The sequence below is a fragment of the Streptomyces sp. NPDC102279 genome (genome assembly GCF_044766365.1).
Classification (GTDB): domain Bacteria; phylum Actinomycetota; class Actinomycetes; order Streptomycetales; family Streptomycetaceae; genus Streptomyces.
Genome location: NZ_JBIWLU010000008.1, coordinates 359,175 through 416,281, shown reverse-complemented (window position 1 = coordinate 416,281; position 57,107 = coordinate 359,175). Strand labels below are relative to the sequence as shown.

The following is a 57,107-nucleotide window of genomic DNA, read 5'->3' as shown; positions in this document are numbered from 1 at the left end:
TGGTCTGGCCCCTGATCGGCCTGGCCATCGTCGCCTTCGGCTGGATCGAGGACATCGCGGCGAAGAGGGCGCCGCGGCTGTGGCCGAACGGGAGCGGGGGGAGGGGGCAGGGGCGTCGGGCGAAGGGATGAGGACCGACGGTCAGCCCCGCCCGCACCCCACCCTCGATTGACCCTGTATGCAGTCGAGTTGGCCACCGCAGAGGCTTTGCGGTGGCCAACGTGGTGACGCATCCCACGCCGTTCCGTCACTCATTCGAAGGTTTTACGGGACAGGTTGATCACCGTTTGACGGTATTTGCCCGCCCACTGTTGCCCAGTTGATGCCCTTCGCTCTGGTGTCGCCCCGCAGGCCCCCGATAGCGTGTTGCTGCCCTTCCGCACCCCACGCCGCACAGGAGCCCGCCGTGAACCGCCGTCCCCGCCTGCTTGCAACAGCCGCCGTCGGCGCGACAGCCGCGCTGCTCCTGACCGCCTGCGGCGGCGGCGCCGACGAATCCAAGGGCAACGACAAGATCGCGGGAGCGGACACCGGCGAGAAGACGTCGGCTTCGCCCAGCGCGAGCGCGTCGGAGGCGGCGGGGCGGCCGGAGATCACGTTTCCTTCCGGAGTTGCCAACGTCTTCGAAGAGCAGAAGACGGGCAACGCCACGAAGGACGCGGTTCTCGCGGACAATGCGCTCAGCGTCAATTCCATGGATGACGCGATCTTCAAGGGCAGCGTGGACACGAAGGCCCTGGGCTTCTACAACTCCGGCAAGGCGCTCAACGCGGCCATCAGCTATGTCCAGGGGTACCTGGACAAGGACGACACCTGGATCGGGAAGACCCGATATTTCGACCGTAAGGTGGCTCTTTCGGGAAGCAATACCGCGACGGTCGTGTACTGCTCGGACGAGAGCAATTCGTTTCTGAAGAACCGCAAGACCAAGAAGGTCGCCAAAACGCCTACGACGGCTGACAGCTACGTGCTTTACAACACCAGGCTCGTGAAGAACGCGCGGGGCGTTTGGCAGACGACCGACATCATCTCGGACCGGGGGGCCAAGACATGCCAGCCGTGAAGCGACCGTCCAGGACGACCATTGCCGTAGCATTGCTGGCTTTGGTCGCGTTGACTCCGACGGCTGCCTACGCAGGAGGCCGGGGCGGCAACGGCAACGTCGGCCAGACCGATGCGCACGGTGACTCCGACGGCAACGGAAACCTCTCTTCCACGGCTGGCGTCGTGGTCTTCGACCGGTCCAACAACGGCTCGGGTAGCTCTTCTGGCGCCGTGACGTCTTCTTCTGGGACCTGGACTCCTCCCGCGTGCTACTACGCCCCGAAGTACACACCGGACCAGCTGCAGAAGTACCTGGAGCCGATCTGGAACGCCGAGTCGACTGGTCCTCAGTGGGATGCCGAGCAGCGCGACAAGTATGTGAACGGCGGCGAGGCCAAGGACTTCAACAAGGACAAGGCCGACAAGGGCTACTGGTGGGACTCGTACGTCACGAAGGGCCGCGAGGGCGACCCGGGTGCGCTCAAGTGCACCAAGTCCATTTTCTGGGTGGACAAGGGTGCTGCTCCGCCGGCGGACGCCCCTGAGGCGATCACGCCGGAGATCCTGGCCCAACTCGCGTACGCGGAGATACGCGTGCCATCGACCAAGGTCGATCTGGCTCCTGCGGGAACGACGAAGGTGAATCTGCCGACGTGGGCGTGGCTGGACACGGCGAAGTTCAAGCCTGTCTCGGTGACGGCGTCGGTACCCCTGCTCAACGTGTCGGCGACGACAACCGCCGAGCCGGTCTCGCTGAAGATCGATGCGGGGACGCCGGACGCGACGACGTATCCGGCGTCGGGGGTCTGCGAGATAGCGGGCGACCACATCGGTGAGGCGTATGCGAAGGGCAAGGCGAAGGAGACGCCACCCTGTGGGGTGAAATATCTGCGTTCGTCGGGGGGCGGATCGTTCAAGCTACGGGCGACGATCACGTGGAAGGTCCACTGGACAGGGACGGGTGTTGCCGCTGCGCAGGATCTGCCCGACGGCACGTTCGGTGCTGAACAGAACGTGGTCGTGCAGGAGATCCAGTCCGTCAACCGCTGAGCGCGGGCGGGGAGCCTGACGCGCGCTGACCAGGGCACCGCGGACGGGAGGCTGCCCGCCGACCGGAAGATACCCTTCTGGTTTTGGTGTGCGATCGAGGAGTGGGACGCGTGGCAGAGCGCCTTGCCGTTGACGGGGACGAGCTTGAGCACTTCATGAAGATGCTCAACAAATCCGCCGATTCGTTGAAGGGGCTGCGCAAAGCCTTGAGCGACGGGACGGTCGCGGGCCTTGGTACGGATGACTTGGACTCGGCGTGCGAGGACTTTCAGGAGGACTGGAAATACGGCGCCGAGGAGATCGGTCAGCAGACCGAGGACCTGGCGAAGATCGTGGGTCAGAGCAAGGACAGCTACCGCGAGGTCGACAAGGCGCTGGAGGAAGCGCTGAGGAAGCCCAAGGGCACGCGGGGGAAGGGTACGAAGTGACCTACGCCCCCGGAATCGAGACCGACCCGTCCCCGGACTCCGCCGCTCGGCGCAACGGCGACCTTCCGCAGGGCTTGAAGTCCTCGCCGTACGACCCCACCATCCCAAACCCGAACTACCCCCACCTTGGGTTCAATCCGGTTCCGGGTAGCACTGACACCGTGCGTGCCCTGCACAAGAAGCTCGGCAACTGCGCCAAGGTGCTCGAAGAGACGCATGGCCTGGTGACGAAGCTGATGGAGGGCAGCTACTGGAAGGGTGACGCGGCTGTTGCCTTCCGGGAGCAGCTCGATGGCGGGCCATTGCCGTTGAACCTGAAGAATGCGGCGCACTCCGTCCGCAAAGCAGCCAGGCAACTTGACCGCTGGGAGTCAGAGCTCGATGACTTCCAGCGGCGGGCCAAGCGGCTGGAGGAGGACGCCAAAGAGGCGCAGGCTGCGGTGGATTCGGCGCAGGGTCGCGCGAGCAAGGCGGGTGGCGACGCCGATCTGCACAAGAAGGGCAGCCGGGGGGACTCGGCCCAGAAGGCGCTGACGCATGCGAACAGTGCGGTTGACGATGCCAAGGACGAGCTGGAGCAGATTCGGGGCAAGGCACGGAAGCTCGCGGAGGAGCACGAGGACAAGGCCCGCCTCCGGGCCGGCAAGATCCGTGACGCCACGAAGAAACTCGCGCCCCACGAGCCGGGCTTCTTCGACGAGGCCCTGGACTGGATCACCGACAACCTGCCGGACATCCTCAGCTGGACAGCGGCGGGCCTGGGGCTCATCGCCTTGTTCGTCGTCACAGGTGGAATGGCAGCCGCAGTCCTGTTGCTGGCAGCGTCTGTGTTGAGCGCGGGTGCCGTCAGCCTGCGGCTTTCAGATCCTGCCGTGCGTGCGTCCTTGTGGGACGGTCTCAGGTACGGAGAGTTCGATGCGGATTTCTTCAGCAACGCGATCGGGTTGGCTGCCGACGGCCTAGGCATGCTCCCCGGTATCGGAGCGGTAGGAAAGGGTGCGGCGGGCGCGCTACGCGGTGCCCGGGGCGCGGAGGAAGCGCTCAGTCTTGGGCAGAAGCTGAGCCTATTCGGAGAAAAGACCATGGCCGGCGCGCAAGAGTTCGCTGATCTCAAGAACCCTCTGTTGGACAAGGTGATGGTGAAGGCCCCGCAATTGGCCAGGGCTGTCGAGATCGGCGAGAAGGCCGCACCGTGGGCGGGGTTCGCCACAGCTACCTACGGTCTTGCAGCCAACTTGACCGACACTCTCGATAACGACACTGCAGCGAAGATCGGTACCACGCTTGACGGGACGTTTTTGGGTCCTGTCGACGGGGGCGAGACGATTGATCTCCTGCGACGTGCCTTCCAGTGAACCGGCCCGGGTCATCGTGCCAGGCACCTCCCAATGAAAGCAGCTGACATGAATCCCACCGATCCGTCGACCGCCTGGGGGTACCTCCCTACACGTCGTGCGTGGCGCAGGCATATGGTCATGAATGTAGTGGGGCTCTTTTGTTGGGCCGGTGCATGGGTGGCATTGCTCGGGATTTCTGTGAGGTCCCCGGGATGGTTTGCGTGGATCTTCATGCCGTACTTCCTGTACGGGTTCTATCGAGTCTTCGTGCAGCTCTCCTATTTTCCGTGGGCTTTTCGTATGCGTCGAATTTTCAAAGAGTATCCCTGGTCAATCCTCACGGATATCCCCAGGGGTCTGGGGAAGCATCCGCAAGCCAGCGACGATGGCATGTGGTTTGAGTTCCGGAATCCGGATAACCTTGATGAGAAGGTTCCGCTGGTTTTCATCAAGCATCAACGGTCGCATTGGTGGATGAAGCGGATTGGCGGTCCCCGAACCAAGGCTGCCTTGAAGGCGGAGATCGAGCCGGTTTGGTTCTCCGGTGATCCTCGATTCGTCGGAGTTGTCGCCGCGCCCTCCAAGGACGGGTGCCTTCCTGCGCGTTTGCATGTGTTGTATCAGCACACGGCATTCGGCCGGTCATCTGTTACTCCTGCGTGGACCGTCAAAGTGGAGGACGTAGAGCGAGCACGTTGTGCCGGTGCCCAGCTGTCGGCCTCGATTCCGCAAGCACAGAAGCTCTGAAGGCTATGACCACATCGTCCTTCACGCTCCATCCGAGCGTTTTCGATCCAGGTCCGGGTATCTGGTTCGCTGTTCCGGCCGGCTTCACGCAGGTGCCTCTCGATGCCCTTTTGGAGGCAGCGGGTGAAGTCCACGAGGGCCGTCTCCCTGCGGCGCTGGCCCCTTTGCTGGAGTCCGCTCCAGATGAGGTCGCGCGAAACCGGCTCATTGCTCAGCTCGGCCCAGTCGAACAGATGCTCCGGAACCTCACATCGGAAGGGACAACTCATTGCTCGCTGGGGCTGCACCGAGACGATACGAGTGGGGAGAGTAGCGGTCCGCTCCTCTCCTTCCTGACCGTCACCTGGGTGCATACGGCCTGGGCCCCCCGTAGGGTGACAGTTGCCCGAGTCGTGGCCACGGCTCACGGCCATTCAGAGGTCGGCTACACAGAACTTCCCTGTGGGCCAGCCGCTTTCAGCGAGATCGTGCGCACACCACGGGCAGAATCGGGCCTGCCACGGAGTCCCCTGTTGCAGATCCACGCGCATCTTCCCCACCCGGATGGCAGGAGCCTCGCCATCCTCACTCTCAGCACCGTCTCGGTGGTTCATCGTGAGCACTATCGAGCGGTTCTCCGCGAGATCGCGGGGCTGGTCAGCTTCGACGACCCGCTCGCCCCCGATCCCCCTGAAGGGGCCGACGCTGCGCGAGAGTGAGCGCCCACGCCCCCCGGTCAAGCCCCAGTAAACCGCCCCCTCCGCGCTTCTACGCACCCCCACCCCCATGAAAAGCTGGCCCCCGTTGCTGGTGTGAACGTGGTTGAAGTTCGGGAGTTGGGGGCGGAATGGGTAAGCGGCAGGTTCGGCAGATGTTCCGGTTGATGGCCACGGGGGAGGCCGTGCAGCTCACCAGCCCCATGGCCTCCGTGAAGAAGCTCGCCCGAATCGCCTTCCTGGCGCAGCAGTTCGGGTACGAGTACGCGGACGTGCGGCAGGGCAGCGGGCGCAACAACGCGCTCACCATGCTCATCGTTCCCGACCCCGCCCCGCAGGCCCAGGCTCGCGCCGCGCAGAACTGGGCCCAGTATCCGAAGGCCGGCGACGGCGTTTCCCTCCCGCCTGTCGTGCCCGACGCCCTCGAACTCCTCAAGGCCCGGATCAACTTCGACCTCACCGGCAAGAACGCCGAGAAGCGGATGCGTTACGGGTTCGTCGGTCTCACCGTCGCCTGTGTCGTCCTGGGCGTACGGACCGGCGGTGACTCCGTCGCCTGGACCGTCGCCGGAATCCTCTGGGCCGTCCTCATGGTCGTCCTCGGCATCGGAATCGTCGTCACACGCAAGCGCAACGCCAAGTTCGCGGCCCGGCTGCAAGCGGCCGGATTCGCTCCCGTGACGGAGGAGGGCGGGCGCGTGCGGTACCTGCCGCCGACGGCCGGACACGGCGGATACGCCGGTTACGGAGGGCACGGAGGGCAGTCCGGCGCCGGATACGGAGGGCAGGCCCCCGGCCCGTACGGCCCCTACGGCGCTTACTCCCCCCAGACCCCCCTCAGCCCACCCGCTCCGCACATCCCGCAGGGCCCCTACGCCCAGCCTGCCCCGCACATCCCGCAGGGCCCCTACGCCCAGCCCGCTCCGCACACCCCGCAGGGCCCCTACGCCCAGCCTCCCGCCCAGCCGGGCCACCCCGCCCAGGCCACCCCGTACGCCCCGCAGCCCACCACCCCCACTCAGGCCCCCACCCCGGCCAGGGGCCCGTACAACCCGGCCGGCACCGTGCCGCCCCAGCACACCCACCCCTCCAGCCCCAACCCCTACACCAGCCCCTCTCAGCCCCAGCCGCCCGCCCAGCCGTAGCTCAGGCCCGACCAACGCCGTCCTTCCACCCTCCGCTCCGCCAGCCCCCATCTCCCGTCCGCGCCCGCCTCCGCCGCCCCCGGGCGAGCCGTATACCTTTCCCCCGCCTCGCCTCCCGCTCCCGCTCGTCCTCCCGGTCATCCCGGATCTCCTCGGCCCCACTCCGATGTCTGCCGTAACAACCCCGACATCGCGGGGAACCCTGGCTGTCATGGGGCGTTGACAGGCTCCCGGTCATTCGTGGACGGATGACAACCCCCACCCGGTGGCTGACGCACTCGGCCCCGGACACGATTTGACGAGTGCGAGGCGAGCGCCGGTTTATGTACGACGAACAGCAGGGGTTGGATCGAGGGGCCGGGGTTGTGCCCGGGCCGCTCTCCGGGTTCACCGTGGGGGTGACCGCCGCGCGTCGGGCCGGGGAGCTCGGGACGTTGCTGCGGAGGCGGGGGGCCGCCGTGGTGCACGGGCCCGCCCTGCGGATCGTGCCCCTCGGCGATGACAGTGAACTGCGCACGGTGACCCAAGAGTTGGTCGAGCGGGGACCTGATGTCGTCGTGGCCAGTACCGCCGTGGGCTTTCGGGGGTGGGTCGAGGCCGCCCAAGGGTGGGGGCTCGGTGAGGAGTTGCTCGCGCGGCTGGGGGAGGCCGAGTTGCTGGCCCGGGGGCCCAAGGTCAAGGGCGCGATCCGGGCCCAGGGGCTGACCGAGGCGTGGTCGCCGGTCTCCGAGTCGATGTCCGAGGTGCTGGGACGGCTGCTCGACCAGGGAGTCGAGGGTCGCCGTGTCGCCGTACTGCTGCACGGTGAACCGCTGCCCGGGTTCGTCGAGTCGTTGCGCGCGGCCGGCGGCGAGGTCGTGCCCGTGCCGGTGTACCGGTGGATGCCGCCGCAGGACATCGGGCCGGTCGACCGGCTGCTCGACGCCGTCCTCACCCGTGGCCTGGACGCGGTCACCTTCACCAGCGCGCCCGCGGCCGCTTCGCTGCTCTCCCGAGCCGAGGACCGCGGGCTGCGCGCGGATGTCGTCGCCGCCCTGCGCCACGACGTGCTGCCCGTCTGCGTCGGCCCGGTCACCGCGCTGCCGTTGCAGGCCGAGGGCGTCGAGACCGTGCAGCCCGAGCGGTTCCGGCTCGCGCCGCTCGTGCAGGTGCTCTGTCAGGAACTGCCGGGAAGGGCCCGGGTGTTGCCCGTCGCCGGGCACCGGATGGAGATTCGCGGACACGCGGTGCTCGTCGACGGGGCGCTGCGGCCCGTACCGCCCGCGGGGATGTCGCTGCTGCGGTCCCTCGCCCGCCGGCCCGGCTGGGTGGTGGCGCGGGCCGAACTGCTGCGCGCGCTGCCCGGCGCCGGACGGGACGAGCACGCCGTCGAGACCGCGATGGCCAGGCTGCGTACGGCACTTGGAACGCCCCGGCTGATCCAGACGGTGGTCAAGCGTGGCTACCGGCTCGCACTCGACCCGGTCGCGGACTCCAAGTACGCCGACGTCTGAGGGCGCCGGAGCAGATACAGCGCGCGGGTGAGGCAGGCCAGCGCGACGGTCGAGAGCACGGCTCGTACGACGTTCCAGGCCACCCAGGTGTCCTCGAAATGGCCCCGCACGGCGGCGGGATCGGCGATCCGGGCCGGGGCGCCGGCGGTCGCCAGGGCGTCGTTGAGCGGGACGTTCACGGCCACGGTGACGACGAGGACGAGCGCGTAGGCGGCGAGGGCGGCGAACACCCACCACCGGTTCGGGGCACCGCGCGACCGCCAGGCGGCGACCGCCGTCAGGGCGAGCGCGCCCAGGAAGCTGAGGAAGAACACCGGGTTCTGGATCACATCGTTGATGTTCTGCATGACCGCGATGAAGACGCGGTCGTCGCTGCGGGCCAGGGCCGGCATGATCGCGCAGGCGAAGATGTAGAAGACCCCGGCGATCAGGCCCATCGCGACGGTCGCCGCCCCCAGGACGCCCGCTGCGGTGCCGCGCCGCCCTGTACCGGAGTCCGCGGGGTGCGTGGGGTTCGTGGTGTTCGCGTCGGTCGTCATGTCCGTCAGTCAAGCGGTCCGGTCCGACGGGTGACATGGCCGAGGAGCGCGGCCGCATACGCGGGCGTCCACCCTTTCGCCGGCGCGGAGCCGGGCTGGGACACGGCCGGTGCGCGGGTGTCGTGAACGTGTCCGGTACGGGGCGGTACGGAGTCTTCCGGCACGGCGTGCGGGCGTGCACTGTAGGAGGGACCACGGCGGGTGACCCCAAGGCGGTGACAGGCGCATGGCAGCGGGCACGGCCACAGCCTCGTACGACCTGCGGTTCGACTCCGGGCGGATCTGCCTGGACCTGACGACCACCACCCATCCCGACGAACGGCTCGACTCCGCGGGCCGGTTGCGGGCCTGGGTCGTCGCGTCGGGGCTGGTTCCCGCGGCCACCCCGCTGACCGCGGTGGACACCCTGTGGCTGTTCGCCTTCCGGGAACTGCGCGGCCACATCTCCCAGTTGGTGCGCGGCGAGCTGGACGGCCGGCCCGCCGACAACGCGCTCGCGCGGGTCAACGCCGCGGCCCTTGCCGCGCCGCCCGCTCCCTGGGCCGTCCGCGCCGACGACGGCTCGCTACGCCGCCGCTTGCACACCGAGCCCGGCTGCGCCGAACTGCTCGCCGTGGTGGCCCGGGACGCCCTCGATCTGCTCACCGACCCTGCTGCGCGGGCGAGTCTGCGACAGTGCGAAGGTGACAACTGTCCGATCGTCTACCTGGACACCTCGCGTGGCCGGCGGCGACGATGGTGTTCGAGCGAGGTGTGCGGCAATCGGGAGCGGGTGGCCCGGCATCGCCGCCGGGCGGCTCTGGCCCGCGCCTGATCGCACCCGTCCGTGATCATTCTGTGACCACAGGTGATCGATACACTTCCTTTTCGCTGTCTTCACAACTCAAACAGAAAAAACCCTGTGCACTTTGAACACCCGCGTACCAGCACACGTACCCGGTGATGAGCGACCGACTGGGGGAACCCCCGGACACCGGAGGTAGGCGTGCGCAAGGATTCCGCCGTGGCTGATGAACGCAGGCCAAGGGCCCGACATCGCATGTCTCAGCAGTCCTCGTCGACGGAACCCGACGAGGAGCTGATGCGTGCGCTGTACCGGGAACACGCGGGGCCCTTGCTGGCCTACGTGCTGCGGCTGGTCGCAGGCGACCGGCAGCGCGCCGAGGACGTCGTGCAGGAAACACTCATCCGTGCCTGGAAGAACGCCGGTCAGCTCAATCGAGCGACCGGTTCGGTACGCCCCTGGCTGGTGACGGTCGCCCGACGCATCGTCATCGACGGCCACCGCAGTCGGCAGGCCCGGCCGCAGGAGGTCGACCCGTCGCCGCTGGAGGTCATCCCCGCGGAGGACGAGATCGACAAGGCGTTGTGGCTGATGACACTGTCGGACGCGCTGGACGACCTGACCCCTGCTCACAGGGAGGTACTGGTCGAAACATACTTCAAAGGGCGTACGGTCAATGAGGCGGCCGAAACCCTCGGCATACCCAGCGGCACCGTGCGCTCCCGGGTGTTCTACGCCCTGCGGTCGATGAAGCTGGCGCTGGAGGAGCGGGGGGTGACGGCATGAACACGTACGGGGGTTACGGAACGGGTGGTCCGGGAGCCATGCAAGGTCCGCGGGGACAGCAAGGCCCCGGTGACATCCACGAGACCGTCGGCGCCTACGCGCTGGGCATTCTCGACGACGCCGAGGCAAGCGCTTTCGAGGAGCATCTGGCGACCTGCGAGTGGTGCGCCCAGCAGCTCGACGAGCTGGCCGGTATGGAACCGATGCTCGCCGCGCTCGCCGACCTGCCCGCCTCGCAGGGCAGCCCGGCCATCGCCGAGTCCCTCTCGGCCCGCCCGAGCCCACGGCTCGCGGAGCGGCTGGTGGACGAGGTCGCGGTACGCCGCGCCCACAAGCGCAGGCGAGGAATGTACCTGGTCGCGGCCGCGGCCGCGCTGATCATCGGCGGCCCGCTGACCGTCATGGCCGTCAACGGCGGCAGCGACAGCGGTACGAACATGCCGCAGGCGCACGCGACCAGCCCCGCCAAGGCCGCCTTCGACGTGATGACCGACAAGACGCAGGCCACGGACCCGACCACCAAGGTCAACGCCGTCGTCGCCGTCGAGCCGAAGGACTGGGGCACCCACGCCGTCCTCCAGCTCAAGAACGTCAAGGGCCCGCTCAAGTGCTCCCTGATCGCCGTCGGCAAGAACGGCGAGCGCGAGACGGTCACCTCCTGGGCGGTCCCGAAGTGGGGCTACGGCATCCCCAACGCCAAGGCCGAGGAGGCGAAGCAGCCGCTCTACGTGCACGGAGGCGCGGCCTTCACGCCGAACCAGATCGACCACTTCGAAGTCATGACCTTCGACGGCAAGCGACTCGTCGAAGTGGACGCGTGAGCGAACCCCGGGCGCGCACGTAGCCCGGCGGGCCCCCCTTCGCGTACGGTTGACGGCTGCCCAGCACGTCAGAAGGGGGCCCGGTGGCCGCTCAGGCTCAGCAGGAATCCGCGGTCGGTTCGGTCCGTCCGTCCGCAGCGGAGAAGTCCGCCCAGGACGACTCCGTACGGGACCGGGAGATCGGCGTCGAACAGCAACATCTGGACCGGGTCTACCGGCGCCTCGAGGAGAAGATCCATGAGGCCGAGTTCCTCATGAACGACGCCGCCCAGCGTGGTCAGGTCGGCACGCCGGGGGCGCTCGCGGAGCGGGACGCACAGGTGTTCCGCGCCGGAATCCACCTCAACCGCCTCAACAACGAGTTCGAGGACTTCCTCTTCGGCCGGATCGACCTGCTCCTCGGGAAGGACGGCAAGAAGGGCCCCGACGGCGCGTACACGGCGGTCGAACCCGCGGACGGCGCGGTCCGCGAGGACAACACGGCCGACATCGCGGAGACGCTCCACATCGGCCGTATCGGCGTCCTGGACGCCGACTACTCGCCGCTGGTCATCGACTGGCGGGCGCCCGCGGCGGCCCCGTTCTACCGCTCCACCCCGGTCGACCCGGGTCGGGTCGTGCGGCGGCGCGTCATCCGCTCCAAGGGCCGCAAGGTCCTCGGCGTCGAGGACGACCTGATGCGCCCCGAGCTGACGGCCGCGCTGGACGGCCGCCGGCTCTCCGTCATCGGGGACGGCGCGCTGATGGCCGCGCTCGGCCAGGCCCGCAGCCACTCCATGCGCGACATCGTGGCGTCCATCCAGGCCGAGCAGGACCTGGTGATCCGCGCCCCCGCCGCCTCCGTGACCTACGTCGAGGGCGGCCCCGGCACCGGCAAGACCGCGGTGGCCCTGCACCGGGCCGCCTACCTCCTCTACCAGGACCGCCGCCGGTACGCGGGCGGCATCCTGATCGTCTCCCCGACCCCGCTGCTCGTCGCCTACACCGAGGGCGTGCTGCCCTCGCTCGGCGAGGAGGGCCAGGTCGCCATCCGCGCGATCGGCTCGCTCGTCGACGGCGTGAGCGCCACGCTGTACGACTCTCCGGCGGTCGCCCGCGCCAAGGGCTCGTACCGGATGCTGAAGGTGCTGCGGAAGGCCGCCCGCGGGGCCCTGGAGACGCCGGCCGGAGCGAACGGACCGAACGGGCCGGGCGGCTCCCGCGGCGCGTCCTCCGGGCAGCTCGCCTTCGGCGAACCGGACACCGCCCCGGCCGGACCTCCCACCCGGCTGCGGGTCGTGGCCTTCGGACGCCGGATCGAGCTGGAGTCCGCCGAACTCGACCGCATCAAGCAGAACGCGCTCGGCGGGACCGCGCCGGTCAACCTGCTGCGCCCGCGCGCCCGCAAGCTGCTGCTCGACGCCCTGTGGGCGCGGTCGGGCGCCGGGACCCGGCACAACGACCCGGAGCTGGCGGCCGAGCTGCGCTCATCGTTCGACGAGGACGTCACCTCCGAGGACAGCTTCCTGACGTTCCTGGACGCCTGGTGGCCCGAGCTGACCCCGCGCGGCGTGCTGACCGCGATGGCCGACGAGCGGCGGCTCGGACGCTGGGCGCGGCGGATCCTCAACCCGGGCGAGGTGCGCCGGGTGGCGCGCTCGCTGAAGCGGGACGGCCTCTCCGTGCACGACGTGGCGATGCTCGACGAGCTCCAGGCGATCGTCGGGACGCCCGCGCGGCCCAGGAAGCGGCGCGACCTGGACCCGCTGGACCAGCTCACCGGCCTGGAGGAGCTGATGCCGGTGCGCGAGGAGACGCAGCGCGAGCGTGCCGAGCGGCTGGCCCAGGAGCGCACCGAGTACGCGCACGTCATCGTGGACGAGGCGCAGGACCTCACGCCCATGCAGTGGCGGATGGTCGGCCGCCGCGGCCGGCACGCCACCTGGACGGTCGTCGGCGACCCGGCCCAGTCGTCCTGGTCCGACCCCGACGAGGCCGCCGAGGCGCGCGACGAGGCCCTCGGCACCCGCCCCCGGCGCCGGTTCACGCTCACCGTGAACTACCGCAACCCGGCCGAGATCGCCGAGCTGGCCGCCAAGGTCCTCGCGCTCGCGATGCCGGGCTCGGACTCGCCCTCCGCCGTCCGGTCCACGGGCGTCGAGCCGCGCTTCGCCGTCGTCCGGGAGTCCCTCGCGCAGACCGTGCGCGCGGAGGCCGCCCGGCTGCTCGACCGGGTCGACGGCACGGTGGGTGTCGTCGTCGCCATGAACCGGCGCGAGGAGGCCGCCCGCTGGCTCGCGGGGCTCGGGGACCGGGTGGTGGCTCTCGGCAGCCTGGAGGCCAAGGGACTGGAGTACGACGCGAACGTGGTCGTGTCGCCCGCGGAGATCGCGGACGAGTCGCCCGCCGGGCTGCGGGTCCTGTACGTCGCCCTGACGCGGGCCACCCAACAGCTGACCGTCGTCTCCAGCGACCGCGACGATCCCGACGCGTCCGGCGTCCCCGACCTGCTCAGGGACTGACCCCGTCCGCTCCGGCCGTTCCCGCCCGCACGCCCCGCCGAAAAAGAACTCCCGGGACGGGAATTGCCTTACGGGGATCCTTTGTTACCTTTGACGTGACACCGGCCCGATCCAAGCCCCCGGGCCCAACCTTCGTCGCTACGAGCGACCACTTGCCGCGAGGCGAGCATGGCGGGTCGGTGTCATTGAACGTCGTCCTCCCCGGAGGACCTGAAGAGGCCCACGTCACCCCGTGACGTGGGCCTCTTTCGTTGCCCGAACGATTCTCGTATGGTGGAATCCGTTTTCCGAAGTCGCTGGCCCCTGGCGAACAAAACGTTCGCAATCCGGGGCGACTACCACGTACTCAGGGGTAGGTGCGACGATCGGACGGCACAAACGCAGTGACACGGTAAAAGCAGAGGAAGTCGGCCATGGCAACGGCGCCCAGCGTCTCCTACTCGAACACGGTCCGGCTGGAGGTGCCCGCGAGCGGAACGGCGGTCTCCCAGCTCACCACGGCCGTCGAGTCCAACGGAGGCTCGGTGATCGGCCTCGACGTGACCGCATCCGGTCACGAGAAGCTCCAGATCGACGTCACCATCGCGGCGACCTCCACCGCGCACGCCGACGAGATCGTCGAACAGCTGCGTCACATCGAGGGCGTCACCCTCGGCAAGGTCTCCGACCGTACGTTCCTCATGCACCTCGGCGGCAAGATCGAGATGCAGTCCAAGCACCCGATCCGCAACCGTGACGACCTCTCCATGATCTACACCCCGGGCGTGGCCCGGGTGTGCATGGCGATCGCCGAGAACCCCGAGGACGCCCGCCGCCTCACCATCAAGCGCAACTCCGTTGCGGTCGTGACGGACGGCTCCGCCGTGCTGGGCCTCGGCAACATCGGCCCGAAGGCCGCGCTGCCCGTCATGGAGGGCAAGGCGGCGCTCTTCAAGCGCTTCGCCGGTATCGACGCCTGGCCGCTGTGCCTGGACACCCAGGACACCGACGCGATCGTCGAGATCGTGAAGGCCATCGCCCCCGGCTTCGCGGGCATCAACCTGGAGGACATCTCCGCGCCGCGCTGCTTCGAGATCGAGGCCCGGCTGCGCGAGGCGCTCGACATCCCCGTCTTCCACGACGACCAGCACGGCACGGCCATCGTGGTCCTCGCCGCCCTGACGAACGCCCTGCGTGTCGCGGGCAAGGCCATCGGTGACATCCGTGTCGTCATGTCCGGCGCGGGCGCGGCCGGCACGGCCATCCTCAAGCTGCTGATCGCCGCCGGTGTGAAGAACGCCGTCGTCGCCGACATCCACGGCGTGGTGCACGCGGACCGCTCCGACCTCGTCGCCGCGGCCCCCGACTCGCCGCTGCGCTGGATCGCCGACAACACCAACCCCGAGGGCCTCACCGGCACCCTGAAGGAGGCCGTGCGCGAGGCGGACGTCTTCATCGGCGTGTCGGCCCCGAACGTGATCGACGGCGACGACGTGGCCCGGATGGCCGACAACGCCATCGTGTTCGCGCTCGCGAACCCCGACCCCGAGGTCGACCCGGCGATCGCCCGCCAGACGGCGGCAGTTGTCGCCACCGGCCGCTCGGACTTCCCCAACCAGATCAACAACGTCCTGGTGTTCCCGGGCGTCTTCCGTGGCCTCCTGGACGCCCAGTCGCGTACCGTCAACACGGAGATGATGCTCGCCGCCGCGACCGCGCTCGCGGACGTGGTGACCGAGGACGAACTCAACCCGAACTACATCATCCCCAGCGTCTTCAACGACAAGGTCGCGGGCGCGGTCGCCGGAGCGGTGCGCAACGCCGCGAAGGCGGCGGGGGTGACGGACGCGGCCGGTACGACCGCGTAGCCGAGCGGGCCGGGCAGGGCCGCGGGACCGGCCGGAAGCGGCCGGTGGCCCGCCTGTGACGGGCGCCACGACCGCCCGCAACCCGGCGCGTCGCGGAACGCGGGGCCGGTGGCCGCCTCTATGGTGGCGGCCAGGCTCAGGCCTCGCAGGCCTTTCCGTGTGACCCCCAAGGGTGTTCGTGTGACTCCCAGGGGTGCCGGATTGGCTTTCCCGCCGCAGGTGGGGGCAGGATGCGTATTCGGGCGCGACGGTCCGGCTACGGACCCGGGTCCGGGGGCAGACCGAGGACCCTGGCAGCATCGGCTTCACTGTGCCGGATATGCGGCTCCGCCGCGTGGCACGCCTCAACAGCAAGAAGAACACGGGAGTAACGACATGAACCGCAGTGAGCTGGTGGCCGCGCTGGCCGACCGTGCCGAGGTGACTCGCAAGGACGCCGACGCCGTTCTGGCCGCTTTCGCCGAGACCGTCGGCGAGATCGTCGCCAAGGGCGACGAGAAGGTCACCATCCCCGGCTTCCTGACCTTCGAGCGCACGCACCGTGCCGCTCGCACCGCGCGCAACCCGCAGACCGGCGACCCGATCCAGATCCCGGCCGGCTACAGCGTGAAGGTCTCCGCGGGCAGCAAGCTCAAGGAAGCCGCCAAGGGCAAGTAGGTCCTGGCCGGTACGGTCCCGTAGGCACGGGACGCGTACGAGGCGCGGAACGCCGATGGGGCGGCCCCTTTCAGGGGGGCCGCCCCATCGTCGTACGTACCGCCCGCTGTCGGCCGGGCGCCGGCCGGAGCCGAGAGGCTCGGTCAGCCGAGCGCCTTGCCGGGGAGCTCGACCTTCGCGCCGAGTTCGACCAGCTTCTCCATGAAGTTCTCGTAGCCGCGGTTGATCAGCTCGATGCCGTGGACCCGGGACGTGCCCTGGGCCGCCAGCGCCGCGATGAGGTACGAGAAGCCGCCGCGCAGGTCGGGGATGACCAGGTCGGCGCCCTGGAGCTTCGTCGGGCCCGAAACGACCGCGGAGTGCAGGAAGTTGCGCTGCCCGAATCGGCAGTTCGAGCCGCCGAGGCACTCGCGGTAGAGCTGGATGTGCGCACCCATCTGGTTGAGCGCGGAGGTGAAGCCCAGCCGCGACTCGTACACCGTCTCGTGGATGATCGACAGGCCGGTGGCCTGCGTCAGGGCGACGACCAGCGGCTGCTGCCAGTCCGTCTGGAAGCCGGGGTGGACGTCCGTCTCCAGGGCGATGGACTTGAGCTGCGAGCCCGGGTGCCAGAAGCGGATGCCCTCGTCGTCGATCTCGAAGGCACCGCCCACCTTGCGGTAGGTGTTCAGGAACGTCATCATCGACCGCTGCTGGGCGCCGCGGACGTAGATGTTGCCTTCGGTCGCCAGGGCCGCGGAAGCCCAGGAGGCGGCCTCCAGACGGTCCGGGAGGGCCGCGTGGGTGTAGCCGCCGAGCGTGTCCACACCGGTGATGCGGATCGTCCGGTCGGTGTCCATCGCGATGATGGCGCCCATTTTCTGCAGGACGCAGATCAGGTCCTCGATCTCCGGCTCCACCGCCGCGTTCGAGAGCTCCGTGACGCCCTCCGCGAGCACCGCGGTCAGCAGCACCTGCTCGGTCGCGCCGACCGAGGGGTAGGGCAGCTGGATCTTGGTGCCGCGCAGCCGCTGCGGGGCCTCCAGGTACTGGCCGTCCTCCCGCTTCTCGATCTTCGCGCCGAACTGGCGCAGCACCTCGAAGTGGAAGTCGATCGGCCGGCCGCCGATGTCGCAGCCGCCGAGGCCCGGGATGAAGGCGTGGCCGAGGCGGTGCAGCAGCGGGCCGCAGAAGAGGATCGGGATGCGCGACGAGCCCGCGTGGGCATCGATGTCAGCGACGTTCGCGCTTTCGACATGGGACGGATCGAGGATCAGCTCGCCGGGTTCCTCACCCGGACGGACGGTCACACCGTGCAGCTGCAGCAGGCCGCGCACGACACGCACGTCGCGGATGTCGGGGACGTTGCGCAGTCGGCTCGGACCACTGCCCAGGAGGGCGGCGACCATGGCCTTCGGTACGAGATTCTTCGCACCGCGGACACGGATCTCGCCCTCAAGCGGGGTTCCGCCGTGGACAAGCAGGACATCGTCGTTGACGGTCATGTATCTCGCGTTCCGATGAGTTGGGCAGGTGTGAGTCGTCGGCAGGCCGGTCGTACGGGAGCCGAACAGCAAGGGTAATGGCCGCCCACCCCCCCTCTGTAAGCCCGCGGACCCCTCAGGTGCGTCATAGCTTTGCCACAACACGAACCGTTCCGAAACGGGCACGCGGGGTCACCACCCCCGGCGCGCGCGCTCGGCGCCCCGTTGCGCCCTGAGCTGCATTCACTCGCGTACGGGTATTGGCTCCCCATGGGACGGGAATGTGCGGGATCATGTCTGGCATGACCGAGGTGTCCTCGCTCACAGGACGGCTGCTCGTGGCCACGCCCGCCCTGGCGGACCCGAACTTCGACCGTGCGGTGGTGCTGCTCCTCGACCACGACGAGGAGGGCTCCCTCGGTGTCGTCCTCAACCGGCCGACGCCCGTGGGCGTCGGGGACATCCTGGCGGCCTGGGCCGGCCTCGCCGGTGAGCCGGGTGTGGTGTTCCAGGGCGGGCCGGTCTCGCTGGACTCGGCGCTCGGGGTCGCCGTCATCCCGGGCGGGGCGTCGGCCGAGCGGGCGCCACTCGGCTGGCGGCGGGTGCACGGAGCGATCGGTCTCGTCGATCTGGAGGCCCCGCCGGAACTGCTCGCCTCGGCCCTCGGTTCCCTGCGCATCTTCGCCGGATACGCCGGCTGGGGCCCGGGCCAACTGGAGAACGAGCTGGGCGAGGGCGCCTGGTACGTCGTCGAGTCCGAGCCGGGGGACGTCTCGTCGCCGGCCCCGGAGAGGCTCTGGCGCGAGGTCCTGCGCCGCCAGCGCAGCGAGCTGGCGATGGTCGCGACGTACCCCGACGATCCCTCCCTGAACTGACCCCGGCGCGCCCCCGCGGCTCCTTGGAGTGGCACCCGACCCTTCCCTCAACTGATGGCTCCGGGCCCCAGTACCCTTGGCTCCATGAGCACTCTTGAGCCTGAGACCCAGCCCCAGCGAGGCACGGGGACGGGGACCCTCGTAGAGCCGACGCCGCAGGTGTCGCACGGCGACGGGGACCACGAGCGCTTCGCCCACTACGTCCAGAAGGACAAGATCATGGCGAGCGCGCTGGACGGCACGCCCGTCGTGGCGCTGTGCGGCAAGGTGTGGGTGCCGGGCCGCGACCCGAAGAAGTACCCCGTGTGCCCCATGTGCAAGGAGATCTTCGAGTCCATGGGCGCCGGCGGCGACCAGGGCAAGGGCGGCGGCGACAAGAAGTAGTAACGCCCCGGCCTTCCCCGGCGCAGTACGCCGCGTGGACCTCGCACGGCCGCGGTGCCCCTGACGGGGGGCGCCGCGGCCTTGTCGTGCGCGGGGTGGGGCGCGAGGGGGGTGTGTGGAGTTGTTGCTGCGAGTCCTGGGCGCGGCCCTCGGCAGGGTGGGGTGCGGCCCGGAGGCCGAGCGATTCGGTCCCCGTCTGCGAAGGCGGACGGCGGAGACGCGCGCCGCGAACGACGGGCTGTACGGCGAGGGGGGCCCGGAGGCGAAGGACGTGGCCGAGCTGGCCATCGCCCTGTGCGGGATGGCGACCGGCGCCTGCGGCATGCTTCTCGCGCGGCAGGGCGACGTCGGTCACCCGCTGCCGACGTGGACCGTCGTGCTCGCCGTGGCCCTGCTCGCGTCCCTCGTGTTCGTCGGCGCCGGGGGCCTGTTGCGGTGGTGGTACGGGCAGCGGTTCCTCAGGGGAGTTCTCCTGCCTCATGCGCTGGTGAAGCTCGAGTGTGCCGTTGCGGGCGTCCTTCTGGGAGGTGCCGTCCTGCTGGCGATCGGGCAGGCGGCGGAGCGGCAGTGGGCGGCCCTGTCCCTCGGTGGTCATGCCTGGTTGTTCGTCGCGTCGATCCGCGCCTTGTCCGTGATGAGCAGGCGGGCCGCGGGGCGGGCCACCCGTGAGGAGCGGGAGGAGAAGGGTGACGGGGAGGGTGTCGAGGGCTGAGCGTTGCACGGAGTGCGTCGCGTGGTCACAGAGTGGTTGAGACCTCTTGTGGGCATGTTCATGTACTCCATAGCCTCCGGGGTGTTGTGCAGAGCAAAACCGCCATTGCGCATGTTGCAACGCGCGCAACCCCCACCGGAGGACGCTCGATGAAGCTCTCTGCTCCCAGAATCCGCGCGGCCCGGACGGCCGCCGCCCTCGCGGCCCTGGTCGTCGCCACCGCCTGCGCCCCCCAGGCTTCCGACAACTCCTCGTCCGGCAAGGACGAGAAGAGCGGCACCCTGCGGGTCTGGCTGTTCCAGGAGGTCGGCAACAAGCCCAAGGAGAAGGTGGTCGACGCGGCCGTCGCCGCCTTCGAGAAGGCCCACGAGGGCGCGCGGGTACACGTCGAGTACATCCCCGTGGAGACCCGCGCCCAGCGCATCAAGGCCGCCTTCAACGACCCGAAGAGCGCCCCGGACGTCATCGAGTACGGCAACACGGACACGGCCGGTTACGTCAAGGACGGCGGACTCGCCGACGTCTCCCGGGAGTTCGCCGCCTGGGACGAGGCCAAGGACACCGACCCGACCGCACGGCAGTCGGTCACCGTGGACGGCAAGGTCTACGGCGCCCCGTACTTCGTCGGCGTCCGCGCCCTGTACTACCGCACGGACGTCTTCAAGGAACTGGACCTCACCGTCCCGAAGACGCAGGCCGAACTGGCGGCGACCGCAGGGAAGATCCACGCCGCGAAGCCCGACCTGTACGGGCTCGCCGTGGGCGGCGCCTACACCTACGGCGCGATGCCGTTCATCTGGGCCAACGGCGGCGAACTCGCCCGGGGCAAGGGCGGCTCCTACGCCTCCGCCATCGACAGCGCCGAGGCCCGGAAGGGCATCAAGGCGTACACCTCGCTCTTCGGCGACACCAACTGTCCCGCGGCCAAGTGCGCGGGCATGGGCGGCAACGACACGGTGACCGCCTTCGCCTCGGGCAAGGCCGCCATGGCGATCGGCGGCGACTTCAGCCACGCGGCGGTCGAGGCCGGGACGGTGAAGGGCAAGTACGCGGTGGTACCGCTGCCCGGTGTGAAGGCCGGCTCGGTGGCGCCCGCGTTCGCGGGAGGCAACAACCTCGGCGTACTGAAGAGCACCACGCACCGCACGCTCGCCGTCGACCTGATGGAAGAGCTGGCGTCCAAGAAGACGCAGAGCGAACTCTTCGACGCGATGGGCTTCCTGCCGACCTACACCGATGTGCGCGAACAGGTCGCCGACCGCGAGCCCTTCGTCGCGCCGTTCGTGAAGACCCTCGCCTCCGGCGCCAGGTTCGTGCCGGCCTCGCCCGCCTGGGCGCAGATCGACGCCTCGCTGGTCCTGCCGACGATGTTCCAGGAGATCGTCAGCGGCAAGAAGGACGTGGCGAAGGCTTCCGAGGACGCGGCGAAGAAGATGAACGACGCGTTCAGCTCCGCGGGCTGAGCCGATGGCGACGCCCGACACCCTCGCTGAGCGCCCCGGACGGGGGGCGGTCACCCGGACCGTCCCCCGCCCCGCGGGGCGCCGCGCCCGCGGACCCGCCGCCGGCCCCTCCCCGCGCGGACGGGCCGGCTGGACGCCCTGGCTCTACCTCGCCCCCGCCCTGGTCGTCCTCGGCGGCCTGCTCGTCTACCCGATCTACCAACTCGGCCTGATCTCCTTCCTGGAGTACACACAGGCCCAGGCCAGCGGAGGGCAACCGACCACCTTCGTGGGCTTCGGCAACTACACGGAGGTGTTCGCCGACCAGCAGTTCTGGCAGGTGCTCCTCGCCACCGTGCTGTTCGCCGCGGCCTGCGTGGTGTCGACACTGGCCACCGGATGCGCGCTCGCCGTGCTGCTCACCCGTGTACGGGCCCTGCCGCGGCTCGCGCTGATGCTGGCCGCGCTCGGCGCCTGGGCGACCCCCGCGGTCACCGGATCCACGGTCTGGCTGTTCCTCTTCGACCCCGACTTCGGCCCCGTCAACCGGGTGTTCGGGCTCGGCGACCACTCCTGGACCTACGGCCGCCTCAGCGCCTTCGCGCTCGTCCTGCTCGAAGTGGTCTGGTGCTCCTTCCCGTTCGTGATGATCACGGTCTACGCGGGCATCCGCGCCGTACCCTCCGAGGTCCTGGAGGCGGCCGCCCTGGACGGCGCCTCGCAGTGGCGGATCTGGCGGTCGGTGCTCGCGCCGATGCTCCGGCCGATCCTGGTGGTCGTCACCATCCAGTCGGTCATCTGGGACTTCAAGGTCTTCACCCAGATCTACGTCATGACGGGCGGCGGCGGCATCGCCGGGCAGAACCTCGTCCTGAACGTCTACGCCTACCAGAAGGCGTTCGCCGCATCCCAGTACAGCCTCGGCTCGGCCATCGGCGTCGTGATGCTGGTACTGCTGCTCACGGTCACGCTGGTCTATCTGCGGCTGCTGCGCCGCCAGGGGGAGGAACTGTGAGCCTGCTCAACGGTGTTGTCCGGCGCCCGCGGCGCCCGCGGCGTCCCTGGCGGCTCGCCGCCGAGACGACCGCCCTGCTCGTCGCCGTCGTGGTCGCCTTCCCCCTCTACTGGATGGTGCTCGGCGCCTTCAAGCCGGCCGGGGAGATCGAGTCCACCGCGCCCCGGCCCTGGACGGCCTCACCCACGCTGGATTCCTTCCGCCGTGTCTTCGGGCAGCAGGAATTCGGCCGCTACTTCCTCAACAGCCTCGTCGTGGCGGGCTCCGTGGTGATCGCGTCGGGGCTCATCGCGTTTCTCGCCGCGACCGCCGTCACGCGATTCCGCTTCCGATTCCGGACCACCCTGCTGATCATGTTCCTGGTGGCCCAGATGGTGCCGGTCGAGGCCCTGACGATCCCCCTGTTCTTCCTCATGCGGGACGCCGGGCAGCTGAACACGCTGGGCTCGCTGATCCTGCCGCACATCGCCTTCTCGCTGCCCTTCGCGATCTGGATGCTGCGCGGTTTCGTCAAGGCCGTTCCGGAGGCGCTGGAGGAGGCCGCGTACATCGACGGCGCGAGCCGCGCGCGATTCCTCTGGCAGATCCTTTTCCCGCTCGTCCTCCCGGGCCTCGTGGCCACCAGTGTGTTTTCCTTCATCTCGGCCTGGAACGACTTCCTGTTCGCCAAGTCCTTCATCATCAGCGACACCTCGCAGTCCACCCTGCCGATGGCCCTCCTCGTCTTCTACAAGCCGGACGAACCCGACTGGGGCGGTGTGATGGCCGCTTCCACGGTGATGACGATTCCGGTGCTGATCTTCTTCGTTCTCGTACAGCGACGACTCGTCTCCGGCCTCGGCGGAGCGGTAAAGGACTGATGGACATGATGGATACGGGCCTGATTCCGGCACCCCTCGCCGTCGAGGGCGGCGGGCGCGGGGCGTTCACCTTCGGCGTGGACACCACGCTGTCCGCCGGGCCCGGCACCGAGGGCACCGAACGCTGGCTGCGCTCGACGCTCGGCGCCGCCCTCGGACTGCCCCTGCGACCTGCGCCGCAGGACGCTCCGGGCGGGGTGCGGCTGCTCCTCGACGACACCCTGGGAGCGGAGGCGTACCGGCTCGACATCAGCGACGCCGGCGCCGAGATCCGGGGCGGCGACGCGGCCGGGGTGTTCTGGGGCGCGCAGACACTGCGTCAACTCCTCGGCCCCGACGCCTTTCGCCGCGCCCCCGTCGGCCCGGTGACGTCCCGGGAAATCGCGGCGCGCACCATCGAGGACGCTCCCCGATTCCGCTGGCGCGGTCTCATGCTCGACGTGGCACGGCACTTCATGCCGAAGGAAGGCGTCCTGCGCTACCTCGACCTGTTGGCCGCCCACAAACTCAACGTCTTCCACTTCCACCTCAGCGACGACCAGGGGTGGCGTGTCCAGATCAAGCGTTACCCGAAGCTGACGGAGGTCGGTTCCTGGCGGGCCCGCACCAAATTCGGCCACCGGGCCTCGCCGCTGTGGGACGACAAGCCGCACGGCGGCTTCTACACCCAGGACGACATCCGCGAGATCGTCGCCTACGCGGCCGACCGGCATATCGCCGTCGTCCCGGAAATCGACATCCCCGGGCACTCGCAGGCGGCCATCGCCGCGTATCCGGAACTGGGCAACACCGACGTCATCGACACGACCTCCCTGGCCGTCTGGGACAACTGGGGCATCGCCAAAAACGTACTCGCCCCCACCGACAACACCCTGCGCTTCTACGAGGGGGTCTTCGAGGAACTCCTCGACCTCTTCCCCGCCGACCCCGCGCGCTTCCCGGAGTTCTCCGGCTTCTTCCACATCGGCGGCGACGAGTGCCCCAAGGACCAGTGGAAGGAGTCGGCGACCGCGCAGGCGCGCATCAAGGAACTCGGGCTCGCCGACGAGAACGCCCTGCAGTCCTGGATCATCCGGCACTTCGACAACTGGCTCTCCGAGCGCGGGCGTCGGCTCATCGGGTGGGACGAGATCCTGGAGGGCGGACTCGCGCCGGGCGCCGCGGTCTCCTCGTGGCGCGGCTACCAGGGCGGGGTCACGGCCGCGCGCGCGGGCCACGACGTCGTCATGTGCCCCGAGCAGCACGTGTACTTGGACTACCGCCAGGCCGCGGGGGAGGACGAGCCGGTGCCCATCGCGTACGTGCGCACCCTGGAGGACGTCTACCGCTTCGAGCCCGTTCCCTCGCAGCTCACCGAGGCGGAGGCGCGGCACGTGCTGGGCACGCAGGCAAACCTGTGGACCGAGGTGATGGAGGACCACACGCGCGTGGACTACCAGGCGTTCCCGCGGCTCGCCGCGTTCGCCGAGGTCGCCTGGAGCCGTCTCCCGGCGCCCGCCGAACGGGACTTCGCCGGGTTCGAGCACCGGATGACCGACCACTACGCGCGCCTCGACGCCCTCGGGGTGGGCTACCGGCCGCCGGCCGGACCGCTGCCGTGGCAGCGGCGGCCCGGGGTCCTCGGACGCCCGATCGAGGGAGCGCCCCCGAACGTGTGAGGCGGCCGCGGACCGGCGTGCCCCGCGACCCGCGCCCCGGCAGGGTGGCCCCCACAAGGCGAAAGGCCCCAGGGGTCACCGAAGAGTGGCAATTCACGCTCACCGGTGATGCCGTGCGAAAACGGACCATCTCCCTGGTGACGGGGGCGAATGCCTCCTAGCGGACCCCCGCGCCGAGTGCCGGGGAAGATGTGCCAGAGTTGCCACGTCCGCCCTGTCAGCACGTACCGTACGGCAGCACAGGTGGGACCAGGTGGGGCAGCGGGAAGGGGCATCCGGTTTGACCACGCACGCACCGCAGGCGGCGCAGGCCGTGACGCTGCCCGTCTCGCTGGACGAGGCGGTCGCGGCACTGTCCGCCATGCCCGCCGCCGTTCCCGTGGCCGGCGGCACCGATCTGATGGCCGCGGTCAACTCCGGGCAGCTCAGGCCGGCCGCGCTGGTCGGCCTCGGCCGGATCAGCGAGATCCGCGGCTGGCAGTACCAGGACGGACACGCGCTGCTCGGCGCCGGACTCACCCACGCCCGGATGGGCCGCCCCGACTTCGCCGCCCTCATCCCGGCGCTCGCCGCCGCCGCGCGGGCGGCCGGACCGCCGCAGATCCGCAACGCGGGCACCCTCGGCGGCAACATCGCCTCCGCCGCGCCCACCGGCGACGCACTGCCCGTACTGGCCGCCCTGGAAGCCACGTTGATCATCGCGGGGCCGGGCGGAGCCCGCCGCGAGATCCCGGTGTCGCACCTGCTCGCGGGCGTGGACATGCTCCGCGGCGGCGAACTCATCGGCTACGTGCGCGTGCCGCTGCTGCACGCCCCGCAGGTCTTCCTGAAGGCCACCGGACGCACCGGACCCGGGCGCGCGATCGCCTCCGTGGCGCTCGTCCTCGACCCGGCCAGGCGCGGGGTGCGGTGCGCCGTCGGTGCCATAGCGCCGATGCCGCTGCGGCCCCTGGACGCCGAGGCGTGGGTGGCCCAGCTCATCGACTGGGACAACAGCCGGACGATCGTCCCCGAGGCGCTGAGCGCGTTCGGGGAGTACGTCGCGGCGGCCTGCATCCCCGACCCCGTCCCCGCCGAGGACGGCTCCGTGCAACAGCTTCCGCCCGCAGTACTGCACCTGCGGCGCACCGTCGCCGCGCTGGCCCGACGAGCACTCGGGAGGGCGCTGTCGTGACCGACGACCAGCACGAGGAAGGCGCCCGCCGGAGCGGCGGCCGCTGGGACCCGCTGCCCCAGGGCGACTACGACGACGGCGCGACCGCCTTCGTCAAGCTCCCCGAGGGCGGCATCGAGGCCCTCCTCGCCTCCCGGGAGCCGCTCGCGGCGCCCGGGCACGGATACGTCCCCCCGCGGATCGACGTGACGCCCGCCCCGCCCGACGCCGGTGACCCGGCGACCGCCGGGACGTGGGGCGCGCAGGGCGGCGGCTCCTGGCCCGACCCGAACGCCGCGCAGCAGGGGGCCGGCGCCCACGACGACCGGTTCGCCCACCAGCCGGGCGCCACCGGGCAGTGGGAGTACGCCGAATACGCCGACACCGCCCCCGGGGACACCGGCCACGGCACCGGCTACGACGGCGGGCACGGCGCGGCGCGCGAGGGTGAACACGGCACCGGGCACGACGTGACCGGGCAGTGGTCGATCCCGGTCGCCGTAGGTGATCTTCCGGACGAATCGGGCGAGTTCACCACATCGGCACTCGTCGAGCAGTGGGGCGGCACGCCGCCCGCCACGCTGCCGGGCGGCGCGTCTGCCCCCTGGGCGAGCGAGATCGGACAGGCCTGGAGCGGCGATCCGCGCGACGCGGCCCCTGAGGGCCCCGCGGACTCCGCGCCGCAGTCACCTCCGCCCCCGCACTCCCAGGCCCCCCAGCGGCCCGCGGAGCCCGCCCACGAGGCCGCCGAGTTCGCCGCCGACGAACCCGTGGCCGACCACACGCCCGAGGCGCCCGCGCAGGACCCGGCGCACGAGACGTCCGACGGCGTCGGGAACGACGGGTCCGACGACACCGGGACGCCCGCGGCCGACGGCCCGGAGACCACCCACGGCGACGGCTTCGCGGCGGACACCGACGACGAGACCCCGGACGCGGACCACCCGGCCACCGCCCCGCACGACGAACACCCCCTCGCCTCCTACGTGCTGCGCGTCAACGGCGCCGACCGGCCCGTCACCGACGCGTGGATCGGCGAGTCCCTGCTCTACGTCCTGCGCGAGCGGCTCGGCCTCGCGGGCGCCAAGGACGGCTGCTCGCAGGGCGAGTGCGGTGCCTGCAACATCCAGGTCGACGGCCGGCTCGTCGCCTCCTGCCTGGTGCCCGGCGTCACCGCCGCCGGCAGCGAGGTGCGCACCGTCGAGGGACTGGCCGCCGAGGGACAGCCCTCCGACGTGCAGCGCGCCCTGGCCAAGTGCGGCGCCGTGCAGTGCGGTTTCTGCATCCCCGGCATGGCGATGACCCTCCACGACCTCCTGGAGGGCAACCCCGCGCCCACCGAGCTGGAGACCCGCCAGGCGCTGTGCGGCAACCTGTGCCGCTGCTCCGGCTACCGCGGCGTCCTGGACGCCGTGCGCGAGGTCGTCGCCGAACGCGAGCACGCGTCGTCCGCGCCCGACGCCGGCCCCGACGCGGACGAGGCCCGCATCCCGCACCAGGCGGGCCCCGGCGCCGGCGGCGTCCACCCGTCCGCCTACGAGGACGACGACGCCTACGGCTCCCCGGCGTCGCACGAACAGCCGTACGGCCAGGACGGAGGCCAGGCGTGACCAACCAAGCCGCGACCGCGACACCGGCGTCACCGGAGACGGGCCCCGAGCCCCTGCCGCACGGACTCGGCGTCTCCCTGCCGACCGCCGAGGCCCGCGCCAAGACCGAGGGCACCTTCCCGTACGCGGCCGACCTGTGGGCCGAGGGACTGCTGTGGGCCGCCGTGCTCCGCTCGCCCCACCCGCACGCGCGCATCGTCTCCATCGACACCCGGCACGCGCGCGAGATGCCCGGCGTGCGCGCCGTCATCACCCACGAGGACGTCCCCGGCAGCGCCCTGCACGGCCGGGGCAGAGCCGACCGGCCGGTGTTCGCCTCCGACGTCGTACGCCACCACGGCGAGCCCATCGCCGCCGTCGCCGCCGACCACCCCGACACCGCGCGGATGGCCGCCGCGGCCGTCATCGTCGAGTACGAGGTGCTCGAACCGGTCACCGACCCGGAGCAGGCCTTCGAAGCCGAACCCCTGCACCCCGACGGCAACCTGATCCGGCACATCCCGCTGCGCCACGGCGACCCGGACGCCGCGGGCGACATCGTCGTCGAGGGCCTGTACCGCATCGGCCGCCAGGACCCCGCCCCCATCGGCGCCGAGGCCGGACTCGCCGTGCCCCGCCCCGACGGCGGCGTCGAGCTCTACGTCGCCTCCACCGACCCGCACACCGACCGCGACACCGCCGCCGCCTGCTACGGCCTGGACCCCGCGCGCGTGAAGGTCGTCGTCACCGGCGTCCCCGGAGCCACCGCCGACCGCGAGGACCAGGGCTTCCAGCTGCCGCTCGGCCTGCTCGCGCTGACGACCCGCTGCCCGGTGAAACTCACCGCTACGCGCGAGGAGTCCTTCCTCGGCCACGCCCACCGGCACCCGACCCTGCTGCGCTACCGGCACCACGCCGACGCCGAGGGCAAGCTGGTCAAGGTCGAGGCGCAGATCCTGCTCGACGCGGGCGCCTACGCCGACACCTCAGGCGAGTCCCTCGCCGCCGCTGTCTCCTTCGCCTGCGGCCCCTACGTCGTCCCGAACGCCTTCATCGAGGGCTGGGCCGTCCGCACCAACAACCCCCCGTCCGGGCACGTGCGCGGCGAGGGCGCCCTCCAGGTCTGCGCCGCCTACGAGGCCCAGATGGACAAGCTGGCCAAGAAGCTAGGCGTCGACCCCGCGGAACTGCGGCTGCGCAACGTCATGGCCACCGGGGACGTCCTGCCCACCGGCCAGACGGTCACCTGCCCGGCCCCCGTCGCCGAACTGCTCCAGGCCGTACGGGACTTCCCGCTGCCCGCCCTCCCCAAGGACACCCCCGAGGACGAGTGGCTGCTGCCCGGCGGACTCGAGGGCGCGGGCGAACCCGGCGCCGTACGCCGCGGGGTCGGCTACGCGCTCGGCATGGTCCACATGCTCGGCGCCGAGGGCGCCGACGAGGTCTCGACGGCCACCGTGAAGGTCCACGACGGCGTCGCCACCGTGCTCTGCGCGGCCGTGGAGACCGGACAGGGCTTCACCACGCTGGCCCGGCAGATCGTCCAGGAGACCCTCGGCATCGACGAGGTGCACGTGGCACCCGTCGACACCGACCAGCCCCCGGCGGGTCCCAGCTGCCGCGGCCGGCACACCTGGGTCTCCGGCGGAGCCGTCGAACGCGCCGCCAAGATGGTCCGTACGCAACTGCTGCAGCCCCTGGCGCACAAGTTCGGCATGTCCACCGAGCTGCTCCAGATCACCGACGGCAAGATCACCTCGTACGACGGTGTCCTGTCGACCACCGTCACCGAGGCGATGGACGGCAAGGAGCTGTGGGCGACCGCGCAGTGCCGCCCGCACCCGACCGAGCCGCTCGACGAGGCCGGCCAGGGCGACGCCTTCGTGGGCCTCGCCTTCTGCGCCATCCGCGCGGTGGTGGACGTCGACATCGAACTCGGCTCCGTCCGGGTCGTGGAGCTGGCACTCGCCCAGGACGTCGGCCGGATCCTCAACCCGGCCCAGCTGACGGCCCGTATCGAGGCGGGCGTCACCCAGGGCGTCGGCGCCGCGCTGAGCGAGAACCTCCGCACCGCCCGCGGCCTGGTCCGGCACCCCGACCTCACCGGCTACGCCCTCCCGACCGCCCTGGACACCCCCGACATCCGCATCGTCAAGCTGGTCGAGGAGCGCGACGTCGTCGCCCCCTTCGGAGCCAAGGCGGCCAGCGCGGTGCCGGTCGTGACGTCCCCCGCGGCCGTCGCGTCCGCCGTCCGGGCGGCCACCGGCCGACCGGTCAACCGCCTTCCGATCCGCCCGCAGGCAGCGGTGGTGACGGCGTCGTGAGCGCGCAGGAGCCCGTACCCGGCGATACGGCCCCCGGTACCGACCCCGCACCCGGCACCGGCGTCCCCGCCCCGCAGGCGGCCGACGACCAGCCGCGCTACGAACCCCCGCCCAGCGTCGGGAAGCTCTTCTTCTGGGTGCTGCTCTTCGTCCTGGCGGCCGTGGTCGTCGTCGTGGGCGGGGTCTACTTCACCTGAGGCGCGAAGTCCGAGGCCATGGCCTCGGACCCGCCTCCCGGCCCTCCGCCTGGGCCCTCCACCGTCGGCCCCTCGCGCCCCGCTCGCAAGCGGCCCCGGCCCAACTGGAGGAACGGTCGAGCCCCCTTCTCCCTCCCCGTGGATCATGGGCGTGACCTGCCCGTTCCTGTCCCGCGGGAGAGCCGTTCCCGCGACTTCCCTGCGTTGTCAGTGGGGCGGCGTATGGTTCTGGCTCAATGGGGAACTGCCGTGGGACGACCGGCCGTTCTCTCCGGGGGAAGCACAAGCGTTCACATGCGCGGGGGAGCCATGAGCACGACTGACACCGATGTCGGCGGCGCGATCACACTGACCGACCACGAGCTGGATCCGTACGTCACACACCCGTCCACGCGGCATCTCCTGACGGGTTCCGGACTGCCCGCCGAGAGCGCGCTGCTGGGATTCGACGCGCTGCGGGAGCACGGCCTGCGCACCCTGGCCGACCTTGCGGGCGACGCCGACAGGCTCGCCGAGGAGCTGCGCGACCGGCTCGTCATCGGGGCGCTGCGCAGCCTGGACCGGGACCTGGAGTCGCTCGTGCTCGACGGGACGACGGGCGAGGTCTCCTCGGCGTGCGTCCCGAGAAGCCCCGCCGACCTGGACCTGTCGCCGCTGGCCCCCTCCCTTGAGGCCCTGCTGCGCTTCGCGGCGGCCACCGAGGAACTGACAGCGCCCGTCGGCCGCCCGGGCCCGTTCGGTCCGAAGGCGGTCGCGGAGACGTCGGACCGGCTGGGCGTGGTCTTCGAGGACGCCGCGGGCGCGGACGTACCGCCGTACTGGCGGATGGCCGCTCTGATCCGCCCGCTGGCCCGGATCGCCGGACCCGGCGACGGACTCGTCCTCGGTCTGCCGAAGCGGCTGCTGGACGAGGAGTTCGGCGCGGGCGGGATCATGCGCTTCGAGGACGTCGACTTCCCGCGCGCGCTGACGCACGAGCCGACCCGCCGCTTCCTGCGCGAGACCGGCCTGCCCGAGGACGGGCTCCTCTTCCAGCTGGACACGGAGGTGCCGCTGCCGGCCCTCACCGAGTACTACGCGGACGAGCGCCCCGACGCGTTCGCCGCCGGCCACCTCCCGGTCACCGCCTGCCGCCTGATCCGTCTCGGCGACCTCGTGGAGGACACGAGCCTGGTCGTGGACGGCGCCACGGGCGCGGTGCTCGCCTGGAGCGAGCCGGACCTGACCCTGCGCCCGCTCAACGCGGACATCTCCACGCTTGCCTTCACCCTGTGGCTCCTGCACCGTGAGCGCACCCTGGACGCGGTCCACGGCCTGAGCGACTCCCACGAACACCTCGCGGCCACCCTGACGGAAACCCTCGCCGCCGTGGACCCCGTCGCCTGCGACCGGACTCCGACCCTGCCGGGCGACGACGGCCTGCGCCACTGGCCCGAGATATTCGAGGACCGGGCGAGCGGCTCGCTGCACGCGTAGCGCCCGGTGTCCCCGTCGGCGGGGAAACGAGAACCGGCCGCCCCCGAACCGGGGACGGCCGACCTTCACGGAGGCCGTGGCGGGAATCGAACCCGCGTAACTCGCTTTGCAGGCGAGTCCCTGAACCACTCGGGCACACGGCCGTTCTCAGGTGCGGCACGGCTCACTCGTTCCGAACCTGATGGGTCGACCGTAGGCGGGTGGGGCGGCCGGCTCAAGGCATCCGGCGCTGCCGCAACGCGACTGCCACACGCCGTTCATGAACGCTGGGCGGGCGGTGCGGGGGAGTGGTCGTAGGACCAAAGGACCGGACGATCACCGTCTTCGGACAGGAGTCAGTCAGGGCTGCGCACCTTACGCTGACGGCCATGGCAACACTGGAGACGCCCGATGTCGTGACCGTTCCCGCCGAGGGCGAGGACGAGGACGGCGTGCTGGGGCGGGCGTACCGGGCACTGAGCATCGGGATCGTTTCCGTGGTGCTGGTCATCGCGTTCGAAGCGACCGCCGTGGGCACGGCGATGCCCGTCGCCGCCCGGGACCTCGACGGGGTGGCGCTGTACGCGTTCGCCTTCTCCGGGTACTTCACGACCAGCCTGTTCGGGATGGTGCTCGCCGGGCAGTGGTCCGACCGGGACGGGCCGCTGGCGTCGCTCACCGTCGGCATCGGCGCGTTCGCCGCCGGGCTGCTGCTGTCCGGAACGGCCGGCGGCATGTGGGTGTTCGTCCTCGGGCGGGCCGTCCAGGGGCTCGGCGGCGGGCTCGTCATCGTCGCCCTGTACGTCGTCGTCGGGCGGGCCTACCCGGAGCGGCTACGGCCCGCGATCATGGCGGCGTTCGCGGCGGCCTGGGTGGTGCCGTCCGTCGTCGGCCCCCTCGCCGCGGGGGCGGTCACCGAACACCTCGGCTGGCGCTGGGTGTTCCTCGGCATCCCGGCCCTCGTCGGCATGCCCCTCACCGTCGCCCTGCCCCAGATACGCCAGCGGGCCGGGGGACCCGCGGCGCGGGGGGAGCGGAATGGGGAGCGGAAGGGGGAGCGGACCGGGAAGGACAAGGACGCCAGGGGGGCGGCGGGCGGTGCCACGGCTCCCGACCGCGACCGAGGAGCCAGGTCCGGCCCTCTCACTCGCACAGACGGGCTCGCCGGCACCGGCCCTCTCACTCGCACAGACGGGCTCGCCGGCACCGGCCCTCTCACTCGCACAGACGGGCTCGCCGGCACCGGCCCTCTCACTCGCACCGACGGGCTCGCCGACACCGACCCCCTCGTCAGCCCCGGTCCCCTCACCCCCGCCCCGCTCGGTGCCGGGCCTCTCGACCGTGCTCCCCTCGCCGCCGAACCGCTCCGGCGCGCGCCCCTCGACCGGCGGCGCATCCGGCTGGCGTTCGGGATCGCGCTCGGGGCCGGGTTGCTGCAGTACGCGGCCCAGGATCTGCGTCCGCTCTCGCTCCTGCCCGCCCTGGCCGGTGTCGCCCTGCTCGTCCCCGCCGTGCGCGGGCTGCTGCCGCACGGCACCTGGCGGGCCGCGCGCGGGCTGCCGTCCGTCGTGCTGCTGCGGGGCGTCGCGGCCGGGTCCTTCGTCGCCGCGGAGTCCTTCGTACCGCTGATGCTCGTCACCCAGCGGGGTCTCTCCCCGACACTCGCCGGGCTGTCGCTCGCCGCGGGCGGTGCCACCTGGGCGCTGGGCTCCTGGGTGCAGGCGCGGCCCCGCGTGGAGCCGTACCGGGAGCGGCTGATGTTCCTCGGCATGGTGCTGGTCGCGGCGGCCGTCGCGACCGCGCCCAGCGTGCTGATCCCGGCCGTGCCGGTGTGGACCGTCGCCGTCGCCTGGGCGTTCGGCTGCTTCGGGATGGGCCTCGTGGTCGCCTCGACGAGCGTGCTGCTGCTCCAGCTCTCGGCCCCGCACGAGGCCGGCACGAACTCGGCCGCCCTCCAGATCTCCGACGCCCTGTGCAACGTCCTGCTGCTCGCCCTCGGCGGAGCCGCCTTCGCGGCGCTGGGCGGCGGCGCCATGGCCCACGCGGCGACCGGCACGGTGTCAGGAGCCCACGGATCCCATCCGGCCGCCTTCGCGGCGGTGTTCCTTCCGATGGCGGCGGTGGCGCTGATCGGGGCGTGGGTGACGACACGTGTCAGGGAACGGCGACCCGCGGCCGCGCTCGGCCACGGAGGCTGAGGCCATGGGCCGCGACGGCTCCCGCACGTCACGTGGCCGTCCTCGCGGGCCGGGTGCGGGAGTGACTGCGGACCGTCATGTGACGTCAGTCCCATCCACGGCGGACCCGGCGTCGTCCGAGCGTTGCCACGCCGCGGGCGCCGGTAGGGTGGCCCGGTTGTCATACGTAGCCGAGCCGAGCCGACCGCCCGTCTGCCGTCACCGCCACACCTGACGCGCCGCGCGTGGACCCGGACGCTCCCTATCGCCACCCAGACCGGAGACCGTGACTACCACCGCCGCCAGCGCCTCCTCGCACTCGCACCACCTCTCACCCGCCTTCCCCGGCCGCGCCCCCTGGGGCACCGCCAACAAGCTGCGCGCCTGGCAGCAGGGGGCGATGGAGAGGTACATCCAGGAGCAGCCGCGCGACTTCCTCGCCGTCGCCACCCCCGGCGCCGGCAAGACGACGTTCGCGCTGACGCTCGCGTCCTGGCTGCTGCACCACCACGTGGTCCAGCAGGTGACCGTGGTCGCGCCGACCGAGCACCTGAAGAAGCAGTGGGCCGAGGCGGCCGCGCGGATAGGGATCAAGCTGGATCCCGAGTACAGCGCCGGACCGCTCAGCAAGGAGTACCACGGCGTCGCGGTGACGTACGCGGGTGTCGGAGTGCGGCCGATGCTGCACCGCAACCGCTCCGAGCAGCGCAAGACCCTCGTGATCCTCGACGAGATCCACCACGCCGGTGACAGCAAGTCCTGGGGCGAGGCCTGCCTGGAGGCGTTCGAGCCCGCCACCCGCCGGCTCGCGCTCACCGGTACGCCGTTCCGCTCCGACACCAACCCCATCCCCTTCGTCACGTACGAGGAGGGGAGGGACGGCATCCGCCGGTCCTCCGCCGACTACACGTACGGCTACGGGAACGCGCTGGCCGACCACGTCGTGCGGCCCGTCATCTTCCTCTCCTACAGCGGCAACATGCGCTGGCGCACCAAGGCCGGTGACGAGATCGCCGCCCGGCTCGGTGAGCCGATGACCAAGGACGCCATCAGCCAGGCCTGGCGCACCGCGCTCGACCCGCGCGGCGAGTGGATGCCGAGCGTGCTGCGCGCCGCCGACCAGCGGCTCACCGAGGTGCGCAAGGGCATCCCGGACGCCGGGGCCCTCGTCATCGCCACCGACCAGGACTCGGCCCGCGCCTACGCCAAGCTGATCCGGGAGATCACCGGCTCCAAGGCCACCGTCGTGCTGTCCGACGACACCGGCGCCTCGAAGCGCATCGACGACTTCGCCGCGAGCGAGGACCGGTGGATGGTCGCCGTCCGCATGGTGTCCGAGGGCGTCGACGTGCCGCGTCTCGCCGTCGGCGTGTACGCGACCACCATCTCGACACCGCTCTTCTTCGCCCAGGCCGTCGGCCGCTTCGTGCGGTCCCGGCGGCGCGGCGAGACCGCGTCCGTGTTCCTGCCGACGGTCCCCGACCTCCTCACGTTCGCCAACGAGATGGAGGTCGAGCGCGACCACGCCCTCGACAAGCCCAAGAAGGACACCGAGGAGGACCCGTACGCCGAGTCCGAGCAGGAGATGGACGAGGCGAACAAGGAGCAGGACGAGGACACCGGTGAGCAGGAGCAGTTCTCCTTCGAGGCGCTGGAGTCCGAAGCCGTCTTCGACCGTGTCCTCTACGACGGCGCCGAGTTCGGCATGCAGGCCCACCCGGGCAGCGAGGAGGAGCGGGACTACCTCGGCATCCCCGGGCTCCTCGAACCCGACCAGGTGCAGTTGCTGCTCCAGAAGCGGCAGGCCCGGCAGATCGCGCACAGCCGCAAGAAGCCGGACGACGAGGCGGACCTCCTCGAACTGCCCGCCGAGCGGCGTCCGGTGGTCTCCCACAAGGAGATGCTGGAACTGCGCAAGCAGCTCAACACCATGGTCGGCGCGTACGTCCACCAGAGCGGCAAGCCGCACGGCGTGATCCACACCGAGCTGCGCCGCGTCTGCGGCGGCCCGCCGAGCGCGGAGGCCACCGCGGGACAACTGCGCCAGCGGATCGCCAAGGTCCAGGAGTGGGCCACCCGGATGCGGTGATCCGCGGAAGCGGTGATCGCCGGGTGCCTGACTTCCGTATCCCATGCGGTCCGTGAGCGGTGCCGTTCGCCCCCGTTCTCGCGTCGCGCCGATCGTCGGTCCCGGTGGCGGACCGGAGACCACGGATGCCCATGGAGAACCGGTTACCTCCGAGCGGCCGGTATCCGGAACCCGTGCCACGGGCCGGCGGTCTCCTTCTCAGGGGCGGGAAACCCTTCGGACCGGCGTGCGCCGTCGCCTGTGCGCTGCGTGCACGCGCGGTGTACGCGGAGTGGCGCGCGCCCCGCGTTCCGGGACAAACGGAATCAGTCCGTACGAGCCGATGCCCGGATTCTGGACGGAGACTTCCGCTCAGCGGACCGGCTCGCTACTGTCCCGCTACGCACACGCCCCGTGGCAGCGCCGCCGCGGAGCGCAGCCGTGAAGCGACTCCGCCCGGGAAGAGCCCGGGTCGCCAGCCGACCGGCGGCCTCTGAAGCGCGTCGCCGACGGGACTCGGTGACGCATCCGCCGAGCGAGGGCCGTCGACCTCACCACTAAGGAGTGGGCGTCGTGACCGCGGAGACCTCTCAGACGCTCGACCGGGGACTGCGCGTCCTCAAGCTGCTCGCCGACACGGACCACGGGCTGACCGTCACCGAGCTTTCGAACAAACTGGGCGTCAACCGGACCGTGGTGTACCGGTTGCTCGCCACGCTGGAGCAGCACGCGCTCGTACGCCGGGACCTCGGCGGCCGTGCCCGGGTCGGGCTCGGGGTCCTGCGCCTCGGCAGCCAGGTGCACCCCCTCGTGCGGGAGGCCGCGCTGCCCGCGCTGCGCGCCCTGGCCGAGGACATCGGCGCGACGGCCCATCTGACGCTGGTCGACGGGACGGAGGCGCTCGCCGTCGCCGTCGTCGAACCGACGTGGACGGACTACCACGTGGCCTACCGTGCCGGGTTCCGGCATCCGCTGGACCGGGGAGCCGCGGGCCGCGCGATCCTCGCGGCCCGGCAGGCGCCGGTGGGGGATCCCGGGTACACGCTCACCCACGGGGAGTTGGAGGCGGGCGCCAGCGGGGCCGCGGCGCCGCTCATCGGGGTCACGGGGGTCGAGGGCAGCGTGGGGGTGGTCATGCTCGTGGACGCGGTTCCCGAGCGGGTCGGACCGCGCGTGATGGACGCGGCCCGCGAGGTCGCGGACGCCTTGCGCTGACGCCGGTCCGCGACGCGGCGGCGCCTTGTACCGACGCCGGTCCGCGACGCGGCGGCGCCTTGTACCGACGCCGGTGCGCGACGCGGCGGCGCCTTGTACCGACACCGGTCCGCGGCGCGACGGCTCCTCGTGGCGACGCCGGTCCGCGAACGGGCGGACGTCCTGCCGCGTGCCGGCTCTTCCGAACCGGGTGACCCTCGCCCCCGTGGGACCTGTCCGGAGGGTCCGGCGGGCGGTGACGTTAGATTGACCCCGTGCTCTCTCGCCTCACGCGCCCCAAGGCCGTCGCCGTCTGCGCCCTCCCCGTCGTGGCCCTGCTCGCCACGGCGGTGTTCGCGCCGCTGCCCTTCTCCCTGGCGCAGCCCGGCCTGACGGCGAACGTCCTCGGCGAGAACAAGGGCGACCCGGTGATCACCATCACGGGGGCGCCCAGCCGGGACACCCGCGGCCAGCTGCGGATGACGACGATCGAGGCCACCGGGCCGGACGCGAAGGTCTCCCTCGGGGACGTGCTCAGCGGCTGGTTCGCCACCGACAAGGCCGTGATGCCCCGCGACTCGGTCTACCCGAGCGGCGGCAGCGTCAAGGAGATCGAGCAGCACAACGCGAACGAGATGAAGAAGTCCCAGGACACCGCCACCGAGGCGGCGCTCGGCTATCTGCACGAGAAGGGCGACGTCAAGGTCACGCTCAAGCTCGCCGACGTCGGCGGACCGAGTGCCGGGCTGCTCTTCTCGCTCGGCATCGTCGACAAGCTGGACGGCGACGGCAGCGGCGGCGACCTCACGGGCGGCCGGGTCGTCGCGGGGACGGGGACGATCGACGCCGACGGCAAGGTGGGCGCGGTCGGCGGGGTCGCCCTCAAGACGCAGGCGGCCCGCCGCGACGGGGCGACCGTGTTCCTCGTACCGAAGGCGGAGTGCTCGGACGCGAAGTCGGAGCTGCCGAAGGGGCTGCGGCTGATTCCGGTGACGAGCCTGCAGGGCGCGGTCGAGTCGCTGGTCTCCCTGGAGAAGGGCAAGGGCTCGATCCCGAGCTGCTAGTACCGCGGTCCGCGGCGCTCACTTCTGCTTCACGAACCCCTCCGACGTCATCCAGTCCAGAGCCACCTCGTGCGGATCCTGGCCCTCGACGTCGACCTTGGCGTTCAGGTCCTGCGCCACCGTGTTGTTCAGCGCCTTCGTCACCGGCTCGATGACCTGGGCGATCTGCGGATACTTCTTGAAGGCCTTGGCGTTGACCACGGGCGCCGCGTTGTAGTTGGGAAAGAACTTCTTGTTGTCCTGCATCACCTCCAGGTGCATCGACTTGATGCGCCCGTCGGTGGTGAACACCTCCCCGTACGTGCAACTGCCCTTCTGCACCTGGGTGTAGATGATCCCGGTGTCCATCTGCGTGACGTTCTTCGCCGGGATCGACATGCCGTACGCCTTCTCCATGCCCGGCAGTCCGTCGGCCCGGTTGGCGAACTCGCTCTCCACGCACAGGGTGACGGCGCCCGGGTCCGACTTGGAGAGCGCGGCCACGTCGGAGAGCGTCTTCGTGCCGTACTTCTTGAAGTTGGCCTGGTTCATGGCGAGCGCGTAGGTGTTGTTCAGGGCGGACGGCGGCAGCCAGATCACACCGTTCTTGGGGTCGGCGTCGTGCACGGCCTGCCACTGCTTCTGCGGGTCCGGGATCGGCTTGCTGTTGCCGAGGTAGGTGATCCACGCGGTGCCCGTGTACTCGTACGTGGCGTCCGCGTCACCGTTCTTGATCGCCTCGCGGGTGCCGATCGACCCCTGGATGCCGGTGCGGTCGATGACCTTCGCGCCGGCCGCCTGGAAGGCGATGCCCATGATCGCGCCGAGGATCAGCTGCTCGGTGAACTCCTTCGACGCCACCGTGAGCGTGGCGCCCTTGAGCGGCTCGCCCTTCCCGACGGTGCCCGGCTCGACGTCGTCCGTCATCGGGGAACCGCTGGTCAGCCCGCAGCCGGACGCCAGCACCAGCAGCCCGGCGAACGCCGCGAGGGTACGGGTTCTTCTCGTCGGCCCCCTCACGTCCCCACCTCCAGTCCGCGCGGCCTCAGCAGCAGTTCCGCCAGCGATGCCAGCCAGTCGACCAGCAGCGCGAGCGCGACCGTGAGGATCGCGCCGAGGACCAGGACCGGCATGCGCTGGGTGGTGATGCCGGTGGTGATGAGGACACCGAGTCCGCCGCCGCCGCCGAAGGTGGCGAGCGTCGCGGTGCCCACGTTCAGGACGAGTGCCGTACGGACGCCGGCCAGGATCAGCGGGACCGCCAGCGGGAGTTCGACCCGGGTGAGCACACCCAGCGGTGACATGCCGATGCCGCGTGACGCCTCCAGCAGGGTCGGGTCGTTCGCGTTCAGACCGGCGATCGTGTTGGACAGCACCGGCAGGATCGCGTAGATCGTGATGCCGATGAGCGCGGACCTCTCGCCGGTGCCGAGCCAGATCACCAGGAGCGCCAGCAGACCGATGGCGGGTGTCGCCTGCCCCATGTTGGCGAACGTCATCGCGATCGGGGTCGCCTTGCGGAACGCCTTGCGGGTCAGCAGGATCCCCAGCGGGATGGCGATGATCAGCACGAAGAACGTGGAGATCACCGTCAGCTGGATGTGCTGCCACAGGGCCTTGGACACCTGGCCGTTGGACAGGGCGTTCTTGGAGATCGGGTCGAGGTCCGCCTGCTGGAACCAGAGCCAGGTGCCCAGCAGCAGGGCGATCAGCAGAGCGGGCAGGAAGGTCAGCGTCTGCCAGCTGATCCGGCGCTTCGGCGGCTCGGCCGACGGCGGCGCCTCCCGCTCGCCCTCGCCGTCGCCGTCGCTGTCGTCGCGGAAGGCGAGGCCCTTGACCTCGTGCTCGCCCTCGGGGCGATGTTCGGTGGGCGGAGTGTTCACGCCTTCCCCTCCCCGCCCTCGACGCCCTCCTGCTCGAACTGGGTCTGCTGGGCGCGCGCCTCCTCCAGCTCGTGCTGGTGCTCCATGGCCTCCAGGCGATCGGCCTCCAGGAGTTCGTGCACCGAGTTCATCAGGGTCTCCATGTCGACCACCCCGGTGTACTCGCCGCGCCGCCCGGTGACCGGCACCCGGCCCGAGTTGTCCGTGAGGACCGCCTCCAGCGCGTCCCGCAGGGTGGCGTCCCGCGTCACCGTGTCGTGCACCAGGGTGCCCGCCCGCGCCAGCGAACCCTTGGCCCGCATCAGGTCGCCGCGCCGCAGCCACTTGTACGGGCGGCCCCGCTTGTCGAGCAGCAGGATCTCGTTCGTGCCGCTGGAGCGGAGCTTGCCGAAGATGTCCTGGAGCGGGTCGTCGACGGTGACCGTCGGATAGTCGGTGATCTCGACGTCCCGGACGCGGCTGAGGTTCAGCCGCTTCAGGGCGGCGCCCGCGCCCACGAAGCCCGAGACGAAGTCGTCGGCCGGGTTGGTGAGGATCGCTTCCGGGGTGTCGAACTGCGCGATGTGCGAGTGCTCGCGCAGCACGGCGATCCGGTCGCCGAGCTTGATGGCCTCGTCGAAGTCGTGGGTCACGAAGACGATCGTCTTGTGCAGCTCGTGCTGGAGCCGGATCAGCTCGTCCTGGAGGTGGTCGCGGGTGATCGGGTCCACCGCGCCGAACGGCTCGTCCATGAGCAGCACCGGCGGGTCCGCGGCGAGCGCCCGCGCCACCCCGACGCGCTGCTGCTGGCCTCCGGAGAGCTGGCGCGGGTAGCGGCCCTGGAACTCGGAGGGGTCGAGGCCCACCAGGTCGAGCATCTCCTCGACCCGCGCCTTGATCCGCGCCTTCGGCCAGCCGACCATCTTCGGGACGAGCGCGATGTTCTGGGCGACCGTCATGTGCGGGAACAGCCCGGACGACTGGATCGCGTACCCCACCTTGCGGCGCAGCTTCACCGGGTCCATGTCGGTGACGTCCTCGCCGCCGATCCGGATCCGGCCGCTGCTCGGTTCGATCAGCCGATTGATCATCTTCAGGGTGGTCGACTTGCCGCAGCCGGACGGGCCGACGAACACGACGAGTTCGCCCGCCTTGATCTCCATGTTGACGCTGTCCACGGCCGCGTCCCGGCTGCCGGGATAGCGTTTGGTGAGGTTCTCCAGCTCGATCGTGGCGCCCGTGGTCGACGCGGCGGCGGCGTCGGCCGCGGTGTCGGGCCTCTCGGCGCGCCCGGTGGTGTCGGCGGTCTCAGGCACGGATCCCCCTCGGGATGGTCAGCCGGCCGATCAGGACGTACGCGGCGTCGAACAGCAGCGCGAGGATGATGATCCCGACCGTGCCGGCGAGCACCTGGTTGAGTGCGTTCTTGCTGCCCAGCGAGCTGATGCCGCGGAAGATCTCGTTGCCGAGGCCGGGACCCGAGGCGTAGGCCGCGATGGCCGCGATGCCCATCAGCATCTGGGTGGAGACCCGGATGCCGGTGAGGATCGGCGGCCAGGCAAGCGGGAGTTCCACCCGCACCAGCCGGGCAACCCGTGACATGCCGATACCGGTGGCGGCGTCGACCAGCGTGGGATCGACGCCGCGCAGACCGACGATCGCGTTGCGCACGATCGGCAGCAGGCCGTACAGCGTCAGGGCGATGACCGTGGGCGGAACACCCAGGCCCACGATCGGGATCAGCAGGCCGATCATGGCGAGCGAAGGGATGGTCAGGATCGCGGAGGTGGTCGTGGTGGCGAGGTTGCCCGCCCAGTCGCTGCGGTAGGTGAGGACACCGATCAGCACCCCGATGAGGGTCGCCACGACCATGCACTGGAAGACCGCGCTGGCGTGTTGGTAGGCGTCCGTGAGGAGCTGCTCATGGCGGCTGCTCAGGTACTCCCAGAAGTTCACGCCACGTCACCTCGGTCACTCGTTCCGGTGCTCGGTCGCTGCCTGTTCCACGAGCGGGATGATCCGCAGCGGAACCGGGTTCTCCATGACGATCGCCGTGGACGCCCGGACGATGCCATCAAATCCGACAACCCGGTCGATCACCCGCTGGAGATCGGCGTTCGAGCGGGCCACCAGGCGGCACAGCATGTCCCCGCTGCCGGTGGTGGTGTGCAGCTCCAGGACCTCGGGGACGGTCGCCAAGTGGGCCCGTACGTCCGCGCCTTGGCCCTGCCGGATCTGCAGGGTGGCGAACGCGGTGACCGGATAGCCGAGCGCGGTCGGGTCCACCTGCGGACCGAAGCCCCGGATGACTCCATTCGACTGAAGACGGTCCATCCGGGCCTGCACGGTGCCCCGCGCGACCCCGAGCCGCCGGGACATCTCCAGCACACCGATGCGCGGCTCCCGCGCCAGCAGCACGAGCAGCCGCCCGTCCAGATGATCGATCGCCACAGGTGCCTCCGGAATGGTCATCATGTACAGAAAGCTCGGCCGGGTGGGCCATCCGCTGTACAGATTGCTCAGTCAATACGTGAACTATTGCGCACCTTGCGGAACGGCGGGAGTCTGCCGCCATGACGCAGACCACAGACCACACCCCCGACACCGCCCGGCAGGCCGATCCCTTCCCGGTGAAGGGGATGGACGCGGTCGTCTTCGCCGTCGGCAACGCCAAGCAGGCCGCGCACTACTACTCCACGGCCTTCGGCATGCGGCTCGTCGCCTACTCCGGACCGGAGAACGGCAGCCGCGAGACGGCGTCGTACGTCCTCGAGAACGGCTCGGCGCGCTTCGTCTTCACCTCGGTGATCCGGCCGACGACGCCCTGGGGCGAGTTCCTGACCGAGCACGTGGCGGAGCACGGCGACGGCGTCGTCGACCTCGCGATCGAGGTCCCGGACGCGCGCGCCGCGTTCGCGTACGCCGTCGAGCACGGCGCCAGCCCTCTCGTGGAGCCCCACGACATCAAGGACGAGCACGGCACGGTCGTCCTCGCCGCGATCGCCACGTACGGCCGGACCCGCCACACCCTCGTCGAGCGCACCGGCTACGACGGCCCCTACCTGCCCGGTTACGCGGCCGCCGACCCGATCGTCGAGCCGCCCGCCCGGCGCACCTTCCAGGCGGTCGACCACTGCGTCGGCAACGTCGAACTCGGCCGGATGAACGAGTGGGTCGCGTTCTACAACAAGGTCATGGGCTTCACGAACATGAAGGAGTTCGTGGGCGACGACATCGCGACCGAGTACAGCGCGCTGATGTCGAAGGTCGTCGCCGACGGCACGCTCAAGGTCAAGTTCCCGATCAACGAGCCCGCCGTCGCCAAGAAGAAGTCCCAGATCGACGAGTACCTGGAGTTCTACGGCGGCGCGGGTGTCCAGCACATCGCGCTGAACACGAACGACATCGTCGAGAGCGTCCGCACCATGCGCGCGGCCGGCGTCCAGTTCCTCGACACCCCCGACTCGTACTACGACACCCTCGGCGAGTGGGCCGGCGACACCCGCGTCCCCGTCGACACCCTGCGCGAGCTGAAGATCCTCGTCGACCGCGACGAGGACGGCTATCTGCTGCAGATCTTCACCAAGCCGGTCCAGGACCGTCCGACCGTCTTCTTCGAGATGATCGAGCGGCACGGCTCGATGGGCTTCGGCAAGGGCAACTTCAAGGCCCTCTTCGAGGCGATCGAGCGCGAGCAGGACAAGCGCGGCAACCTCTGACCGGGTGGGGTCCGCCCGTCGGCGGGCGGACCCCCGGGAAAGGTCGGCCCCTCGGGTCCGGTGGAGGCGCGGCCTCCACCGGGCCCGAGGCGTGTCCGACGCCGACCACACCCGCCCGCAAGGGCGTTCAGCGCGTCGCAGGCCGTTCCGGCGCGGGAGCCGCAGCTGACCTCGGAGCGGCCGACGCCCCGGCCGGGTCCGAGGAGGTCGGACGCGGCGCGGGCCGGGGAGTCGCCGTTCCCGGCGCGCCGGCCGCCCCCGCGGCGTCCCCGGACTCCTCCTCGCCCTCCGCCGCTTCCCCCGGCTTCCCCGACGGCTCCGGCAGCCCCTCGGCCGGCGGTTCGCCCAGTGCCGCCAGCGCCTCCTGCGCGGCAGGAGCGAGCAGCGGCGAGAAGTACGGGTTGATCCGCAGCGCCTCCGCGAGATGACGGCGGGCCGGACCGGTCTTCCCCAGGTCCCGCTCGATCTGCCCCCGGTGGTACGCGTACAGCGCGCTGCGCATCTCGCCCCCGTGCTCCTTGTCCATCGTCCGGGTGGCGAACGTCAGCGCCTGCGCGTCGTCCCCGGCCCGGTGCAGCGCCCAGCCCAGCGCGTCCGCGACCGCGATGCCGGGCTGCCGGTCCCACTCGGCCCGCAGCCGCCGCACCGCCTCCTGCGGATCGCCGTGGTCCGCCTCCAGGAACCCGAGGACCAGCTCGTCGTCCACACCCCCGGCCGCGTCCCGCCGCACCAGCTCCCGCACCAGGTCGTACTGCACGCGCGCCGCCCCGGGCAGCCCCAGCTTCTCGTACAGCTCGCCCAGTTCCAGCGCGTGGCGCGGCGCGGGCCGCTTGGCGAGCGCCGCCCGATAGGCGCGCAGCGCCTCCGAGGTACGCCCGAGCGCGGCCAGCGCGCGCCCCTGGCCGGCGAGCGCGCCGTGCTCGTCGGGGTCGGTGCTCACCGCCGCCCGGTAGTGGTCCAGCGACTCCTGGACGTCACCGCGCTCCCACGCCAGCTGCCCGCCCAGCTGGAGGAAGGCGGCCTGCTGCGAGGGCGTTGTCGCACCGGCGGCCGCGTCGGCGATCGCCGCCCCCGCGTCCTCCCGCCGGCCGCGGTCCCAGTAGGCCCGCGCCGCGACGGCCTGCGTCACCGGACCGGACCGCAGGGCCAGCAGCTTGTCGAGCGCCCTGCGCGTCGCCTTGTGGTCGCCGAGCCCGGTGTACGCCTCGACGAGCGCGGGATACGCCGTCCACCGCTTCGGCGCCAGCTTCACCGACGCCTCCCCCCACTGCTTCGCGGTCCGGAAGTCACCGCGCGCGACGGCGAGCCCGGCGAGCCCGTCCAGCGCCGCCGCGTTGTCCTTCGGCCGGACGTCCAGCGAGGTGCGCAGCGCCTTCTCGGCCTTCGGGTAGTACGCGGCTGTCGTCGTCCGGCGCGCCTGCTCCGCGTAGGCGGTCCCGAGCACCGCCCACGACTGGTCGTCGCGCGGATGGGCCCGCAGATGCGTCTCACGGTCACCGATGAGCGCCGCCAGGTCGGGCAGCGCGGCGGGCGCACCGGCCCCCACCGCCGTCATCGCCCGGGCCACCGGCCCCGGGGAGGGCGGCGGCGCACCGCCCGGCCCCGTGGAGGGCAGCAGCACCAGCACACCGCCGAGCACGACACAGCCGACGGCCGCGCCGATCAGCACGCGCCGGGCGAGCGGCGAGCGGCCCGCACCGGCGGCCTCCGCGGGCGGGCCGCCCGGCTCCCCGGATCCCGGACCTGCGGCGTCCCCGGTTCGCGGACCCACGGGCTGCCCCGGCCCGGGCCCGGCGGGCACCGGCTGTCGCTCTTCGATGTCCATGCCGCTCACTGTGCGTCAGTACGAAGACCACATCCCGGCTTGCCAAGCCCCGCGCGGATGGGGTTCACACCGATGGCCCCGGGTGCGACCCTGTGATCATGAGCCGTATCGAAGCCCCGCGCGATGAGGACACGGCAGTGACCGGCGGCCTCGTCGAACGCCTGCTGGGCGGCCTGCCGGCCGAGGCCGTTCTCACCGACCCGGACGTCACGGCCGCGTACGCCAACGACATGGCGAGCTTCTGCGAGGCGGGCATCCCCTCCGCGGTCGTCCTGCCGCGCACCGTCGAGCAGGTCCAGCACGTCATGCGCGTCGCGAGCGACCTGCGTGTCCCCGTCGTCCCGCAGGGCGCCCGCACGGGCCTGTCGGGCGCGGCGAACGCCTCCGACGGCTGCGTCGTGCTGTCGCTCGTGAAGATGGACCGCATCCTGGAGATCAGCCCGGTCGACCGCATCGCCGTCGTCGAGCCGGGCGTGGTCAACGCCGCGCTCTCCCGTGCCGTCAACGAACACGGCCTGTACTACCCGCCGGACCCCTCCAGCTGGGAGATGTGCACCATCGGCGGCAACATCGGCACCGCCTCCGGCGGCCTGTGCTGCGTGAAGTACGGGGTGACCGCCGAGTACGTGCTCGGTCTCGACGTCGTCCTCGCGGACGGCCGGCTGATGTCCACCGGGCGCCGCACCGCCAAGGGCGTCGCCGGCTACGACCTCACCCGCCTCTTCGTGGGCTCCGAGGGCTCGCTCGGCATCGTCGTGCGCGCGACGCTGGCCCTGAGGCCGCAGCCCCCGCAACAGCTCGTCCTGGCGGCCGAGTTCGGGTCGGCGCGGGCCGCCTGCGAGGCCGTCTGCCGGATCATGGAGGGCGGCCACGTGCCGTCCCTCCTCGAACTGATGGACCGTACGACCGTCAAGGCGGTCAACGACCTCGCCCACATGGGCCTCCCCGAGACCACCGAGGCGCTCCTGCTGGCCGCGTTCGACACGCACGACCCGGCGGCCGACCTCGCCGTCGTGGGCGCGCTCTGCGAAGCCGCGGGCGCCACCCAGGTGGTCCCCGCCGAGGACGCCGCCGAGTCCGAACTGCTGCTCCAGGCGAGGCGGTTGTCGCTCACCGCGCTCGAGGCGGTCAAGGGCACCACGATGATCGACGACGTGTGCGTGCCGCGCTCCCGGCTCGCCGACATGCTGGACGGCATCGAGCGCGTCGCCGAGAAGTACGCCCTGACGATCGGCGTCTGCGCGCACGCGGGCGACGGCAACACCCACCCCACCGTCTGCTTCGACGCCGCCGACCCCGACGAGTCCCGGCGGGCCCGCGAATCCTTCGACGAGATCATGGCCCTCGGCCTCGAACTCGGCGGCACGATCACCGGCGAGCACGGCGTGGGTGTCCTGAAGAAGGAGTGGCTGGCCCGCGAGATCGGACCGGTGGGCGTCGAGATGCAGCGGGCGATCAAGACCGCGTTCGACCCGCTCGGCATCCTCAACCCCGGCAAGCTCTTCTGAGACCCCCGGGCTACTCACCGTCCGCGGTCTCGTCCGACGGCCACGGGTCGCGCAGCCACAGGTCGTCCGCCGCCGTGGCCGCGCCCTGCTCCAGCGTGGCCGAGAGCCTCGGCGAGGGCGCGAGCAGCTCGGCGAGGCCGGCGTCGATACCGAGCTGCTCGGCCTCGGAGCCCGGGGGGACCGCCCTCAGGGTGCGCTCCAGCCAGGCCGACGCCTGCGCGGCGGGCGCTTCGAGGAGCGCGTCGCCGTCCGGTGAACTCAGCGCCATCAGGACGACGGAACGGCCGCCGACCTTCGTCGGCCACACCCGCACGTCGCCGTGTCCGCACGGCCGGAACACGCCCTCCACGAGCAGTTCGCGGGCGAACGTCCACTCGACGGGATGGTCCGTCCCGATGTGGAAGGTGATGTGGACGGCGTACGGGTCGTCGGTGCGGTAACTCAGCCGGGCCGGCACAGGGATGCTGCGCTCGGGCGACAGGACGAGCTTGAGCTCCAGCTCGCGTTCCACCACGGTGTGCATGTCGATGCCCTTCCCTTCGTCGTGTACGGGCCCCTGGGCGGCCCCGTACGAGTGGAGAGCGCGTCCGGGCCGGACCATTACGCGGGTCGGGAGAATTTTTTTCCGGGCCCGCCTCCCTCGTTCTCGGACACCTGCCGGACAGCTTCGTGACTCCGCTCCCGGGAGGTGACGGATCCTTGCCCGAAAGGGGTGGGTACGGCGGGACCGGCCGTGACGCGCCCGCCGTTCTGGTAGATGTGGACCCCCAACACGACCCCCGAGCAGATACGGGACGACGGACATGAGCGCCCCAACCCCGGCACCCGGTGACGACAGGCCCCGCGAGGGGTACTACCCGGACCCGTCCATTCCTGGATATGTCCGGTATTGGAACGGTGCCGCCTGGATGCCGGGCACCAGCCGCCCGGCGCCGTCCGCCGGCGAACCGCTCGTCGCTCCGGCCGGAGTGCGCCCCGCCCACGTGCCCGGGCCCGCCCCGGCCCCGGCGGAGGAGACCGGCCCGCACTTCTTCGACGAGGACCCCGAACCCCGCCCGGCCACGCCTGCCGAGGCGCAGCACGGCAGCCGGCCCGAGCCCGCCGCCGCGTGGGGCGCGGACCGCTCCCGGCAGACCGGCTTCGGCGGCGACCCGGACCGGCGGGTCTCGTGGGGCGCGCCGCAGGGCCCCGACCCGCGGGTGCCGCGCTCGGCGGGGCCCGCCGACACGGCGTCCCGGCCCGACGGCGTGCCGGTCCACGCGGACGGCACCGCGACGATCCCGCCCGCCGGGCCCGCGGGTGGCGCACCGTCGCCCGCGCCGGGCGGCCCGGTGGTCTTCCGCCGCCCCACCGAGCCGGTGCGGCCAGCGGACTCCGGAGGCCCGGGCGGCACGGGCGGTACGGGGAAGGCGGGTTCCGGCGACGCCGACGGCCGGGCGCTGCCCGGTGCCGGACGTCCCGCAGGCGCCTCCGGTACCCAGGAACCCGTCCCTTCCGAGGGGACGATGGCCATTCGCGCGCTCTCCCCGGGCAGCGACCGGCAGGGCGGGGCGCGCGGCGCAAGTGGCGCGGGCCGTACGCCGGAAGCGGCGTCCGCCGCTCCCGCCACCTCCGGTCCGACCGCCGCACCCGGCCCTTCGGCCGGGGCCGGATTCGGGGCAGGGCAGGCCGCACAGGCGGCGGCTCAGGCACCCGCCCCGGCACCCGCCCCCGCGCAGGCCGCTCCCGCTCCCGCCGTGCCCCAACAGCCGGGCCCCGCAACGCCGATGGCCCCCGGGTCCGGTGGCGGCCAGCCGTCCTGGGCCCAGCAGGTGCACCGGCTCGCGGGCGACCCGGCCGAGCCGGGGGCGCCGGTCACGCCGTGGAAGCCTCCCGTGGAGGACGTGTTCCAGGCGGCCGCCCGCCGGCAGTCGGCGGCCCGTCCGGCAGGCCTCGGCAGACGCCTGGCCGCCCGCCTGCTCGACACCGCCGTCCTCGCGGCGGTCACCGGCGTGGCCGCCGTGCCGCTCGGCACCCGGGCGATGGACCACATCGACGACAAGATCGACGCGGCCAAGCTGTCCGGCGAGAAGGTCACCGTCTGGCTCCTCGACGGCACGACCTCCGTCTGCTTCGGCGGCATCCTCGCCGTGCTCCTCGTCGTCGGCGTCCTCTACGACGCCCTGCCCACCGCCAAGTGGGGCCTCACCCTGGGCAAGAAGCTGTGCGGGGTCGAGGTGCGCGACATCGAGGCCCACGAACCGCCGACGTTCGGACGGGCCCTCGGCCGCTGGCTGGTCTTCAGCGTCCCGGGTCTCCTCGTCGTCGGTGTGGTCGGTGTCCTGTGGGGTCTGTTCGACCGGCCCTGGCGCCAGTGCTGGCACGACAAGGCGGCGCACACCTTCGTGGCCCAGCGCTGACGGGAGGGGACGGCGTCCGGGGAATCCCGGAATCCGTCCCCCGGACGGCCCCTCGCCGGATGCGGAGGCCGGGGGTTCGCGGTCGACTCGGGCCATGAGCAGCGAACCGCCGCCCCCGGGCCCTGGCCAGCCATCGGACGACGACCCGTTCACGAAGCAGCCCCCGCCCGCGCAGGGCGGGGGTTCCCCGTACGACCCTCCGCCGTCAGGTGGCCGGCAGCCGCCCTACGACGGGCAGCAGCCCCCGCCCGGCGGCCAGCCTCCTCCCGGTGCCCAGCCGCCGCCCTACGGCGGCCAGCAGCCCCCCTACGGCGGTCAGGAGCCCCCCGGCGGCGGGCCCTACGGCGGTCAGCAACCCCCGTACGGCCAAGGCGGGGATCCCTACGGCGGTGGCGGTCCCTACGGCGGCGATCCGCTCGCCGGGATGCCGCCCCTCGCGGAGAGCGGCAAGCGCGTGCTCGCGAGGATCCTCGACATGATCCTGGTCGGCATCGTGGTGTGGCTGCTGTCCTGGGCGTTCGGCGTCACCGAGTACAACGTCGACTCGGACAAGATCGAGTACGGCAAGTCCTTCGGCCAGTCCCTGGTGGCCGCCGTGCTCTACGTCGCCTACGACACGGTGATGATCAGCCGGACGGGGCAGACCGTCGGCAAGAAGCTGTTCAACCACCGGGTCGCCAACCTCGACAACGGCTCGACACCCTCCGTGCAGACCTCGCTGGTGCGGGCGCTGGTCCTGTGGCTGCCGTTCGCGTTCTGCTGCGCGTGCATCTGGACGGCGATCGCGGGCGGCTGGAGCTTCTTCGACAAGCCCTACAAGCAGGGCCTGCACGACAAGGCGGCCAAGACGGTGGTGGTCCGCACCACCTGACCGCGAGGCCGCGGCGGCGGCTCGATCCTCGATCACGAACGGCGGGCCCGTACTGCACGGGCCCGCCGTTCGTGATCGAGGATCGACGCCTCCGGGGCGTCCGTGCCTGGCGTCAGCGCTCCGCGTGTTCGCGTACCGGACGCCTGGACGCCGAGGAGACGGACGCGGTCTCGCGCCGCGCCGGCACCTGTTCGCGGACGACGGGGGCGACGGCGGACGGCGCCTGCTTGGGCAGTGGGACCGTCATGGCCACGAGCAGTCCGAGAGCGAGCGCGGAGAGGGTGATCAGAACGATCCCCAGACTCGAACTCGTCTGTGACAGCAGCAGCATGGCGAGAGTGGAAAAGATCACGGTGCAGGAACCGTAGGCAAGCTGTGCGGCGGTCGGACGAGGCATGGCAATCGTGTCCTCGGATGGAGTGCCTCCCCCCGGGTGCCTCTCGCGACGGGGGAGGGTGCGGACAGGAATCGGGGGTGGGACAACGGTGTCGACTTGGCTTTCCGCCGACTTCCCGACGCTCCGCCAACCGACTCTAATCGCCTGCATGCCCGACAGGAACGACCGGTAAGCGTGACCTTACCCACGGTGCCGGTGCACAGGGGGCGCACGGAGTCATCACGTCCACCAAGTGGACATCTCGGCGCGCCGGTTGGGGGTTTGCGAACCCGTCCGGATAGCGAACGAACGCTCCGCATAATGCACTTGCCAGGTTCAAGTCAAGATCTGTTTTTTCTTTGGTAACTCCGGTCAAATGTCGTCACTTGAATCGCGTTGCGCGCGCGGACCTCCATGACCCGGAACCCCCTCCGCGTGAACGGGCGCGGGGGAGGACATCAAGTGACCAACAGACCATGGACGTTCAGAGCAGCTGCGGTGGGCGTAGCCCTCGCAGCGGCCACCGCCACGTTCTCGACGTTTGCCGTGGCGGAGGCCGACTCGGCCGCCAAGTCACCGGTCGTGGACCGCCACGACCCTCAGCCGGTCAAGAACACGGTCGACCACGACCTGGACGGGCCGCTGAGCAAGACGCAGAACGCACAGCGCCAGGAGGCGCTGAACCAGGTCATATCCGGCGACGCCTCGGTCAAGGACCGCAACGGCTCGAAGGTTGTGCAGCTCAAGAGCAAGAAGGGCTCCAGCAAGTACGTCGAGCTGGGCCGTGAGAAGACCGACAAGATCTTCACGATCCTGGTGGAGTTCGGCGACAAGACCGACCCCGCCGCCGGTGGCACGGCCGGCCCGCTGCACAACACGATAGCCAAGCCGGACCGCAAGAAGGACAACAGCACGGCCTGGCAGGCGGACTACAACCAGAAGCACTTCCAGGACCTCTACTTCGGCACCGGCAAGAAGACCGAGTCGATGAAGAAGTTCTACGAGCAGCAGTCCTCGGGCCGCTACTCGGTGGACGGCGAGGTCGCGGACTGGGTCAAGGTCCCGTACAACGAGGCCCGTTACGGCAACAACGCCTGCGGCTCCACCAACTGCCCGAGCGTGTGGAACGTCGTCAGCGACGGCGTCACCGCCTGGGTCGCCCAGCAGAAGTCGGCCGGCAAGTCCGACGCCGCCATCAAGGCGGACCTGGCGCGGTTCGACCAGTGGGACCGCTACGACTACGACGGCGACGGCAACTTCAACGAGCCGGACGGCTACATCGACCACTTCCAGATCGTGCACGCCGGTGAGGACGAGTCCGCGGGTGGCGGCGTCCAGGGCACCGACGCGATCTGGGCCCACCGCTGGTACGCCTTCGGCACCGACGCGGGCGCCACGGGCCCGGGCGGCAACAAGCTCGGCGGCGCGCAGATCGGCGACACCGGCATCTGGGTCGGCGACTACACCATTCAGCCGGAGAACGGCGGACTCGGCGTCTTCGCCCACGAGTACGGCCACGACCTCGGTCTGCCGGACCACTACGACACCGCCGGCGGTGACAACTCCACCGGCTTCTGGACCCTGATGTCCTCGGGTTCCTGGCTCGGCACCGGCAAGGACTCCATCGGTGACCTGCCCGGCGACTTCAACGCCTGGGACAAGCTGCAGCTCGGCTGGCTGAACTACGACACCGCCAAGGCCGGCAAGCAGTCCACCCACAAGCTGGGCATCGCCGAGTACAACACCTGGAACAAGCAGGCGCTCCTCGTCACCCTGCCGGAGAAGGAAGTGACGACCACGGTCGTCAACCCGGCGCAGGGCTCGACCCAGTGGTGGAGCGGCAGCGGCGACAACCTGAAGAACACGCTGACCCGGTCGGTGGACCTCACGGGCAAGTCGTCGGCGAAGCTGACCCTCGACGGCTGGTACGACATCGAGGCGAACTACGACTACCTCTACACCGAGGTCTCGACCGACGGCGGCTCCAACTGGACCGCTCTCGACGGCACGGTGGACGGCGCCGCGATCCCGCGTGACGGCAGCGACAAGCCCGCCCTCACCGGCACCATCGACGCCTACGCGAAGCTGTCGTACCCGCTCGACGCCTACGCGGGCAAGAAGATCGACGTGCGTTTCCGCTACCAGACCGACGGCGGCGTGGCCCAGAAGGGCTTCGCGGCCGACGAGATCAGCGTGACCGCGGATGGTTCGGCGCTCTTCTCGGACAACGCCGAGTCGGCGGACGCCGCTTGGACCGCGGCCGGCTTCTCCCGCATCGGCGCGTCCTTCACCAAGGACTACGCGCAGTACTACATCGCGGAGAACCGCCAGTACGTCTCGTACGACAAGACCCTCAAGGTCGGCCCGTACAACTTCGGCTTCTCGACGACCCGTCCGGACTGGGTGGAGCACTACCCGTACCAGAACGGCCTGTTGATCTGGAAGTGGGACACCTCGCAGGCGGACAACAACACCAGCCAGCACCCCGGTGTCGGTCTCGCGCTGCCGATCGACGCGCACCCGAAGGCCCTCTGGTGGGAGAACGGCACCCTGATGCGCAACCGCGTGCAGGCCTACGACTCCACGTTCAGCCTGTACCGCACGGACGGCATCACGCTGCACAGCGCGGACGTCGCGACGAAGATCCCGTCGTCGAAGGGTGTCTCGGTCTTCAACGACCACACCAGTGACTACTACGACAACCGGAACCCCACCGGTGGCGTCAAGATCACTGACACCAACACCAAGATCCAGATCGTCAAGGAGGCCAAGGACGGCTCGACGATCTCCCTCAAGGTTGGTCCCGCGGTGAAGTAGTCAGCATTTTCGCAGGTCAGAAGCATATCGGCGGCAACCCCCTGGCGGGTTGCCGCCGATCGTGTTTAGGTGCGTCCTGTGCCTGGCTTATTGACACCGAATCGCACGGGGGTGTGACCGCATGGCCGCAGGAGGCTTCTGCAAGCTGCCGAACGGCAGCGTCGTGGTGGCGCTGAACCTGCCCAGTCCGGCAGGTTCCGGCAGCGGCTGTGTCCGGTTCCTCGTCGTCGCCCAGAACCGCGCCCGCGCCCTGACGCGGCTGCGCAACCTTGGGCTGCGCACCGTCTACCTGCGGGGCAACGCGGCTCCGCCCACGCCCGACGAGATCACCGCGGTCCTGCACCATCCGGACGGGCTGATATGGCGGACGGCGCCCGACAGCACCGTCCCCGAGCTGACCCAGGAGCTGTGGCACCCGATCAGGGCGCTGCTCAGACGGCCGGCGCCGCAGCCGTGACCGTCGCGGACGCCACCGGGTGTCACGGGCCGTCGCTCCGTGTGCCGATCCGCGTACCGGTCCGTGTGGCGGCCCGTGTGGCGCTCGTGTGTCGCGCCGACCGGACCCGGCCCGGTCAGACCACGGGCTTGCCCGTGAGCTCGACGCCGGCGGCGCGCAGCTCCTCCAGCGCGCGGTCCGTCGTCTCCTTCGCGACCCCGGCCGTCAGGTCGAGCAGCACGGTCGTGCGGAACCCCTCGCGGGCCGCGTCCAGGGCGGTCGCCCGGACACAGTGGTCGGTCGCGATGCCGACCACGTCGACCTCGCCGATCCCATGGGCCCGCAGCCAGTCCGCCAGCCCGGTCCCGTTCTCGTCGGCCCCCTCGAAGCCGCTGTACGCGGCCGCGTAGGCACCCTTGTCGAAGACGGCGTCGATCGCGCCGGAGGCGACCGCCGGAGCGAAGTTCGGGTGGAAGCCGACGCCCTCCGTGCCGGCCACGCAGTGCGCGGGCCAGGAGTGCACGTAGTCGGGGTTGTCGGCGAAGTGGCCGCCGGGGGCGATGTGCGCGTCGCGGGTGGCGACCACGTGCCGGTAGCCGGCGGGCGCCTGCCCGATCAGCTCCGTGACGGCGGCGGCCACGTCGGCGCCCCCGGCCACCGCGAGACTGCCTCCCTCGCAGAAGTCGTTCTGCACGTCTACGACGATCAAGGCGCGGCGCATGGGCGGTGTCCTTCGGCTATGGGGTCGGCGAACGTCGGCGAAATGGGAGTGCGGGCCCGGCCGTTGAACTTCCGAGCCTAGAGACTTCGAGGGCGGTGCGGGAGGGGCTGTCCGGCAGACATCCCGGACGTGCGGGAGGGGCTGTGCGGCGTCCGCGGGCCCGGGCGGGCACGCTGGCGGTTGCATTCCCGCTCACCGGAGGTTCATGCGCGGCGCACCACACACCCCACCCGCCTCCCACACCTCAGAGGTACTCGGTGGGCAGTACCGGCTCGCCCCGCGACAGTTGGGTCGCCGACAGCGGGAGCCGGGCGCGTACCGCGGCGTGCCGGTCGCGGACGGCGTCGAGCGGTTCGCGGTTCAGGACCTGCCCGCCCTTGATCAGCTCCACCAGGAGCTGCTGGTCGGCCAGCTCGGCGGGGACCGGCCCGGTGCCGATGACCTCGGCCTCGGCGACCGCGTGCTCGTCCAGCCGCCGCGCGGCCCACTTGCGTCCGCCGATGGACGTCTTGCCGCCCGAGGACTTCTTCGCCACCGGCACCAGCGGCGCCTTCGGGTCGGCGGACTCGGCGCGGGCGACCAGCTTGTAGACCATCGAGCAGGTGGGGTGGCCGGAACCCGTCACCAGCTGGGTGCCGACGCCGTACGCGTCCACGGGCGCCGCGGCCAGCGAGGCGATCGCGTACTCGTCCAGGTCGGAGGTCACCACGATCTTCGTGTCCCGGGCGCCCAGCTCGTCCAGCTGTTCGCGCACCCGGTGGGCGACGAGCAGCAGGTCACCGGAGTCGATGCGGACCGCGCCCAGCTCGGTGCCGGCGACCTCGACGGCCGTCCGGACGGCCTCGGCGACGTCGTAGGTGTCCACCAGCAGGGTGGTGCCCCGGCCCAGCGAGTCCACCTGGGCCTGGAAGGCGTCCCGCTCGGTGTCGTGGAGCAGGGTGAAGGCGTGTGCCGAGGTGCCCACCGTCGGGATGCCGTACCGGAAGCCGGCGGCCAGGTCGGACGTGGTGGCGAAGCCGCCGACGTACGCGGCGCGCGAGGCGGCGACGGCCGCCAGTTCGTGGGTGCGCCGGGCGCCCATCTCGATCAGCGGCCGGTCGCCCGCGGCGGAGGCCATCCGGGAGGCGGCGGCGGCGATCGCGGAGTCGTGGTTGAGGATCGAGAGGATCACCGTCTCCAGGAGCACGCACTCCGCGAAGCTGCCCTCGACCCGCAGGATCGGCGACCCGGGGAAGTACACCTCGCCCTCGGGGTAGCCCCAGACGTCCCCGCCGAAGCGGTACGAGGAGAGCCACTCCAGGGTGGGCTCGTCCACGATCCCGCGCTCGCCCATGAAGGCGAGGACGTCCGCGTCGAACCGGAAGTTCTCGACGGCGTCGAGGACCCGTCCGGTGCCCGCGACGACCCCGTAGCGCCGCCCCTCGGGCAGTCGCCGTGTGAAGACCTCGAAGACGGAACGCCGCTCGGCGGTCCCGGCCGCGAGGGCGGCCTGCAACATCGTCAGCTCGTACTGGTCGGTGAAGAGTGCCGTCGACGGAACGTCCACCCGTCGCCCGCCACCGCCCTCCTGAGGAAGCGCTTCGCGCCCTTCTTCTTCCAGCCCACGGTCCGCTGTGTTCATGGCAGGGATCGTACCCCCATCTCGTCACTTTGACGATTTCCGGGGTGTCTCCGGTTCTGCGGGGGAGTCGCGCCCCTTTTCGCAGGCCCGTTTGTGCGGCTGCCCCCCTCTGGTGGCAGCATGGGCCGTGTGACGGCTCCCGCACCTCTAGAGATCGAGAAGACCGAGTCGGCGGAGGAGGTCTTCGCCGTACCCGAGCCGGACGTCCCCTGGATCACGATCGTCCACAACGACCCGGTCAACCTCATGAGCTATGTGACGTATGTCTTCCAGACGTACTTCGGCTATCCCAAGGACAAGGCCACCAAGCTGATGATGGACGTCCACCACAAGGGCCGGGCGGTCGTCTCCAGCGGCTCGCGCGAGGAGATGGAGCGCGACGTGCAGGCCATGCACGGCTACGGTCTGTGGGCCACCCTTCAGCAGGACCGGAAGTAGCCGGACCCTGTCCACCGACCACCCGCAGGACCGGAAGCAGCGAACTCACTCCATGCCTGGACACTTCGAACCGCTCCCCGGCGGCGGCGCGGCCGTCGCCCTCGACGAGGTCGAGATCTCCATCATCCGCTCCCTCGCCGTCCAGCTCCTGGAGCTCATCGGTCCCGGCCCGGCGGAGAACGCCGCGGACGACCCGCTCGCCGAGCTGTTCGCGGAGGGTCCGAGCGAACCGCCCGCCGACCCCGTGCTCCAGCGCCTCTTCCCGGACGCGTACGGCGGACCCGGCGTCGAGGCGGCCTCCGCCGAACAGGCCGAGGAGCAGCGCGCCCACTCCTCGGAGTTCCGCCGCTTCACCGAGAACGACCTGCGCGCCGGCAAGCGCGAGAACGCCCTCGCGGTGATCCGCTCGCTGGACGGCCTGGCACCCGGCGACGGGGGAGCGGTCCTCACCCTGGACGCGGCCCAGTCCGAGCAGTGGCTGCGTGCGCTGAACGACCTGCGGCTCGCGATCGGCTCCCGGCTCGACGTCGTCGACGAGGAGGACACCGACCTCCTCTACCGGCTCCCGGACGAGGACCCGCGCAAGCCGATGGTGATGGCTTACCTCTGGCTCGGCGGTCTCCAGGAGACCCTGGTCGAAACCCTTATGCCCTGACCTGTCAGGACATAACACCTCTGGTGTTCGCTCAACGGACGCTCAAATCCGGATAACGATCACGTCACCGTGGCCGCGCCCTATGGGGCGCGGTCACTTCTTTTGTCCGGTTCTTCCTGTGGTCTGCGCAACACGGGCCTCAACCGATCAACGGAGCCGCCGTGATAGATCTTCACGACCGCCCGACGGGACACCACCCACGTCCCGCCGGGTGCGCCACCGAGCCGGCGGACCGCCGGCCAGGCACAGCTCCACGTATCCGGGGGGATCGGAAACCGATCCGCAGCCAAGGGACTGGCTCGGACCGGCATGGAGAAAGGCGCATCACACATGACCTCATCGCAGGTCGACAAACAGTACGACGGCAGTGAGGCCG

General features: G+C 71.0%; 52 protein-coding genes and 1 tRNA gene (2 of these 53 cut by a window edge). 40 read left to right on the top strand and 13 right to left on the bottom strand.

Translation table 11 applies throughout. The features are described from left to right. The 9 genes from ACIRQH_RS23030 to ACIRQH_RS22990 all read left to right on the top strand — a co-directional run. Positions 1–131, top strand: the end of a protein-coding gene (locus ACIRQH_RS23030) for an acyltransferase family protein (RefSeq protein ID WP_404226900.1). The gene continues 1,276 nt to the left of window position 1, outside the view; the window shows 131 of its 1,407 coding nt (coding positions 1,277–1,407); its start codon lies off the left edge, out of view; it ends in the stop codon at positions 129–131. Between the two features lie 275 nt (positions 132–406). After that, positions 407–1,063: a hypothetical protein gene (locus ACIRQH_RS23025; protein WP_404226899.1), complete on the top strand. Its 657-nt coding sequence runs from the start codon at positions 407–409 to the stop codon at positions 1,061–1,063. Beyond that, a complete protein-coding gene (locus ACIRQH_RS23020; RefSeq protein WP_404226898.1) occupies positions 1,051–2,094 on the top strand; it encodes a hypothetical protein in 1,044 nt (347 codons plus the stop codon). Before ACIRQH_RS23025 ends, ACIRQH_RS23020 begins: the two co-directional genes overlap by 13 nt. Before the next feature lie 110 nt (positions 2,095–2,204). Further along, a complete protein-coding gene (locus ACIRQH_RS23015) occupies positions 2,205–2,522 on the top strand; it encodes a type VII secretion target (protein ID WP_358815046.1) in 318 nt (105 codons plus the stop codon). Then, positions 2,519–3,877, top strand: a complete 1,359-nt coding sequence (locus ACIRQH_RS23010) for a DivIVA domain-containing protein (protein ID WP_404226897.1) — start codon at positions 2,519–2,521, stop codon at positions 3,875–3,877. The genes ACIRQH_RS23015 and ACIRQH_RS23010 overlap by 4 nt, the downstream gene beginning before the upstream one ends. A gap of 213 nt (positions 3,878–4,090) precedes the next feature. Next, positions 4,091–4,606 carry a hypothetical protein gene (locus tag ACIRQH_RS23005; protein WP_404226896.1) on the top strand — a complete coding sequence of 172 codons (516 nt, stop codon included), beginning with the start codon at positions 4,091–4,093 and terminating at the stop codon, positions 4,604–4,606. Positions 4,607–5,118: 512 nt separating this feature from the next. Then, entirely contained in the window at positions 5,119–5,304 is a 186-nt protein-coding gene (locus ACIRQH_RS23000) for a hypothetical protein (RefSeq protein ID WP_404226895.1), read from the top strand. Positions 5,305–5,468: 164 nt separating this feature from the next. Continuing rightward, on the top strand, positions 5,469–6,446 hold the full coding sequence (locus ACIRQH_RS22995; RefSeq protein WP_404226894.1) for a hypothetical protein: 978 nt from the start codon (positions 5,469–5,471) through the stop codon (positions 6,444–6,446). A gap of 323 nt (positions 6,447–6,769) precedes the next feature. After that, a complete protein-coding gene (locus tag ACIRQH_RS22990; protein ID WP_388866335.1) occupies positions 6,770–7,939 on the top strand; it encodes a uroporphyrinogen-III synthase in 1,170 nt (389 codons plus the stop codon). Here ACIRQH_RS22990 and ACIRQH_RS22985 read toward each other — a convergent pair. After that, positions 7,888–8,478 carry a DUF1772 domain-containing protein gene (locus ACIRQH_RS22985; RefSeq protein WP_388931282.1) on the bottom strand — a complete coding sequence of 197 codons (591 nt, stop codon included), beginning with the start codon at positions 8,476–8,478 and terminating at the stop codon, positions 7,888–7,890. The two genes, ACIRQH_RS22990 and ACIRQH_RS22985, sit on opposite strands and share 52 nt — an antisense overlap. Before the next feature lie 226 nt (positions 8,479–8,704). Between ACIRQH_RS22985 and ACIRQH_RS22980 the strand changes: the two genes are divergently transcribed. The 6 genes from ACIRQH_RS22980 to ACIRQH_RS22955 all read left to right on the top strand — a co-directional run bounded on the left by ACIRQH_RS22980 (position 8,705) and on the right by ACIRQH_RS22955 (position 15,874). Beyond that, the gene (locus ACIRQH_RS22980; RefSeq protein WP_358815040.1) at positions 8,705–9,292 is read left to right on the top strand and encodes an ABATE domain-containing protein; all 588 of its coding nucleotides are present in this window, start codon (positions 8,705–8,707) and stop codon (positions 9,290–9,292) included. 225 nt (positions 9,293–9,517) lie between these two features. After that, positions 9,518–10,048 (top strand): sigma-70 family RNA polymerase sigma factor, encoded by a 531-nt coding sequence (locus tag ACIRQH_RS22975; RefSeq protein ID WP_037619265.1) that lies wholly within the window; start codon positions 9,518–9,520, stop codon positions 10,046–10,048. Further along, positions 10,045–10,869 carry a zf-HC2 domain-containing protein gene (locus tag ACIRQH_RS22970; protein ID WP_358815039.1) on the top strand — a complete coding sequence of 275 codons (825 nt, stop codon included), beginning with the start codon at positions 10,045–10,047 and terminating at the stop codon, positions 10,867–10,869. Before ACIRQH_RS22975 ends, ACIRQH_RS22970 begins: the two co-directional genes overlap by 4 nt. 83 nt (positions 10,870–10,952) lie before the next feature. Beyond that, positions 10,953–13,370: a HelD family protein gene (locus ACIRQH_RS22965; protein ID WP_388931279.1), complete on the top strand. Its 2,418-nt coding sequence runs from the start codon at positions 10,953–10,955 to the stop codon at positions 13,368–13,370. Between the two features lie 413 nt (positions 13,371–13,783). Then, positions 13,784–15,217: an NAD-dependent malic enzyme gene (locus ACIRQH_RS22960; RefSeq protein ID WP_358815037.1), complete on the top strand. Its 1,434-nt coding sequence runs from the start codon at positions 13,784–13,786 to the stop codon at positions 15,215–15,217. Between the two features lie 375 nt (positions 15,218–15,592). Beyond that, positions 15,593–15,874, top strand: coding sequence for an HU family DNA-binding protein (locus ACIRQH_RS22955; RefSeq protein ID WP_007382399.1), 282 nt, complete (start codon positions 15,593–15,595; stop codon positions 15,872–15,874). Positions 15,875–16,017: 143 nt separating this feature from the next. Here ACIRQH_RS22955 and murA read toward each other — a convergent pair whose 3' ends face one another. Then, the gene (murA, locus tag ACIRQH_RS22950) at positions 16,018–17,358 is read right to left on the bottom strand and encodes a UDP-N-acetylglucosamine 1-carboxyvinyltransferase (protein WP_355862824.1); all 1,341 of its coding nucleotides are present in this window, start codon (positions 17,356–17,358) and stop codon (positions 16,018–16,020) included. 281 nt (positions 17,359–17,639) lie between these two features. Between murA and ACIRQH_RS22945 the strand changes: the two genes are divergently transcribed. From ACIRQH_RS22945 to ACIRQH_RS22890, 12 genes are all read left to right on the top strand, one after another. Then, entirely contained in the window at positions 17,640–18,212 is a 573-nt protein-coding gene (locus tag ACIRQH_RS22945) for a YqgE/AlgH family protein (RefSeq protein WP_358815035.1), read from the top strand. Between the two features lie 84 nt (positions 18,213–18,296). Next, positions 18,297–18,596 (top strand): DUF3039 domain-containing protein, encoded by a 300-nt coding sequence (locus ACIRQH_RS22940; RefSeq protein WP_081217546.1) that lies wholly within the window; start codon positions 18,297–18,299, stop codon positions 18,594–18,596. 115 nt (positions 18,597–18,711) lie between these two features. Beyond that, positions 18,712–19,308, top strand: a complete 597-nt coding sequence (locus tag ACIRQH_RS22935) for a hypothetical protein (RefSeq protein ID WP_388931276.1) — start codon at positions 18,712–18,714, stop codon at positions 19,306–19,308. A 149-nt stretch (positions 19,309–19,457) separates the two neighbouring features. Continuing rightward, positions 19,458–20,771 carry an extracellular solute-binding protein gene (locus tag ACIRQH_RS22930; protein ID WP_388866319.1) on the top strand — a complete coding sequence of 438 codons (1,314 nt, stop codon included), beginning with the start codon at positions 19,458–19,460 and terminating at the stop codon, positions 20,769–20,771. A 4-nt stretch (positions 20,772–20,775) separates the two neighbouring features. Then, the gene (locus ACIRQH_RS22925) at positions 20,776–21,765 is read left to right on the top strand and encodes a carbohydrate ABC transporter permease (protein ID WP_404226893.1); all 990 of its coding nucleotides are present in this window, start codon (positions 20,776–20,778) and stop codon (positions 21,763–21,765) included. Next, positions 21,762–22,625, top strand: coding sequence for a carbohydrate ABC transporter permease (locus tag ACIRQH_RS22920; protein WP_404226892.1), 864 nt, complete (start codon positions 21,762–21,764; stop codon positions 22,623–22,625). Before ACIRQH_RS22925 ends, ACIRQH_RS22920 begins: the two co-directional genes overlap by 4 nt. Beyond that, positions 22,625–24,283 (top strand): beta-N-acetylhexosaminidase, encoded by a 1,659-nt coding sequence (locus tag ACIRQH_RS22915; protein WP_404226891.1) that lies wholly within the window; start codon positions 22,625–22,627, stop codon positions 24,281–24,283. The genes ACIRQH_RS22920 and ACIRQH_RS22915 overlap by 1 nt, the downstream gene beginning before the upstream one ends. Positions 24,284–24,563: 280 nt before the next feature. Further along, complete coding sequence (locus ACIRQH_RS22910) at positions 24,564–25,457, top strand: FAD binding domain-containing protein (protein ID WP_388866307.1); 894 nt, start codon at positions 24,564–24,566, stop codon at positions 25,455–25,457. Then, entirely contained in the window at positions 25,454–27,046 is a 1,593-nt protein-coding gene (locus ACIRQH_RS22905) for a 2Fe-2S iron-sulfur cluster-binding protein (protein ID WP_404226890.1), read from the top strand. Before ACIRQH_RS22910 ends, ACIRQH_RS22905 begins: the two co-directional genes overlap by 4 nt. Then, positions 27,043–29,349, top strand: coding sequence for a xanthine dehydrogenase family protein molybdopterin-binding subunit (locus tag ACIRQH_RS22900; protein ID WP_404226889.1), 2,307 nt, complete (start codon positions 27,043–27,045; stop codon positions 29,347–29,349). The genes ACIRQH_RS22905 and ACIRQH_RS22900 overlap by 4 nt, the downstream gene beginning before the upstream one ends. Further along, complete coding sequence (locus ACIRQH_RS22895; RefSeq protein ID WP_358815026.1) at positions 29,346–29,546, top strand: hypothetical protein; 201 nt, start codon at positions 29,346–29,348, stop codon at positions 29,544–29,546. The genes ACIRQH_RS22900 and ACIRQH_RS22895 overlap by 4 nt, the downstream gene beginning before the upstream one ends. A gap of 309 nt (positions 29,547–29,855) precedes the next feature. Then, positions 29,856–31,022, top strand: a complete 1,167-nt coding sequence (locus ACIRQH_RS22890) for an SUKH-4 family immunity protein (RefSeq protein ID WP_388866295.1) — start codon at positions 29,856–29,858, stop codon at positions 31,020–31,022. 71 nt (positions 31,023–31,093) lie between these two features. On the opposite strand, the gene ACIRQH_RS22885 is transcribed toward ACIRQH_RS22890, so the two are convergent. Beyond that, positions 31,094–31,165 (bottom strand) — tRNA-Cys (locus ACIRQH_RS22885). Between the two features lie 225 nt (positions 31,166–31,390). Between ACIRQH_RS22885 and ACIRQH_RS22880 the strand changes: the two genes are divergently transcribed. From ACIRQH_RS22880 to ACIRQH_RS22865, 4 genes are all read left to right on the top strand, one after another. Then, positions 31,391–33,199, top strand: coding sequence for an MFS transporter (locus ACIRQH_RS22880; protein ID WP_404226888.1), 1,809 nt, complete (start codon positions 31,391–31,393; stop codon positions 33,197–33,199). 265 nt (positions 33,200–33,464) lie between these two features. Beyond that, on the top strand, positions 33,465–35,267 hold the full coding sequence (locus tag ACIRQH_RS22875) for a DEAD/DEAH box helicase (RefSeq protein ID WP_388866289.1): 1,803 nt from the start codon (positions 33,465–33,467) through the stop codon (positions 35,265–35,267). Between the two features lie 552 nt (positions 35,268–35,819). Continuing rightward, complete coding sequence (locus ACIRQH_RS22870) at positions 35,820–36,461, top strand: helix-turn-helix domain-containing protein (protein ID WP_355862852.1); 642 nt, start codon at positions 35,820–35,822, stop codon at positions 36,459–36,461. Positions 36,462–36,715: 254 nt separating this feature from the next. Beyond that, complete coding sequence (locus ACIRQH_RS22865) at positions 36,716–37,504, top strand: S16 family serine protease (RefSeq protein WP_355862854.1); 789 nt, start codon at positions 36,716–36,718, stop codon at positions 37,502–37,504. An 18-nt stretch (positions 37,505–37,522) separates the two neighbouring features. Here ACIRQH_RS22865 and ACIRQH_RS22860 read toward each other — a convergent pair whose 3' ends face one another. The 5 genes from ACIRQH_RS22860 to ACIRQH_RS22840 form a co-directional block, all read right to left on the bottom strand. Next, positions 37,523–38,410, bottom strand: a complete 888-nt coding sequence (locus ACIRQH_RS22860) for a glycine betaine ABC transporter substrate-binding protein (protein ID WP_388866484.1) — start codon at positions 38,408–38,410, stop codon at positions 37,523–37,525. Between the two features lie 89 nt (positions 38,411–38,499). Further along, on the bottom strand, positions 38,500–39,366 hold the full coding sequence (locus ACIRQH_RS22855) for an ABC transporter permease (RefSeq protein WP_388866285.1): 867 nt from the start codon (positions 39,364–39,366) through the stop codon (positions 38,500–38,502). Further along, entirely contained in the window at positions 39,363–40,661 is a 1,299-nt protein-coding gene (locus tag ACIRQH_RS22850; protein WP_388866282.1) for a betaine/proline/choline family ABC transporter ATP-binding protein, read from the bottom strand. Before ACIRQH_RS22850 ends, ACIRQH_RS22855 begins: the two co-directional genes overlap by 4 nt. After that, positions 40,654–41,301, bottom strand: a complete 648-nt coding sequence (locus ACIRQH_RS22845) for an ABC transporter permease (protein ID WP_358815021.1) — start codon at positions 41,299–41,301, stop codon at positions 40,654–40,656. Before ACIRQH_RS22845 ends, ACIRQH_RS22850 begins: the two co-directional genes overlap by 8 nt. Positions 41,302–41,316: 15 nt before the next feature. Continuing rightward, positions 41,317–41,796, bottom strand: coding sequence for an Lrp/AsnC family transcriptional regulator (locus tag ACIRQH_RS22840; protein ID WP_358815110.1), 480 nt, complete (start codon positions 41,794–41,796; stop codon positions 41,317–41,319). Between the two features lie 122 nt (positions 41,797–41,918). Here ACIRQH_RS22840 and hppD point away from each other — a divergent pair, with 122 nt between their 5' ends. Continuing rightward, complete coding sequence (hppD, locus tag ACIRQH_RS22835; protein ID WP_388931252.1) at positions 41,919–43,064, top strand: 4-hydroxyphenylpyruvate dioxygenase; 1,146 nt, start codon at positions 41,919–41,921, stop codon at positions 43,062–43,064. Positions 43,065–43,191: 127 nt separating this feature from the next. On the opposite strand, the gene ACIRQH_RS22830 is transcribed toward hppD, so the two are convergent. Continuing rightward, entirely contained in the window at positions 43,192–44,889 is a 1,698-nt protein-coding gene (locus tag ACIRQH_RS22830; RefSeq protein ID WP_404226887.1) for a tetratricopeptide repeat protein, read from the bottom strand. Between the two features lie 92 nt (positions 44,890–44,981). Here ACIRQH_RS22830 and ACIRQH_RS22825 point away from each other — a divergent pair, with 92 nt between their 5' ends. Beyond that, positions 44,982–46,397, top strand: coding sequence for an FAD-binding oxidoreductase (locus tag ACIRQH_RS22825; RefSeq protein WP_388866272.1), 1,416 nt, complete (start codon positions 44,982–44,984; stop codon positions 46,395–46,397). A gap of 10 nt (positions 46,398–46,407) precedes the next feature. Here ACIRQH_RS22825 and ACIRQH_RS22820 read toward each other — a convergent pair whose 3' ends face one another. Then, positions 46,408–46,920: an SsgA family sporulation/cell division regulator gene (locus ACIRQH_RS22820; protein ID WP_388931246.1), complete on the bottom strand. Its 513-nt coding sequence runs from the start codon at positions 46,918–46,920 to the stop codon at positions 46,408–46,410. 280 nt (positions 46,921–47,200) lie between these two features. On the opposite strand from ACIRQH_RS22820, the gene ACIRQH_RS22815 reads away from it, so the two are divergent. Together ACIRQH_RS22815 and ACIRQH_RS22810 are read left to right on the top strand one after the other, a co-directional pair. Beyond that, positions 47,201–48,796 carry an RDD family protein gene (locus tag ACIRQH_RS22815; RefSeq protein ID WP_388866266.1) on the top strand — a complete coding sequence of 532 codons (1,596 nt, stop codon included), beginning with the start codon at positions 47,201–47,203 and terminating at the stop codon, positions 48,794–48,796. Between the two features lie 94 nt (positions 48,797–48,890). Continuing rightward, positions 48,891–49,667, top strand: a complete 777-nt coding sequence (locus tag ACIRQH_RS22810; RefSeq protein ID WP_358815015.1) for an RDD family protein — start codon at positions 48,891–48,893, stop codon at positions 49,665–49,667. A 112-nt stretch (positions 49,668–49,779) separates the two neighbouring features. On the opposite strand, the gene ACIRQH_RS22805 is transcribed toward ACIRQH_RS22810, so the two are convergent. Continuing rightward, positions 49,780–50,064 carry a hypothetical protein gene (locus ACIRQH_RS22805; RefSeq protein WP_358815014.1) on the bottom strand — a complete coding sequence of 95 codons (285 nt, stop codon included), beginning with the start codon at positions 50,062–50,064 and terminating at the stop codon, positions 49,780–49,782. Positions 50,065–50,505: 441 nt separating this feature from the next. On the opposite strand from ACIRQH_RS22805, the gene ACIRQH_RS22800 reads away from it, so the two are divergent. Then, complete coding sequence (locus ACIRQH_RS22800) at positions 50,506–52,860, top strand: immune inhibitor A domain-containing protein (RefSeq protein ID WP_358815013.1); 2,355 nt, start codon at positions 50,506–50,508, stop codon at positions 52,858–52,860. Between the two features lie 121 nt (positions 52,861–52,981). Next, positions 52,982–53,317 (top strand): hypothetical protein, encoded by a 336-nt coding sequence (locus tag ACIRQH_RS22795; RefSeq protein ID WP_266614093.1) that lies wholly within the window; start codon positions 52,982–52,984, stop codon positions 53,315–53,317. A gap of 115 nt (positions 53,318–53,432) precedes the next feature. Here ACIRQH_RS22795 and ACIRQH_RS22790 read toward each other — a convergent pair whose 3' ends face one another. Together ACIRQH_RS22790 and ACIRQH_RS22785 are read right to left on the bottom strand one after the other, a co-directional pair. Next, positions 53,433–54,017: an isochorismatase family protein gene (locus tag ACIRQH_RS22790; RefSeq protein WP_081217513.1), complete on the bottom strand. Its 585-nt coding sequence runs from the start codon at positions 54,015–54,017 to the stop codon at positions 53,433–53,435. A 244-nt stretch (positions 54,018–54,261) separates the two neighbouring features. Continuing rightward, positions 54,262–55,638, bottom strand: coding sequence for a nicotinate phosphoribosyltransferase (locus tag ACIRQH_RS22785; protein WP_404226886.1), 1,377 nt, complete (start codon positions 55,636–55,638; stop codon positions 54,262–54,264). Positions 55,639–55,758: 120 nt separating this feature from the next. Between ACIRQH_RS22785 and clpS the strand changes: the two genes are divergently transcribed. The 3 genes from clpS to ACIRQH_RS22770 form a co-directional block, all read left to right on the top strand. Next, positions 55,759–56,076, top strand: a complete 318-nt coding sequence (gene clpS, locus ACIRQH_RS22780) for an ATP-dependent Clp protease adapter ClpS (protein ID WP_358815011.1) — start codon at positions 55,759–55,761, stop codon at positions 56,074–56,076. A gap of 52 nt (positions 56,077–56,128) precedes the next feature. Further along, positions 56,129–56,731 (top strand): DUF2017 domain-containing protein, encoded by a 603-nt coding sequence (locus ACIRQH_RS22775; RefSeq protein ID WP_358815010.1) that lies wholly within the window; start codon positions 56,129–56,131, stop codon positions 56,729–56,731. Between the two features lie 330 nt (positions 56,732–57,061). Then, positions 57,062–57,107: the start of an amino acid permease gene (locus ACIRQH_RS22770; protein WP_358815009.1), read on the top strand. 1,406 nt of this gene lie beyond the right edge of the window; only the first 46 of its 1,452 coding nucleotides appear in the window; the start codon lies at positions 57,062–57,064; the stop codon falls past the right edge of the window.

Excerpts from the sequence above, each read along its gene's own strand:
- ACIRQH_RS23020 (WP_404226898.1), top strand. The coding sequence starts at position 1,051 with ATGCCAGCCGTGAAGCGACCGTCCAGGACGACCATTGCCGTAGCATTG.
- ACIRQH_RS23005 (WP_404226896.1), top strand. The coding sequence starts at position 4,091 with ATGCCGTACTTCCTGTACGGGTTCTATCGAGTCTTCGTGCAGCTCTCC.
- ACIRQH_RS22995 (WP_404226894.1), top strand. The coding sequence starts at position 5,469 with ATGGCCACGGGGGAGGCCGTGCAGCTCACCAGCCCCATGGCCTCCGTG.
- ACIRQH_RS22990 (WP_388866335.1), top strand. The coding sequence starts at position 6,770 with ATGTACGACGAACAGCAGGGGTTGGATCGAGGGGCCGGGGTTGTGCCC.
- ACIRQH_RS22985 (WP_388931282.1), bottom strand. The coding sequence starts at position 8,478 with ATGACGACCGACGCGAACACCACGAACCCCACGCACCCCGCGGACTCC.
- ACIRQH_RS22980 (WP_358815040.1), top strand. The coding sequence starts at position 8,705 with ATGGCAGCGGGCACGGCCACAGCCTCGTACGACCTGCGGTTCGACTCC.
- ACIRQH_RS22975 (WP_037619265.1), top strand. The coding sequence starts at position 9,518 with ATGTCTCAGCAGTCCTCGTCGACGGAACCCGACGAGGAGCTGATGCGT.
- ACIRQH_RS22970 (WP_358815039.1), top strand. The coding sequence starts at position 10,045 with ATGAACACGTACGGGGGTTACGGAACGGGTGGTCCGGGAGCCATGCAA.
- ACIRQH_RS22960 (WP_358815037.1), top strand. The coding sequence starts at position 13,784 with ATGGCAACGGCGCCCAGCGTCTCCTACTCGAACACGGTCCGGCTGGAG.
- ACIRQH_RS22955 (WP_007382399.1), top strand. The coding sequence starts at position 15,593 with ATGAACCGCAGTGAGCTGGTGGCCGCGCTGGCCGACCGTGCCGAGGTG.
- murA (WP_355862824.1), bottom strand. The coding sequence starts at position 17,358 with ATGACCGTCAACGACGATGTCCTGCTTGTCCACGGCGGAACCCCGCTT.
- ACIRQH_RS22945 (WP_358815035.1), top strand. The coding sequence starts at position 17,640 with ATGACCGAGGTGTCCTCGCTCACAGGACGGCTGCTCGTGGCCACGCCC.
- ACIRQH_RS22940 (WP_081217546.1), top strand. The coding sequence starts at position 18,297 with ATGAGCACTCTTGAGCCTGAGACCCAGCCCCAGCGAGGCACGGGGACG.
- ACIRQH_RS22930 (WP_388866319.1), top strand. The coding sequence starts at position 19,458 with ATGAAGCTCTCTGCTCCCAGAATCCGCGCGGCCCGGACGGCCGCCGCC.
- ACIRQH_RS22925 (WP_404226893.1), top strand. The coding sequence starts at position 20,776 with ATGGCGACGCCCGACACCCTCGCTGAGCGCCCCGGACGGGGGGCGGTC.
- ACIRQH_RS22915 (WP_404226891.1), top strand. The coding sequence starts at position 22,625 with ATGGACATGATGGATACGGGCCTGATTCCGGCACCCCTCGCCGTCGAG.
- ACIRQH_RS22890 (WP_388866295.1), top strand. The coding sequence starts at position 29,856 with ATGAGCACGACTGACACCGATGTCGGCGGCGCGATCACACTGACCGAC.
- ACIRQH_RS22880 (WP_404226888.1), top strand. The coding sequence starts at position 31,391 with ATGGCAACACTGGAGACGCCCGATGTCGTGACCGTTCCCGCCGAGGGC.
- ACIRQH_RS22860 (WP_388866484.1), bottom strand. The coding sequence starts at position 38,410 with ATGACGGACGACGTCGAGCCGGGCACCGTCGGGAAGGGCGAGCCGCTC.
- hppD (WP_388931252.1), top strand. The coding sequence starts at position 41,919 with ATGACGCAGACCACAGACCACACCCCCGACACCGCCCGGCAGGCCGAT.
- ACIRQH_RS22830 (WP_404226887.1), bottom strand. The coding sequence starts at position 44,889 with ATGGACATCGAAGAGCGACAGCCGGTGCCCGCCGGGCCCGGGCCGGGG.
- ACIRQH_RS22820 (WP_388931246.1), bottom strand. The coding sequence starts at position 46,920 with ATGCACACCGTGGTGGAACGCGAGCTGGAGCTCAAGCTCGTCCTGTCG.
- ACIRQH_RS22815 (WP_388866266.1), top strand. The coding sequence starts at position 47,201 with ATGAGCGCCCCAACCCCGGCACCCGGTGACGACAGGCCCCGCGAGGGG.
- ACIRQH_RS22810 (WP_358815015.1), top strand. The coding sequence starts at position 48,891 with ATGAGCAGCGAACCGCCGCCCCCGGGCCCTGGCCAGCCATCGGACGAC.
- ACIRQH_RS22805 (WP_358815014.1), bottom strand. The coding sequence starts at position 50,064 with ATGCCTCGTCCGACCGCCGCACAGCTTGCCTACGGTTCCTGCACCGTG.
- ACIRQH_RS22795 (WP_266614093.1), top strand. The coding sequence starts at position 52,982 with ATGGCCGCAGGAGGCTTCTGCAAGCTGCCGAACGGCAGCGTCGTGGTG.
- ACIRQH_RS22790 (WP_081217513.1), bottom strand. The coding sequence starts at position 54,017 with ATGCGCCGCGCCTTGATCGTCGTAGACGTGCAGAACGACTTCTGCGAG.
- ACIRQH_RS22785 (WP_404226886.1), bottom strand. The coding sequence starts at position 55,638 with ATGAACACAGCGGACCGTGGGCTGGAAGAAGAAGGGCGCGAAGCGCTT.
- clpS (WP_358815011.1), top strand. The coding sequence starts at position 55,759 with ATGGGCCGTGTGACGGCTCCCGCACCTCTAGAGATCGAGAAGACCGAG.
- ACIRQH_RS22775 (WP_358815010.1), top strand. The coding sequence starts at position 56,129 with ATGCCTGGACACTTCGAACCGCTCCCCGGCGGCGGCGCGGCCGTCGCC.